The sequence below is a fragment of the Tropicimonas aquimaris genome, from assembly GCF_042676185.1.
GTDB lineage: Bacteria > Pseudomonadota > Alphaproteobacteria > Rhodobacterales > Rhodobacteraceae > Tropicimonas > Tropicimonas aquimaris.
This window is the reverse complement of the sequence record NZ_JBHTJT010000046.1, coordinates 168,091-225,284: the sequence shown is the minus strand read 5'-3', so window position 1 is coordinate 225,284 and position 57,194 is coordinate 168,091. Positions and strand designations below refer to the sequence as shown.

Annotated in this window: 49 protein-coding genes (2 of these 49 only partly in view); 25 read left to right on the top strand and 24 right to left on the bottom strand. The window is 65.7% G+C overall.

What is annotated here, in order from left to right:
• The 14 genes from ACFQ2S_RS19420 to ACFQ2S_RS19355 all read right to left on the bottom strand — a co-directional run.
• A protein-coding gene (locus tag ACFQ2S_RS19420; protein ID WP_386077036.1) for an adenosylcobalamin-dependent ribonucleoside-diphosphate reductase crosses the window boundary here: on the bottom strand, window positions 1-847 show its 5' end (the start). Its footprint begins 1,418 nt before the window's first position; only the first 847 of its 2,265 coding nucleotides appear in the window; the start codon lies at window positions 845-847; its stop codon lies beyond the left edge, outside the window.
• 238 nt (window positions 848-1,085) lie between these two features.
• Window positions 1,086-1,721, bottom strand: a complete 636-nt coding sequence (locus ACFQ2S_RS19415) for an ABC-type transport auxiliary lipoprotein family protein (RefSeq protein ID WP_386077034.1) — start codon at window positions 1,719-1,721, stop codon at window positions 1,086-1,088.
• An 8-nt stretch (window positions 1,722-1,729) separates the two neighbouring features.
• The gene (locus tag ACFQ2S_RS19410) at window positions 1,730-3,469 is read right to left on the bottom strand and encodes an MCE family protein (protein ID WP_386077032.1); all 1,740 of its coding nucleotides are present in this window, start codon (window positions 3,467-3,469) and stop codon (window positions 1,730-1,732) included.
• 9 nt (window positions 3,470-3,478) lie between these two features.
• Entirely contained in the window at window positions 3,479-4,264 is a 786-nt protein-coding gene (locus tag ACFQ2S_RS19405; RefSeq protein WP_386077044.1) for an ABC transporter ATP-binding protein, read from the bottom strand.
• Window positions 4,265-4,266: 2 nt separating this feature from the next.
• On the bottom strand, window positions 4,267-5,406 hold the full coding sequence (locus ACFQ2S_RS19400; RefSeq protein WP_386077031.1) for an MlaE family lipid ABC transporter permease subunit: 1,140 nt from the start codon (window positions 5,404-5,406) through the stop codon (window positions 4,267-4,269).
• A gap of 96 nt (window positions 5,407-5,502) precedes the next feature.
• A complete protein-coding gene (locus ACFQ2S_RS19395; protein WP_386077030.1) occupies window positions 5,503-7,947 on the bottom strand; it encodes a GcvT family protein in 2,445 nt (814 codons plus the stop codon).
• A gap of 12 nt (window positions 7,948-7,959) precedes the next feature.
• Window positions 7,960-8,517: a helix-turn-helix domain-containing protein gene (locus tag ACFQ2S_RS19390; RefSeq protein WP_386077029.1), complete on the bottom strand. Its 558-nt coding sequence runs from the start codon at window positions 8,515-8,517 to the stop codon at window positions 7,960-7,962.
• A gap of 140 nt (window positions 8,518-8,657) precedes the next feature.
• Window positions 8,658-9,803 carry an iron-containing alcohol dehydrogenase gene (locus ACFQ2S_RS19385; protein WP_386077028.1) on the bottom strand — a complete coding sequence of 382 codons (1,146 nt, stop codon included), beginning with the start codon at window positions 9,801-9,803 and terminating at the stop codon, window positions 8,658-8,660.
• A gap of 5 nt (window positions 9,804-9,808) precedes the next feature.
• On the bottom strand, window positions 9,809-11,185 hold the full coding sequence (locus ACFQ2S_RS19380; RefSeq protein WP_386077026.1) for an aldehyde dehydrogenase family protein: 1,377 nt from the start codon (window positions 11,183-11,185) through the stop codon (window positions 9,809-9,811).
• 61 nt (window positions 11,186-11,246) lie between these two features.
• Window positions 11,247-12,611 carry a glutamine synthetase family protein gene (locus ACFQ2S_RS19375; protein ID WP_386077025.1) on the bottom strand — a complete coding sequence of 455 codons (1,365 nt, stop codon included), beginning with the start codon at window positions 12,609-12,611 and terminating at the stop codon, window positions 11,247-11,249.
• A 99-nt stretch (window positions 12,612-12,710) separates the two neighbouring features.
• Window positions 12,711-13,745, bottom strand: a complete 1,035-nt coding sequence (locus ACFQ2S_RS19370; protein WP_386077023.1) for a twin-arginine translocation signal domain-containing protein — start codon at window positions 13,743-13,745, stop codon at window positions 12,711-12,713.
• Window positions 13,746-13,800: 55 nt separating this feature from the next.
• On the bottom strand, window positions 13,801-15,126 hold the full coding sequence (locus ACFQ2S_RS19365) for a TRAP transporter large permease (protein ID WP_089230526.1): 1,326 nt from the start codon (window positions 15,124-15,126) through the stop codon (window positions 13,801-13,803).
• Window positions 15,126-15,650, bottom strand: coding sequence for a TRAP transporter small permease subunit (locus tag ACFQ2S_RS19360; protein ID WP_089230527.1), 525 nt, complete (start codon window positions 15,648-15,650; stop codon window positions 15,126-15,128). Before ACFQ2S_RS19360 ends, ACFQ2S_RS19365 begins: the two co-directional genes overlap by 1 nt.
• A 26-nt stretch (window positions 15,651-15,676) precedes the next feature.
• On the bottom strand, window positions 15,677-16,489 hold the full coding sequence (locus tag ACFQ2S_RS19355) for an N-formylglutamate amidohydrolase (protein WP_386077021.1): 813 nt from the start codon (window positions 16,487-16,489) through the stop codon (window positions 15,677-15,679).
• Window positions 16,490-16,621: 132 nt separating this feature from the next.
• On the opposite strand from ACFQ2S_RS19355, the gene ACFQ2S_RS19350 reads away from it, so the two are divergent.
• From ACFQ2S_RS19350 to ACFQ2S_RS19330, 5 genes are all read left to right on the top strand, one after another.
• Window positions 16,622-17,473: a MurR/RpiR family transcriptional regulator gene (locus ACFQ2S_RS19350; protein ID WP_386077019.1), complete on the top strand. Its 852-nt coding sequence runs from the start codon at window positions 16,622-16,624 to the stop codon at window positions 17,471-17,473.
• 529 nt (window positions 17,474-18,002) lie between these two features.
• Window positions 18,003-19,583, top strand: coding sequence for a tetrathionate reductase family octaheme c-type cytochrome (locus ACFQ2S_RS19345; protein WP_386077018.1), 1,581 nt, complete (start codon window positions 18,003-18,005; stop codon window positions 19,581-19,583).
• Window position 19,584: 1 nt separating this feature from the next.
• Window positions 19,585-20,247: a cytochrome b/b6 domain-containing protein gene (locus tag ACFQ2S_RS19340; RefSeq protein ID WP_089230529.1), complete on the top strand. Its 663-nt coding sequence runs from the start codon at window positions 19,585-19,587 to the stop codon at window positions 20,245-20,247.
• 228 nt (window positions 20,248-20,475) lie between these two features.
• The gene (locus tag ACFQ2S_RS19335; protein ID WP_386077015.1) at window positions 20,476-21,456 is read left to right on the top strand and encodes an efflux RND transporter periplasmic adaptor subunit; all 981 of its coding nucleotides are present in this window, start codon (window positions 20,476-20,478) and stop codon (window positions 21,454-21,456) included.
• Entirely contained in the window at window positions 21,449-24,655 is a 3,207-nt protein-coding gene (locus ACFQ2S_RS19330) for an efflux RND transporter permease subunit (RefSeq protein ID WP_386077013.1), read from the top strand. Before ACFQ2S_RS19335 ends, ACFQ2S_RS19330 begins: the two co-directional genes overlap by 8 nt.
• A 58-nt stretch (window positions 24,656-24,713) precedes the next feature.
• Here ACFQ2S_RS19330 and ACFQ2S_RS19325 read toward each other — a convergent pair whose 3' ends face one another.
• The 3 genes from ACFQ2S_RS19325 to ACFQ2S_RS19315 form a co-directional block, all read right to left on the bottom strand.
• Window positions 24,714-25,934 (bottom strand): glycosyl transferase, encoded by a 1,221-nt coding sequence (locus ACFQ2S_RS19325; RefSeq protein ID WP_386077012.1) that lies wholly within the window; start codon window positions 25,932-25,934, stop codon window positions 24,714-24,716.
• An 18-nt stretch (window positions 25,935-25,952) separates the two neighbouring features.
• Entirely contained in the window at window positions 25,953-26,732 is a 780-nt protein-coding gene (locus ACFQ2S_RS19320) for an HAD-IIB family hydrolase (protein WP_386077011.1), read from the bottom strand.
• A 179-nt stretch (window positions 26,733-26,911) separates the two neighbouring features.
• Window positions 26,912-28,891: a bifunctional 2',3'-cyclic-nucleotide 2'-phosphodiesterase/3'-nucleotidase gene (locus ACFQ2S_RS19315; protein ID WP_386077009.1), complete on the bottom strand. Its 1,980-nt coding sequence runs from the start codon at window positions 28,889-28,891 to the stop codon at window positions 26,912-26,914.
• A gap of 222 nt (window positions 28,892-29,113) precedes the next feature.
• Here ACFQ2S_RS19315 and nudC point away from each other — a divergent pair, with 222 nt between their 5' ends.
• Both nudC and ACFQ2S_RS19305 read left to right on the top strand, forming a co-directional pair.
• Window positions 29,114-30,082, top strand: a complete 969-nt coding sequence (nudC, locus tag ACFQ2S_RS19310) for an NAD(+) diphosphatase (RefSeq protein ID WP_386077007.1) — start codon at window positions 29,114-29,116, stop codon at window positions 30,080-30,082.
• Between the two features lie 43 nt (window positions 30,083-30,125).
• The gene (locus ACFQ2S_RS19305; RefSeq protein WP_176442720.1) at window positions 30,126-30,578 is read left to right on the top strand and encodes an SRPBCC family protein; all 453 of its coding nucleotides are present in this window, start codon (window positions 30,126-30,128) and stop codon (window positions 30,576-30,578) included.
• A gap of 13 nt (window positions 30,579-30,591) precedes the next feature.
• On the opposite strand, the gene ACFQ2S_RS19300 is transcribed toward ACFQ2S_RS19305, so the two are convergent.
• Complete coding sequence (locus ACFQ2S_RS19300; protein ID WP_386077004.1) at window positions 30,592-31,431, bottom strand: prephenate dehydratase; 840 nt, start codon at window positions 31,429-31,431, stop codon at window positions 30,592-30,594.
• A gap of 124 nt (window positions 31,432-31,555) precedes the next feature.
• On the opposite strand from ACFQ2S_RS19300, the gene ACFQ2S_RS19295 reads away from it, so the two are divergent.
• From ACFQ2S_RS19295 to ACFQ2S_RS19275, 5 genes are all read left to right on the top strand, one after another.
• Window positions 31,556-32,077 carry a c-type cytochrome gene (locus ACFQ2S_RS19295; protein WP_386077002.1) on the top strand — a complete coding sequence of 174 codons (522 nt, stop codon included), beginning with the start codon at window positions 31,556-31,558 and terminating at the stop codon, window positions 32,075-32,077.
• Between the two features lie 188 nt (window positions 32,078-32,265).
• Window positions 32,266-34,134: an extracellular solute-binding protein gene (locus ACFQ2S_RS19290; protein ID WP_386077000.1), complete on the top strand. Its 1,869-nt coding sequence runs from the start codon at window positions 32,266-32,268 to the stop codon at window positions 34,132-34,134.
• 27 nt (window positions 34,135-34,161) lie between these two features.
• Window positions 34,162-35,322: a microcin C ABC transporter permease YejB gene (locus tag ACFQ2S_RS19285; RefSeq protein WP_386076998.1), complete on the top strand. Its 1,161-nt coding sequence runs from the start codon at window positions 34,162-34,164 to the stop codon at window positions 35,320-35,322.
• 1 nt (window position 35,323) lies between these two features.
• Window positions 35,324-36,484: an ABC transporter permease gene (locus ACFQ2S_RS19280; RefSeq protein ID WP_386076996.1), complete on the top strand. Its 1,161-nt coding sequence runs from the start codon at window positions 35,324-35,326 to the stop codon at window positions 36,482-36,484.
• Between the two features lie 87 nt (window positions 36,485-36,571).
• Window positions 36,572-38,188: an ABC transporter ATP-binding protein gene (locus ACFQ2S_RS19275; protein WP_386076994.1), complete on the top strand. Its 1,617-nt coding sequence runs from the start codon at window positions 36,572-36,574 to the stop codon at window positions 38,186-38,188.
• Between the two features lie 24 nt (window positions 38,189-38,212).
• On the opposite strand, the gene hemN is transcribed toward ACFQ2S_RS19275, so the two are convergent.
• Window positions 38,213-39,568 carry an oxygen-independent coproporphyrinogen III oxidase gene (gene hemN / locus ACFQ2S_RS19270; RefSeq protein ID WP_386076992.1) on the bottom strand — a complete coding sequence of 452 codons (1,356 nt, stop codon included), beginning with the start codon at window positions 39,566-39,568 and terminating at the stop codon, window positions 38,213-38,215.
• 64 nt (window positions 39,569-39,632) lie between these two features.
• Here hemN and fnrL point away from each other — a divergent pair, with 64 nt between their 5' ends.
• Window positions 39,633-40,379: a transcriptional regulator FnrL gene (gene fnrL / locus ACFQ2S_RS19265; protein WP_386076990.1), complete on the top strand. Its 747-nt coding sequence runs from the start codon at window positions 39,633-39,635 to the stop codon at window positions 40,377-40,379.
• A 97-nt stretch (window positions 40,380-40,476) separates the two neighbouring features.
• Here the strand turns inward: fnrL and ACFQ2S_RS19260 are convergent, their stop codons facing one another.
• Window positions 40,477-41,313, bottom strand: a complete 837-nt coding sequence (locus tag ACFQ2S_RS19260; RefSeq protein WP_386076988.1) for a universal stress protein — start codon at window positions 41,311-41,313, stop codon at window positions 40,477-40,479.
• Window positions 41,314-41,512: 199 nt separating this feature from the next.
• Here ACFQ2S_RS19260 and ccoN point away from each other — a divergent pair, with 199 nt between their 5' ends.
• From ccoN to ccoS, 8 genes are all read left to right on the top strand, one after another.
• Window positions 41,513-43,120, top strand: coding sequence for a cytochrome-c oxidase, cbb3-type subunit I (gene ccoN, locus ACFQ2S_RS19255; protein WP_386076986.1), 1,608 nt, complete (start codon window positions 41,513-41,515; stop codon window positions 43,118-43,120).
• 15 nt (window positions 43,121-43,135) lie between these two features.
• Complete coding sequence (ccoO, locus tag ACFQ2S_RS19250; RefSeq protein ID WP_386076984.1) at window positions 43,136-43,861, top strand: cytochrome-c oxidase, cbb3-type subunit II; 726 nt, start codon at window positions 43,136-43,138, stop codon at window positions 43,859-43,861.
• A 13-nt stretch (window positions 43,862-43,874) separates the two neighbouring features.
• Entirely contained in the window at window positions 43,875-44,075 is a 201-nt protein-coding gene (locus ACFQ2S_RS19245) for a cbb3-type cytochrome c oxidase subunit 3 (RefSeq protein WP_089230546.1), read from the top strand.
• Window positions 44,072-44,968, top strand: a complete 897-nt coding sequence (gene ccoP, locus ACFQ2S_RS19240) for a cytochrome-c oxidase, cbb3-type subunit III (RefSeq protein ID WP_386076982.1) — start codon at window positions 44,072-44,074, stop codon at window positions 44,966-44,968. Before ACFQ2S_RS19245 ends, ccoP begins: the two co-directional genes overlap by 4 nt.
• Window positions 44,969-45,573: 605 nt before the next feature.
• A complete protein-coding gene (gene ccoG, locus ACFQ2S_RS19235; protein ID WP_386076980.1) occupies window positions 45,574-47,019 on the top strand; it encodes a cytochrome c oxidase accessory protein CcoG in 1,446 nt (481 codons plus the stop codon).
• 2 nt (window positions 47,020-47,021) lie between these two features.
• On the top strand, window positions 47,022-47,471 hold the full coding sequence (locus tag ACFQ2S_RS19230) for a FixH family protein (RefSeq protein WP_386076978.1): 450 nt from the start codon (window positions 47,022-47,024) through the stop codon (window positions 47,469-47,471).
• 6 nt (window positions 47,472-47,477) lie between these two features.
• Window positions 47,478-49,685 carry a heavy metal translocating P-type ATPase gene (locus tag ACFQ2S_RS19225; protein WP_386076976.1) on the top strand — a complete coding sequence of 736 codons (2,208 nt, stop codon included), beginning with the start codon at window positions 47,478-47,480 and terminating at the stop codon, window positions 49,683-49,685.
• A gap of 4 nt (window positions 49,686-49,689) precedes the next feature.
• A complete protein-coding gene (gene ccoS / locus ACFQ2S_RS19220; RefSeq protein ID WP_386076974.1) occupies window positions 49,690-49,848 on the top strand; it encodes a cbb3-type cytochrome oxidase assembly protein CcoS in 159 nt (52 codons plus the stop codon).
• An 84-nt stretch (window positions 49,849-49,932) separates the two neighbouring features.
• Here the strand turns inward: ccoS and ACFQ2S_RS19215 are convergent, their stop codons facing one another.
• Window positions 49,933-51,432 (bottom strand): D-alanyl-D-alanine carboxypeptidase family protein, encoded by a 1,500-nt coding sequence (locus tag ACFQ2S_RS19215; protein ID WP_386076972.1) that lies wholly within the window; start codon window positions 51,430-51,432, stop codon window positions 49,933-49,935.
• 178 nt (window positions 51,433-51,610) lie between these two features.
• Window positions 51,611-52,309 (bottom strand): HAD family hydrolase, encoded by a 699-nt coding sequence (locus ACFQ2S_RS19210; RefSeq protein WP_386076971.1) that lies wholly within the window; start codon window positions 52,307-52,309, stop codon window positions 51,611-51,613.
• A gap of 131 nt (window positions 52,310-52,440) precedes the next feature.
• On the opposite strand from ACFQ2S_RS19210, the gene clpS reads away from it, so the two are divergent.
• Entirely contained in the window at window positions 52,441-52,767 is a 327-nt protein-coding gene (gene clpS / locus ACFQ2S_RS19205; RefSeq protein WP_245837724.1) for an ATP-dependent Clp protease adapter ClpS, read from the top strand.
• Window positions 52,768-52,859: 92 nt separating this feature from the next.
• On the opposite strand, the gene ACFQ2S_RS19200 is transcribed toward clpS, so the two are convergent.
• Complete coding sequence (locus ACFQ2S_RS19200; protein WP_386076970.1) at window positions 52,860-54,092, bottom strand: vWA domain-containing protein; 1,233 nt, start codon at window positions 54,090-54,092, stop codon at window positions 52,860-52,862.
• Window positions 54,089-55,003, bottom strand: a complete 915-nt coding sequence (locus tag ACFQ2S_RS19195) for an AAA family ATPase (RefSeq protein ID WP_386076968.1) — start codon at window positions 55,001-55,003, stop codon at window positions 54,089-54,091. The genes ACFQ2S_RS19200 and ACFQ2S_RS19195 overlap by 4 nt, the downstream gene beginning before the upstream one ends.
• A 124-nt stretch (window positions 55,004-55,127) precedes the next feature.
• Between ACFQ2S_RS19195 and ACFQ2S_RS19190 the strand changes: the two genes are divergently transcribed.
• From ACFQ2S_RS19190 to ACFQ2S_RS19180, 3 genes are all read left to right on the top strand, one after another.
• Entirely contained in the window at window positions 55,128-56,063 is a 936-nt protein-coding gene (locus ACFQ2S_RS19190; protein ID WP_386076967.1) for an XdhC family protein, read from the top strand.
• Entirely contained in the window at window positions 56,060-56,653 is a 594-nt protein-coding gene (locus tag ACFQ2S_RS19185; RefSeq protein ID WP_386076965.1) for an NTP transferase domain-containing protein, read from the top strand. Before ACFQ2S_RS19190 ends, ACFQ2S_RS19185 begins: the two co-directional genes overlap by 4 nt.
• 136 nt (window positions 56,654-56,789) lie before the next feature.
• Window positions 56,790-57,194, top strand: the 5' end (the start) of a protein-coding gene (locus ACFQ2S_RS19180) for an ABC transporter substrate-binding protein (protein ID WP_386076963.1). The gene runs 1,188 nt beyond the window's last position; 405 of the gene's 1,593 nt are visible here — the first part of the coding sequence; the start codon lies at window positions 56,790-56,792; its stop codon lies off the right edge, out of view.

Here is a 57,194-nt window from a genome sequence, read left to right as displayed (position 1 = left end):
AGCCCAGAAGGCAGGCGCCATAGGGCGGCAGGGGCTGCTCGCCGCAGGGATTGGTAGCGGAGATGGTCTCGCAATAGGCGAGGTTGTTCATCGCGTTGATGCGATCGATGAAGATCACGCCCGGCTCGGCGTAGTCATAGGTCGACTGCATGATGCGGTTCCACAGGTCACGCGCCCCGACCGTGTGATAGACCTTGCCGTCGAACACCAGCTCCCAGGGACCGTCGGCCTTCACGGCCTCCATGAAGGCGTCCGTCACCAGCACCGACATGTTGAACATGCGCAGCCGGGCCGGGTCGGACTTGGCGGTGATGAAGCTCTCGATATCGGGGTGATCGCAGCGCATCGTCGCCATCATCGCGCCGCGGCGCGAGCCGGCGGACATGATGGTGCGGCACATCGCGTCCCAGACGTCCATGAAGGACAGCGGGCCGGAGGCATCGGCGGCCACGCCTTTCACGTCGGCGCCGCGCGGGCGGATTGTCGAGAAATCGTAGCCGATCCCGCCGCCCTGCTGCATGGTCAGCGCGGCCTCCTTCAGCATGTCGAAGATCCCGCCCATGTTGTCGGGGATCGTGCCCATGACGAAGCAGTTGAACAGCGTCACGGTGCGCCCGGTGCCGGCGCCGGCGGTGATGCGCCCGGCGGGGAGGTACTTGAAATCCTCCAGCGCGGCATAAAACTGGTCTTCCCAGTGGGCGGAGTCCTTCTCCACCTCGGCGAGCGAGCGGGCGATCCGGCGCCAGCTATCCTCGACCGTCAGGTCCAGCGGCGTTCCTTCCGCGTTCTTGAAGCGGTATTTCATGTCCCAGATGGACTCGGCGATGGGGGCGGCAAAGCGGGTCATGTGGTATCCGATGGAGTGGAGATCTTCTGGTCGGATGCCAAATATAGCGAAACTGACCGGCGGCGACACCACATTCTTGATTTTCTGCGTCGCAAAATTCCGGTCGTGCCGCCCGGGGCGAAAAAGCCTTTCGAGATGACAGGCTTGGCGTGATCGGCGGCGCACCCGTCCGTCGCGGAAACGACCTGACGACACAGCCGACCGCGCCGTGCTGCCGGTGCCGGGAGAGGCCCGTGCCTCAGCTCGGCGCCTGGGCGATTCCGCGGGCGCTCAGCACCCAGGAGGAGAGCTCCGCCAGCAGGCTGCCCGATGCTGCCTCGTAGGCGGCGATGATCGTGGGCGTCGCGGTGTCGGGCACCGCCACGGCGCGCGTGAAGGTGCGGCTCGACAGGATCCGCGCGTCGTCCTCCCGCACGAGCCGGGCGACGAGGGTCATCCGTACGGTTCCGGTGTCGCCATCCGGCAGCACGTCGACGTGGAACTCGGTCAGGTTGCTCACCAGCGCCACGTCGCCCGAAAGCCCGAGCGGTTGCCGGCCGACATATCGGAACGCGCCCATGCGCTCGAAGCTCTCGACCAGGGCCGAGCGGATCATCGCCGGGGCGGTCTCGCTCCAGCGCGCGTCGGGAAGGTATTGCACCTGCGCCGAGGATGGCCGGACCAGGATCCGGTCGGTGTTGATGACACCGCTGGCGGTGGGCTCCTCGACGATAAAATCGATGCCCTGCGGCCCGCCCCGTGTCGCAGGCAGCGACTGGGGCGCGCGCAGCTCGTAGACGTCGAGCGGCGCGCTGGCCTGGTTTAGGGCGCCCACGGCCGAGCACCCGGCGAGAGCAAACAGGGCAAGGGCGGCGACCGTCAGGGGGCGGAGCATGGGCATCCTCATCGTCTGTAGACCGGTTCGTCCCGGCCGAGGAAATAGCGCGCGGGGTCGCGCTCGATCCTCTGGACGAGCTTGTCGAGATTGGTGACCAGATCGCGGGCCTGGCGGGCGAGGTGGGAGAACTGTGGCAGTCCCTCATTGCTGAAGGCGCGCAGCGGCGGGCCGATGCTGGCGGCGGTGCGGTTGACCTCGTCGAAGGCGGCGCTCGCGGCCTCGACCGTGCTGCGCAGCTCGGCGCTGATCACGGGCACGTCCTCTGTGACCTCGGCAATCGCCGCGTCCAGCCGGTCCAGCGTCTCGCGCAGGCGATCGCTCAGGGGGCCGATGTCTTCGGTCAGGAAGGCATCCGCCGAGGTGAATGCCTTGTCGGCGGCGGACAGCGCCGAGTCGCCGGTCTCGAGCGCGGTGTTCAGGTGCCCCAGCGTTTCGTTGGCATTGGTGAAGGTCTCGGTCACCGCGTCGACCGCGGTGCCGATCTCGGCCGAGATCGCGTCGGTGCGTCCCGCCGCGGCTGAAAGGTCCGCACCGACCGTCTCGACCACCCGGGCGGCGGTCTCGGTGGCGGTGCGGATGTCCTGCATGATCGCCGGCAGGTCCGTCTCGGCGATCTGCGCGGCGGAGTTGGCGACGCGGCTCGCCTCGGCCACGAAGGCGCGGGTCTCGCTCACCAGCTCGGTGCCGCTCTCTGTTACCAGCACATCGAAGTCCACAGCGGCGAGTTCGACCGCCTCCACCGCTGTCGAGATTTCGTCGAGCGTGGTTTCGGCCAGCGCCAATGTCTGCTCTGCGGTATCGATGAATTCCGTCGCGCGGCTCCCGGCAGTGCGGAATTCGGCCATCGTGTCGCTGGCGTCCCCGGCGACCTGGTCGAGCTGCTGGCGGAGGGTCTCGGTCGTCTGCTGGAGGTCGGCCACCAGGCTTGGCAGATCCTCGTTCATGAAGCGGTTCGCAGTGTCGAGCGCGGTCCGGCCGCTGTCGAGCGCGGCATCGCCTTTATCCAGCGTTCCCTCGGCACGGTGCGCGAAATCGGTGATGCTCTCCAGGGTCGTGTCTGCCGTGTTCAGAACGCTTGCGGTCGCCGCGGAGATTTCCTCCAGCTTGCCGGTGAAGGCGACGAGTTCGGAGCTCGATGTAGCGATCGTGTCGGCGACGGAGGAGAAATCGGCAAGCGTCTGCTCGAGGTTGGCGGAGGCGCTCTCCACGTTCTGCAGGATCGTGGCCACGCGTTCCTGGTTCTCCGTCCCGAGCAACTCGCCAAGCTGGCGGCTGACGGAGAGCACCTCCTCGACGATGGTCGGCGCGTCCTCGCTCAGCGTCTGAAGCACCGAGCGCCCGGACCGGATCAGCGGAATGGTCTGGTCCGAGCTGTCCGAAAGTAGCGGGTCCCGCGGATCGCCCGATGAAATGCCGACGAAGGAGACCCCGGTCACACCGAGCGACTCGATGGTGGCGACGCTGCTGGTGCGCACCGGCGTGTCGGCCGCGATCTCGACCCGCACCCGGACCTTGCCGCTCCTGTCCGGGGCCAGCCCGACATCCACGACCTGACCGACGGGGAAGCCGCTGAAGCGCACGTCGGACGCGTTCGACAGGCCCGAGACCGTCTCGAACTCGATGTCGAAGTAATCGTACTGCCGGTCGAGCTCCACCCGCGCGAACCAGACGAAGAACAGCAGCAGCCCGACGAAGCCCGCCAGGGTAAAAGCGCCGATCAGCACGTAGTTTGCACGGGTTTCCATGAGACTCGCTTAACCCTTTGTCGACGGCGCAGCAATTGCGCCGCGTGCCGCGCGTGCCCTCGGCCCCAGGAAATACTCCTTCACCCAGGGGTGATCGACCTCGGCCATCTCCTCCACGCTGCCGGTGACGAGCACGCGCTTCTCGGCCAGCACCGCCACCCGGTCGCAGACCGCATAGAGCGTGTCGAGATCATGGGTCACGAGAAACACCGTGATGCCGAGCGAGCGGGACAGGTCGCGGATCACCTCGTCGAAGGCGGCGGCGCCGATCGGGTCGAGCCCGGCGGTGGGCTCGTCGAGAAACACGATCTCCGGATCGAGCGCCAGCGCCCGCGCCAGGCCCGCGCGCTTGCGCATGCCGCCCGACAGTTCCGCGGGATACTTGTCGCCGGCGATCCAGGGCAGGCCCGAGAGCGAGATCTTGAGCCGCGCCAGCGCCTCGGTCAGTTCCGTCCCGAGCCCCGGGATCGCCTTGAGCGGCACCTCGACATTCTCCAGCACGGTAAGCGAGGAAAAAAGCGCCCCGTCCTGAAACATCACCCCGATCCGCTCGCTCAGGCCGCGCAGCTCGGCCTCGCTCGCCGTCTCCATGTCGGTGCCGAGCATCCGCACCGAGCCGGCCGCCGGCCGCTGCAGCCCGGCGATGGTGCGCAGCAGCACAGATTTGCCAGTACCCGAGCCGCCGACCACGCCGAGGATCTCCCCGCGATAGACATCGAGGTCGAGGTTCTCGTGCACCACGTGGCTACCGAACTGGTTGCGCAGGCCCCGGACCTCGATCACCGTTTCCGCCATGCTCACAACCCGATCTGCTGAAAGAAGATGGAGAAGATCGCGTCGGCGAGGATGACCGCGAAGATCGCCGCGACGACGGCGGAGGAGGTCATTCGCCCAAGTGACTCCGCCGTGCTTCCGACCTTGAGCCCCGCCTGGCAGCCGATCACGCCGATCAGGATGGCGAAGACCGGCGCCTTCACGAGGCCAACGAAGACGTTGGAGACATTCGTGCCTTCGACCAGCCGCGTGGCGAACATCGCGGGCGAGATGCCGAGCTCCACCCAGGACATCAGCGCGCCGCCGAAGAGGCCGGCGGCATCCGCGATCAGCCCCAGGATTGGCAGCATCAGCAAAAGCGCCAGCACGCGCGGCACGATCAGCGCGTGGCCGGGGTCGATGCCCAGGGTTCGCATGGCGTCGATCTCCTCGCGCATCTTCATCGAGCCGATCGCGGCGGTATAGGCCGAGGCAGTGCGGCCGGCGACGATGATCGCGGTCAGCAGCACGCCGAGTTCGCGCAGGATCGAGATCGCGATAAGGTCGACGACGAAGACCTCGGCGCCGAACTGGCGGAGCTGGGCCGAGCCCTGGAATGCCAGGACCACGCCGATCAGGAAGGACATCAGCGCCACGATCGGCACCGCCTGCAGGCCCACGGCCTCGCAATGGTGAACCAGCGCTGTGAGGCGGAACTCCCGCGGCCGGATGATGCTCTGGGCGACGCGGGCCAGGAACATCCCGAAGACGCCGGCGAATTCCGTGAGCAGGGCGCCCATGCCAACCACGCCCGCGCCGATCCGGCTCAGCAAGGCGGTCAGCCAGGGCGCGCCTGGCTCGGCCGGTTCGGGCGTGGGGCGGGCTTCGGTGACGGTCTCGATCACCTGCGCCGCGTTCGGCGCGGCACCGGTGACGGTGACCTCCGCCTGCCGGGCGTCGAACCGCTGGCGGGCGGAATCGATGGCCCAAGCGATGCTCGTGTCGATGCTTTCGGCGGAGGCGAGATCGAACTCGACCGGCCCCTCGCCATCGATCTCCCGAAGCGCCGCCTCAAGCGACGGCAGATCCCGCACCGTGAGCCGGCCCGAGAGTTCGACGCGGGTCCGCTCCGCCTCGCTGCGGATCTCGAAACTGCCTTGCCTGCGGTGGGTTTTCCTCTCCATGCCCCTTCCTCTCACAGAGCAGAGCGGCAGGGAACGGGGGAAACGCACTGCACGCGGCGCCCCGGCATGGGAACCCGGGGCGTGCGGCGATCGGGATCAGGCCTTCACGCGCTCGGAGCGCGGGTCGTACATCGGCTTGAGCGAGGCTTCCGCCGCCACCCGCACCCCGGCGACCTCTATCTCGAAACGCGAGGCCAGAAGCTCCGCCGGCGTCTCGCCGGGGCAGGGGACGTATCCCAGCCCGACAGCGCCACCCAGCGTGTGCCCGTAATTGCCCGAGGTCAGGTGGCCGACAACCACGCCGTCCCGCAGGATCGGCTCGGCGTGGTAGAGCAGTGGCTCCGGGTCGGTCAGGCGGAACTGCACCAGGCGCCGCTCCAGCCCGGCGTCCCGCTTGCGCAGCAGCGCGTCGCGGCCGATGAACTCCGGCTTGTCGCGCTTCACGGCAAACCCGAGCCCCGCTTCCAGGACGTGGTCCTCGCAGGTGATGTCGTGCCCGAAATGGCGGAAGGCCTTCTCGATCCGGCAGGAATCCATCATGTGCATGCCGCAGAGCTTCAGCCCGTGATCGGCGCCTGCCTCCCAGAGCGTCTCGAAGGCGTGGGCGGCCATGTCGGCAGAGACATAGACCTCCCAGCCCAGCTCGCCCACGTAGGTCACCCGGTGCACCCGCGCGAGGCCCATGCCCAGCTCGATCTGCTGCGCGGCGCCGAAGGGGTTCGCCTCGTTCGAGAAGTCGTTGGGCGAGACGGACTGGAGCAGGGCGCGCGCGTTCGGCCCCATTACCGCGAGCACCGCCTCGCCGGCGGTGACGTCGGTGATGACGACGCGGTGGTCGCCCACGTGGCGGCGCAGCCAGGTTTCGTCGGACAGCCGGGTCGCGGCCGGGGTGACGACGAGGTAGGCAGTCTCCGACAGGCGCGTCACGGTCACGTCGGCCTCGATCCCGGCGCGGCTGTTCAGGAACTGGGTGTAGACGATCTTGCCCACCGGCACCGAGTAATCGCCGCCGCCGACGTAGTTGAGGAAAGCCTCCGCGTCCGGCCCCTCGACGCGGAGCTTGCCGAAGGAGGACATGTCGTAGAGCCCGACCCTCTCGCGCACGGCGCGGTGCTCCGCGGCCGAATTCTCGAACCAGTTCTGGCGCTTCCAGCTGTAGCGATATTCGCCAGGCTCGCCCTCGTTCGCGAACCAGTTGGCCCGCTCCCAGCCGGCCAGTTCGCCAAAGACCGCGCCGCGCGCCTTGAGCTGTTCATGCAACGGCGTGCGGCGGACGCCGCGGGCCGTGGCCTTCTGCCGATAGGGGAAGTGGTCGGCATAGAGCAGGCCGAGCGTCTCCTTCGAGCGTTCGAACAGATAGTGCCTGTTGCCCTGAAAGGGCTGCATCCGCGAGATGTCGACGTCGCCGAGGTCGAACGGCTTCTCGCCCGTCTCCATCCAATCGGCCAGCGCCATCCCGGCGCCGCCTGCCGACTGGATGCCCACCGAGTTGAACCCGGCGGCGACCCAGACGTTGTCCATCTCGGGCGCAAGGCCGAGGTGATAGGCGTCGTCGGGCGTGAAGCTCTCGGGGCCGTTGAAGAAGGTCTGGATGCCGGCTTCGGCAAGCATCGGCAGCCGGTTCACCGCCATTTCGAGGATCGGCTCGAAATGATCGAAGTCCTCCGGCAACTGGTCGAACTCGAAGCTCTCGGGGATGCCATTCATCCCCCAAGGCTTGGCGTTCGGCTCGAAGGCGCCGAGAAGGATCGAGCCCGCGTCCTCCTTGTAATAGGCGCATTCATCCGGCACCCGCAGGACGGGCAATTGCTCGAGGCCGGGGATCTTGTCCGTGACGATGTAGAAATGCTCGCAGGCGTGCAGCGGCACGTTGGTGCCGGCCATGAGTCCGACCTCGTGCGCCCACATGCCGGCGCAGTTGACGACGTGATCGCAGGTGATCTCGCCCTCGCCCTCGGCGCTCTGCCAGTGCACGCCGGTCACCCGCCGGCCGTCCCTGCGCAGGCCGGTGACCTTGGTGCGTTCCAGCACCTGCGCGCCGCGCATCCGCGCGCCCTTGGCCAGCGCCAGCGCGATGTTCGATGGGTCGCCCTGGCCGTCCAGCGGCAGGTAGACGCCGCCGACCACGCCCTCGCAATTCAGGTACCCGTAGCGCGCCTGAACCTCCGTGGGCGAGATCGGCTCGACTTCCACGCCAAAGGCCCGCGCCATCGATGCCTGGCGCAGCAGTTCCTCCTGCCGCTCCGCCGTCAGCGCCACGGTGATCGAGCCGACCCGCTTGAAGCCGGTCGACATGCCGGTCTCCTCCTCAAGCGTGCCGTAGAGCTCCTGGCTGTAGCGGGCGAGCCGGGTCATGTTCTGCGTCGCGCGCAGCTGGGCGATCAGCCCGGCGGCGTGCCAGGTGGTGCCGGAGCAGAGTTGCTTGCGCTCGAGCAGCACGACGTCGGTCCAGCCGAGCTTGGTCAGGTGGTAGGCGACGGAGCAGCCGATGACCCCGCCTCCGATGATGACGACGCGGGCCTGCTTTGGGGGAAGAGGCATGAAGGTGGTTCCTCAGTAGACGGGCGGAGAAATGACCCAGATGGCGATGGCGGGGGAGTCGTAGGGGTTGGCCCAGCAGTAGCTTTGCTCGCGGATGCGGAAGCTGTCGCCGGCGGCAATGGTGAACTTCTGGTCGTCGAGCCAGATGTCGAGCTTGCCCGACGCCATCCAGACCACCTCCTGGGTCGGGCGGGCGACCGGGGTCATGCGGCTGGCGCCGGGCAGGAAGGTGGAGTGGATCACCTCGAAACTGTCGGTCAGGTCCGGCGAGATCAGCGTCTCGACCAGGCCGCCCTCGTTCTCGCCCATGACCCGCCGGGCCGAGGCGCGCACCACGCGGCCGCGCTCGGCCTCCGGCGCATCGGCATTGCCGAAGAACAGCGAGACGGGGACGTCGAACACCTTGGCGATGGCCTGCAGGTCGGACATGCGCGGCGTCGAGATGTCCCGCTCCACCTGGCTGACCCAGCCGACGGAGCGTCCGAGCGCACCGGCGAGCTCTTCCAGCGTCATCTTGCGCGAGGTCCGCAGGGCGCGGAGGTCCTTTCCAAGGGTATCGTTGCCGCTCATGGCTGATCCGCTCTCATGAAATTTTCGACCAAAATTTCACAGAGTGGGTGTGCGGCTGTCAATCGGGATTCTGCAGCGCAGTGCAGAAATCGCCCCCGGAAGGGCCGCGGCGCGCCCGGAGGCGCGCCGCGTTGAGCACTCTAGAGAAGCGTCTCGAACAGCTTCCGAGTATTTTCATAGGTCATTTCGACCGGATTGCCGCCGGTGCTCGGATCGTTCAGCGCGGATTTCGTCAGCGCGTCGAGATCCGGGTCCGTGACGCCAAGCTCGGTCAGCGTCCGGGGGATGCCCAGCGAGGCGTTGAGTTCGTCCACATATGCGCAGAACCCGTCGAACCCGCCGTCAATGCCCAGATAGGCCGCCGCCTGGCCGAGGATGCCCTCGCAGGGCGCGCGGTTGAACTGCAGCACCGCGGGCATGCAGACAGCGTTGGTGGTGCCGTGATGGGTGTGGTGCACCGCGCCGATCGGGTGGCTCAGCGCATGAATCGCCCCGAGCCCCTTCTGGAACGCGGTCGCGCCCATCGCGGCGGCCGACATCATGTGCGCCCGCGCCTCGAGGTCGGTGCCGTCCGCATAGGCGCGGGGCAGGTGCTCCTTGACCAGCCGCATCCCTTCGAGCGCGATGCCCTGGCTCATCGGGTGGTAATGCGGCGAGCAGAAGGCTTCCACGCAATGCGCGAAGGCGTCGAGCCCGGTGCCGGCGGTGATGAATTTCGGCATCCCGACCGTCAGTTCCGGATCGCAGATCACCACCGAGGGCAGCATCTTCGGGTGGAAGATGATCTTCTTCTCGTGGGTCTCGGAATTGGTGATGATGCTGGCGCGGCCGACCTCGGAGCCGGTGCCGGCGGTGGTCGGCACGGCCACGATCGGGTGGATGCCCGCGGGGTCGGCACGGGTCCACCAGTCTCCGACATCCTCGAAATCCCACAGCGGGCGAGACTGCCCGGCCATGAAGGCGAGTGTCTTGGCAAGGTCGAGGCCCGAGCCGCCGCCAAAGGCGACAACGCCGTCGAAGCCGCCTTCGCGATAGACCTTCAGCCCGGCCTCGACGTTCTTGTCGGAGGGGTTCGGGTCGACCTCGGAAAACATCGCCCGCCCGAGACCGTCCTCGTTCAGCAGGTCCAGCGTGTGGGTGGTGATCGCCATGCTGGCAAGCCCGCGGTCGGTGACCAGCAGCGGCCTGGTGATGCCGGCGGCGGCGCAGGCATCGGCGATCTCGGTGATCCGTCCGGCGCCAAAGCGGACCGGGGTGGGATAGTTCCAGTTTCCAACCAGTTTCATGGCGGTCAGGCTTTCTTGAGGTGGTAGGATTTCGGACGGGTGAGGGCGTGGAAGCCCAGTACCGACAGGCCGGCGCCGCGGCCGGTGTCCTTGCAGCCGGTCCAGCAGAGCGCCGGGTCGAGATAGTCGCAGCGGTTCATGAAGACGGTGCCGGTCTGGAGCCGCTTGCCGATGGCGTTCGCGGCGGCGGTGTCGGCCGTCCAGATCGAACAGGTCAGGCCGAACACGCTGTCGTTCATCAGCGCGATCGCCTCCTCGTCGTCCTTGACCGGCATGATGCCGACGACGGGGCCGAAAGTCTCGTCGCGCATCACCCGCATGTCGTGGGTGACGTTGGTCAGGATCTGCGGGCTGAGATAGGTGCCGCCGTCATCCGCCGGGCTGGCCGGGATATGGGCCACGGCGCCGGCTTCGAGCGCCTCGGCCACCTGCGCGCGCACTTCGTTTGCGAAGCGGACGTTGGCCATCGGGCCGATGGTGGTCTCCGGGTCCAGCGGGTTCCCGAGCTTGTAGCCCTTCACGATTTCAACGCATTTCTCGAGGAAGGCGTCGAAGACGCTTTCGTCCACGTAGATCCGCTCGATCCCGCAGCAGCACTGGCCGGAGTTGAACATCGCCCCGTCGATCAGTGTCTCTGCCGCGGCAGTGATATCGGAATCGGCCCGCACGTAGCCCGGGTCCTTGCCGCCAAGCTCGGTCGAGACGGCGGTGAAGGTGCCAGCGGCGGCGCGTTCCATTGCCTGCCCACCGCCGACTGAACCGGTGAAATTCACGAAGTCGAAGGCGCGGCCGGCGATCAGCGCGGAGGTGGTGTCGTGGTCGAGGAAGACGTTCTGGAACACGTCCTCGGGGATGCCCGCGGCGTGGAAGGCCTCGGCCATCCTCTCGCCCACGAGCGGGGTCTGCGCCGCGTGCTTCAGCACCACGGTGTTGCCGGCAATCAGCGCCGGTGCGATGGTGTTGATCGCGGTCATGTAAGGGTAGTTCCAGGGCGCGACCACGAGAACCACGCCATGCGGCTCGCGCTCGATCTTGCGCAGGAATTTGTCGCTGTCCTCGATGACGATCGGGGCGAGCGCCTGCTCGGCGATGTCGGCCATGTAGGTGGCGCGTTCGTTGAAACCTCCGAACTCGCCGCCATAGCGGACCGGGCGGCCCATCTGGTGCGCCAGTTCCACGGCCATGCGGTCGGTGGTCTTGCCCACTTCGGCCACGGCAGCGCGGACGAGCGCGATGCGCTCGGCCATCGGGCGGGCGGCCCAGGCGGGTTGTGCGGCGCGGGCGCGGGCGGCGGCGTAAAAGGCGTCGTCCCGGCTCAGCACGGGACGTTCGGCATAGACCGATCCGTCGATCGGCGAGATGCATTTCACGGTTTTTGTCATGGCTCTTCCAGTTCAGCCGTTGTGAGTGGCCCGGCCCCGCGGCAGGGGCTGGGCAGATGGGTCAGGCGCCCTCGAAGCCGCGCGAGAGTTCCCAGTCGGTCACCACGCGGTCGAAGGCTTCCTGCTCGACCTCGGCGCAGCGGGTGTAATGGTCGACGACGAAATCGCCCATCGCCTCCCTGAGCATCGCGGAGTTGCGAAGGGTCTCGGTCGCGTCGCGCAGCGTGTGGGGGATCTCGCCGGCGTCGCTGTCCTCGTAGATGTCGCCGACGGTGGCGGGGGGCAGCTCCAGCTTCTCCTCGATCCCTTTAATCCCGGCGGCCAGAAAGGCGGCCTGGGCGAGATAGGGGTTCATGTCGGAGCCGGCGATACGGCATTCCATGCGCACGCCCTTCGTGCCCTCGCCGCAGAGCCGGAAACCCGCGGTGCGGTTGTCCACCGACCATGCGGTCTTGGTGGGGGCGAAGGTACCCTTCACGAAGCGTTTGTAGCTGTTCACGTAGGGCGCCATGAAGTAGGTATAGTCGGGCGCATAGCGCAGCAGGCCGGCGCAGAAGTTGCGCATCAGGTCCGACATGCCATGCGGCGCCCTGGCGTCGTAGAACGCAGGCTCGCTGCCGTTCCAGAGCGACATGTGCACGTGGCTGGCGCTTCCGACCTTGTCGTGGTGCCACTTGGGTAGGAAGCTCGCTGCGTGGCCGTGGGCCCAGGCGATCTCCTTGGTCGCATGCTTGGCGATGGTGTGGTGATCGGCGCAGGCCAGCGCATCGGCATAGCGGATGTTGAGCTCTTCCTGGCCGGTCTCGGCCTCGCCCTTGGTGTTTTCCACCGGAATGCCTGCGGCGACGAGGTGGTTGCGCAGCGGGCGCATGACCACCTCGTCGCGGCCGCTGAGAAGGATGTTGTAGTCGGCGTTGTGCCCGGAGAGCGTCTCCAGGTCGCGGTAGCCGGACTTGCGGATCTCCTCGAAGCTCTTCTCGAAGAGGAAGAACTCCAGCTCGGTCGCCATCATCGGGATCAGGCCGAGGGCCTCGAGCCGGGCGATCTGCGCTTTCAGAACCTGCCGTGGACCATGTGGCACCGGCTCGTGGCTGTCGTGATCGAGGATGTCACAGAGAACCATCGCCGTTGCTTCGAGCCAGGGCACCGGGCGGATTGTGCTCAGATCCGGCTTCATCACGTAGTCGCCGTAGCCGGCGGCCCAGGAGGTGGAGGCGTAGCCGTTGGGCGTCGCCATCTCGAGGTCGGTCGCCAGCAGGTAGTTGCAGCAATGGGTCTCTTCCCAGGCATGGTCCACGAAGTTCCGTGCATGAAAGCGCTTGCCCATGAGCCGGCCCTGCATGTCGACCTGGCAGACCAGGACGGTGTCGATGGAGCCGTCGTCGACGGCGGCTTTCAGGGCGTCGAAAGTGAGCGGGGCGGGCATGTTCGTCCTCTTGTCAATCGGCGACCGGCCCCGAGGGGCCGGTCATTTTCCTATTGTCGGGTCGGCCCTTGCGGGCCGATCCCTCCTGTGGTCGCGGGCTCAGCCGTAGCGGTAGGGCCGGCCGGCCTTCTGCATGTCGGCGTTGTACTTCTTGATGATCTCCACGACCTTGGCCTTGGTCTCGGATTCCGCGGCTATCTCGTCCCAGAAGGCGACGGCGGCTTCCTCGACGGTCGCCCATTCGGCATCGGGGATCGTGGTGAGCTGCATCTTGTCGCCGTTGACGCGCAGGCTGGCCTCGCCGCCCCAGTACCACCACTGGCGGTAGTAATGCGACTGGTCGCAGCAGACGCGGAACAGTGTCTGCAGATCCTCGGGCAGCTCGTTCCAGCGGTCCATGTTGGCGAAGAAGCTGCCGGCCCAGGCGCCGGAGATGTTGTTGGTGAGGAAGTAGTTGGTCACGTCGGCCCAGCCGACCGTGTAATCCTCGGTGATGCCCGACCAAGCGATACCGTCCAGCTCGCCGGTCTGCACGGCGACCTCGATGTCCTCCCAGGGCAGGGTCACCGGGACCACGCCGAACTGGGTCAGGAAGCGGCCGGCGGTGGGGAAGGTGAAGACCCGCTTGCCCTGCAGGTCGGCCAGCGAGTTGATCGGATCCTTGGTGGCGAAGTGGCAGGGATCCCAGGCGCCGGCGGAGATGTGCTTGACCCCGACCTTGGAATACTCGGCATCCCAGATCTCGTTCAGCCCGTACTGGTTGAACAGCACAGGCACGTCGAGCGAGTAGCGCGAGGCGAAGGGGAAGTAGCCGCCGAACACCGTCACCTCGGTGGGCGAGGCCATCGAGTCGTCATCGGACTGCACGGCGTCGATGGTGCCGCGCTGGAGCGCCTGGAACAGCTCGCCCGTGGGCACGAGCTGGTCGGCGTAGAACAGCTCGATCTGCATCCGGTCGCCGGCGATGGTGTTGAACATCTTGATCGCCGGGTCGATTACGTGCTCGGCGAGGGCCGGGCCGGCATAGGTCTGCATCCGCCACGTGATCGTGGATTGCGCGAGCGCCGGCGTCGCCAGCACCGCTCCGGGCGCCAGCGCGGCGGAGCCTTTCAGGAAATTCCGTCTCGTCGTCATGTCCAACCTCCTGTTGGTTTCCTAGGGTTGTCGCCCCGTTTTCGGGGTCTGGTGGTTACTTCGAATAGACGTACTCGGGCAGCCAGAGCGCGATCTGGGGGAAGACCATCACCAGCGTCAGCGCGCCGACCATCACGAAGACGAAGGGAATGATCGAGACATAGATGTCCTTGAGCCGGATCTCGGGCGGCGCCATCGCGCGCATCAGGAACAGGTTATAGCCGAAGGGCGGGGTCATGTAGGCGATCTGCGTGGTTATGGTGTAGAGCACACCATACCATATCAGGTCGAAGCCGAGCGCCTTGACCAGCGGCACGTAGAGCGGTGCGACGATCACCAGCATCGCGGTGTCGTCGAGGAAGGTGCCCATAAGGATGAAGCTCAGCTGCATCAGGATCAGGATCATCCACGGGGAAAGCCCGAGCTTCTCGGTGAAGACGCTCTCGATCGCCTTGACCGCGCCGAGCCCGTCGAACACAGCGCCGAAGGCGAGGGCGGCGAGGATGATCCACATGAACATGCAGGTGATGCCAAGGGTGGCGCGCACCGAATGCTCGAAGACCTCCCAGGTCATACGGCGCTTCACCACGGCCGCGAGAAACGCGGCGAGCGCCCCGATGGCGGAGCTTTCGACGAGCGAGGTCCAGCCGTTGACGAAAGGCACCATCATCGCCGCGAAGATGAAGATCGGCAGCAGACCGGCACGCAGTAGCGCCAGCTTCTCCGACATCGGGATGTCGCGGTCCTCCTCCGGCAAAACCGGGCCGAGCGAGGGCTGGAGCCGGCAGCGCAGGGCAATGTAGATGACGAACATCGCGGCCATCATCAACCCCGGGACGACGCCGGCGAGCCAGAGCTGGCCGACCGGCTGGCGCGCGATCATTGCGTAGAGCACGAGCACGACGGAGGGCGGTACGAGGATACCGAGCGAGGAGCCGGCCTGGATCACGCCCGTCACCATCTGCTTGTCGTAGCCGCGCTTCAGCAGCTCCGGCAGCGCGATGGTGGCGCCGATCGCCATGCCGGCGACCGACAGACCGTTCATCGCCGAGATCAGCACCATCAATCCGATGGTCCCGATAGCGAGACCGCCGCGCAGGCCGCCCATCCAGACGTGGAACATCTTGTAGAGGTCGTCCGCGATGCGGCTGTTGCTGAGGATGTACCCCATGAAGATGAACATCGGCAGGGTCAGCAGCGGATACCATTTCATCAGCTTCATCGCGGCCGAGAAGCCGAGGTCGTATCCCCCGCGGTCGCCCCACAGGAAGTAGGCGGAGATGACGGCAACGAAGCCGATGGCGCCGAAGACGCGCTGCCCGGTGAGCAGCATCAGCATCATCGAGGAGAACATCAGGATGGCGATCATGTCGTAGGACATCAGATCTGCTCCTCGCGCGGGTAGGGCACGCCCTTGAGGCGCAGGATGTCCTTGAGCAGTTCCGAGATCGCCTGCAGCAGCATCAGGAAGATGCCGGTGACCATGATCACCTTGATCGGCCACAGATAGGGACGCCAGGCGGTGGGGCTGCGCTCGCCGCCGTACTGGAACGAGTAGATCGTGCTGTCGATCCCGCCCCAGAGCAGGAAGCCGAGGTAGGTGATCAGGAACAGCACGGTGATCGCGTCGATCTGGCTTTTGCGGCGGTTGCTCCATTCGCCGTAGAGCAGGTCCATCCGCACGTTGGAGCCCATCTGGATCGAGTAGGGGCCGCCGAGCATGTAATAGGCGACCATGGCGAATTGCGCCATTTCCAGCGTCCAGAGCGATGGCAGGAAGAAAGTCTTGGAGATCGAGGACCAAAGCAGGATGCCCATCATCACGAAGATGCCGTACATCACGATCCGGCCGATGATGCGGTTCATTCCGTCTATGAGGCGTATGTAGCGTCTGGCGAATTCCATGTCCGGCCCGTTCGTCTTCCTGCCTGTCAGTCCGTTGTGGTCTCTGCGGTGGCCGGCGCGGCCGTATCAGCGAGCAGGGGAGGGGTGATCTCCCGCAGCATGCCGGCCAGTTCTGCTGCCACCCTGTGCACGCCCGACGGCGTGTCGATGAGGTCGTTGCGCACCTCGATCATCACGTTGGAGAGGCCTCGCGCGACCCCGTGGTCCCGCAAGGTATGGGTAACCCCGTCGCTCGCGGCGTAGGGCGCGTTGAGCGCCGTGGTCATCCCGGTGTGACGGCTGGCGATCGCCATCATCGCGTCGGCCATCCGCGCGTCGGCGTCATGCAGCAGGCCCAGCTCGACCTCGCGTGGGCGACCCATGTACACGGGCGTGAAACTGTGGATCGTCACCAGCAGGGCAGGCCCCTTGCGCCGGTCGAGCGTGCTGGTCAGTTCCTTGCGGAAGGGGGCGTAGATCTCGCTGGCGCGTTGTTCGCGGGCGGCAGCGGTCAAGTCCCGGTTGCCGGGAATCTCGAAACGCTCGCTCCGGGCGGGGACGGAGTCGAGGGCCTCGGGCGGGCGGTTGCAATCGTAGACCAGCCGGGAGACCCGCGCGGCGACAAGTGGCGCGTCGAGCTCCGCCATCAGTTCGACAGCCAGGTCGCGGGCGCCGATGTCCCAGGCGGCGTGGGAATGCTTGGCTTCCTCGTCCAGCCCAAGCTCGCCCAGGGCGGCCGGGATGAAGCGCGAGGCATGTTCGCAGACCAGCACGAAGTCACCACCGCCGCCCGCATTCAGGGTGCGGACGGGCGGGCCTTCTTTCGGCCCGAGCAGGGATGACTCGGTCGTTTGGATCATGGTTCCCATTGGTCAGACCCGTTCCTGACCTGTCAACAAGATTTCTGTAGACATCGTTACAGGGCGATCCTAGCCTGTAAAATATGTTATGAACGCAGGCAGGTCGTGTCCGGAACCGTCCCCAGGAAAACGGTGAAGCAGCTTCTGCAGGACAACATGTCGGAGCTGACCCGTTCGGAACTGCAGCTCGCGAATGTCCTGCTGCGCGATTATCCCATGGTCGGGTTGCAATCGATCACGCGCTTCGCCACCGCGGCGGAGGTTTCCACCCCGACGGTCATCCGCATGGCGCGCAAGCTGGGGTTCGACGGCTTCCCGACGCTTCAGGAGGCGCTGCGGGACGAGGTGGCGGCGCAGATCAAGAAGCCGATCTCCAAGCACGAGGACTGGGCTTCCGGGTGCAGTGACGAGCACGCCGTCAACCGCTTTGCCGAGGCCGTTGCCGACAACCTGCGCCACACGCTCGAACGGCTGGACAGGGCGCAATTCGATGCCGTCGCCGGCCTGTTGGCGGATACCAGGCGGCAAGTCTATGTCGCCGGCGGCCGGATTACCCGGTCGAATGCCGACTACCTCTTCAACCACTTGCAGATCATTCGCCCGAACGTCACCCAGATCGGCAATTCGGTGAATGTCTGGCCGCAGTACATCCTCGACATGGACGAGACGGCGACGCTCGTGCTGTTCGACATTCGCCGCTACGAGAGCGACATGTTCCGGCTGGCGACGCTTGCCCGCGAGCGGGGCTGCAAGCTCGTGCTGTTCACCGACCAGTGGGGCTCGCCCATCGGCAAGGTCGCCCAGCATGTTTTCCATGCCCAGGTGGAAGTGCCGTCGAGCTGGGACTCCACCATCGCAATCATGCTCATCGTCGAGGCGCTGATTGCCGAGGTGCAGCGCGCCCGTTGGGAGCAGAGCCGCCACCGGATCGAGGAGCTCGAAGCCATGTTCTCGACGACCCGGCTGTTCCGGTCTCCCGACTGAGGGGCAAGGGGCGGACAACACCGTTTTCAAGGTGCATATGGGTTGCTGGTTTATTCCGCGGTGTGGCCTGTTGATGCCGTCGAGACGGCGACGTGCTGCTTCAGGTTCGGGGCAAGAGAAAATGCAACACTCCTGCAGGCGAATCGGCGATGTTTGCCCTCGGAATTGCTGGTGAAGCGAAAGGGCCGAAGGTGCCCGAAACGGGCGATTTGGGCAGGGAAAATGCGTGTGCATGACGCAAAAGAAGCAATTCAAATATAGAATAAATTGTGTTGGCGTTACCGGTTGTCGTCCTGATGGCTCTGACGGTCGGAAATAGGCGCATTTTCGAAATATATTTTTGTTTCACTCGGGAATATTCAAATATTCATAATTTGTGTTGGATCAAGGCGGGGCGTTTCTCGTCCCTGTATCTCTGGAAGCGGTCAGGTGCGCCCGCGCCGCCTGGAGATGGAGGGACCCGTTCATGCTACCCGGAAAGACGTTGGCAATCGTCAGCCTCGCTCTCGCTCTTGGAGGAGTCGGAGCCGTGGCGGCTCAAGAGGCGGCCGTGCCGCCGGACAAGGGCTCCGGCACGACGGTCGACCATTCGAAGGTGGAAGTGCTCCAGAAGGAGTTCGCCAGCGGCCCGGAGGTCACGGCGGCCTGTCTGACCTGCCACACCGAGGCCTCGGACCAGGTCAAGCAGTCGATCCACTGGACCTGGGATTACGAGCACCCGATAACCGGTCAGGACCTCGGCAAGAACAATGTCATCAACTCCTATTGCGTCGGTGTCGCAGCCAACGAACCGCGCTGCACCTCCTGCCACGTGGGCTTCGGCTGGAAGGACATGAACGAGCCTCCGCCGCAGGAAGCCAATGCGGTCGACTGCCTTGTCTGCCACGACAAGTCCGACACCTACGCCAAGATCCCCGCCGGCGCCGGCCAGCCCTTCGGCAAGGAGGTCAAGGAAGGCGCCATGACCAACATGGGCAAGCCGGCCCAGCCGGTGGACCTCAAGCTGGTCGCCCAGAGCGTCGGACTGCCTGACCGCGACAATTGCGGCAACTGCCACTTCTACGGTGGTGGCGGCGACAACGTGAAACACGGGGATCTCTCGTCGGTGCTGCACAACCCGACCGAGGATATCGACGTTCACATGGCCTCCGACGGGCTGAACTTCACCTGTTCGGAATGCCACGTGTCCGACCAGCACCTCTGGCACGGATCTCGCTACAACGTGACGGCGAAAGATACCGAGGGCGCGGGGCTTCCTGGCCAGCGGCGGGACGTGGCAACCTGCGAAAGCTGCCATGACACCGAACCGCACGACAGCCTGACCCTGATCGGTTTCAAGCTGAACAGCCACCGCGACAAGATCGCTTGCCAGACCTGCCACATTCCCGAGTACGCCAAGGGTGGCGCTCCGACCAAGACCATGTGGGACTGGTCGACCGCCGGCCAGATGGGCGACGACGGCAAACCGATGAAGAAGAAGGGCTTCGAGTCCAGCACCGGCAAGGGGTTCCCCACCTACGACACGATGAAAGGCGATTTCGAATGGGCCGAGAACGCCCAGCCGGAATACTTCTGGTTCGACGGCCAGGTTGAGTACGCCAATGCCGATATGGACATCGATCCGACCGGCATCGTCGAGGTCAACATGATCGAGGGCAGCCAGGACGACGAAGCGAGCCGCATCTGGCCGTTTAAGGTCATGCGCGGCAAGCAACCCTACGACACGGTTCGCAACCGGCTGCTCTATCCGCACCTGTTCGGTCCGGGCTCAGACACGGCGTACTGGGGCAAGTGGGACTGGGTGAAATCCTTCGAGGCCGGCGCCAAGGCTTCCGGCACCGAGTTCTCCGGTGAATACGACTTCGTCGAGACGGAGATGTACTGGCCCATCACCCACATGGTCGCCCCTGCCAAGGATGCGGTGCAATGCGAGGAGTGCCACAAGGAGAACGGCCGCCTCGCGAATATCGCCGGCATCCACATCCCGGGCGCCAACCCGATGGGACCGGGCGGCAAGCTGGGCGCCGTGATCCTTGCGCTGACGCTTCTCGGCATCATCGGCCACGCGATCATGCGCTTTCTCGGCCGCAAGAACATGAAGGAGCACTGAGATGTCCGAACGTTTGGTCAAGATCTACCCGCCATTCGAACGGTTCTGGCACTGGGGCCAGGTGGTGCTCGTGCTGGTGATGACCTTCACCGGGTTCCGGCTCTACGGCATCCACGAGATGATCCCCTACGATCAGGCCGTGGTGGTGCACACCTACTCGGCGCTGTTGCTGATGGTGCTGTGGGTCTTCGCGATCTTCTGGCACTTCACCACCGGCACCTGGAAGCACTACGTGCCGACGTCGGATGGGCTGTGGCAGGTGATCCGCTTCTACTCCTTCGGCATCTTCAAGGGCGAGAAGCACCCCTACCGCAAGGCCTACTGGCGCAAGCACAATCCGTTGCAGGCGATGGCCTACCTGGCGCTCAAGCTGCTGATCTTCCCGACGATCTGGATCACCGGCATCGCCTACCTGACCTATCGCCTGTGGGAGCCGGCGGCCGGGTCCGGGTTCTGGATCGAGATCGTGGGCAACCTGCACGTGCTCGCGGCTTTCGGGATCCTGTCGTTCATTGTCATGCATCTCTACCTGATGACCACCGGCCATTCGGTCTGGCAGCACATCCGGCCGATGTTCACGGGCTATGACGACATCGAACTGACACCGGCGGAAGAGGCCTACCTGGAGGCCGACGAACCCGGCCGGATCAAGCCTGTCGCCTGAGGCAGAAGCGCGGGAAAGACTGGAGGGCGGCGCGATGCGCCGCCTTTCGGCTGCGCCGGACCCCGCACTGCGACGGGATGTGGCAGGCCAAACCCCTGTTTTCCGGGCGTTTGAGGCGTAGGCTTCCGATGTTCCCAGTGCTTCGCTCCGCGACTCGCCCGGTGGGGCTTGATAAATATTCACAAAATAGCATATGTTGGCGATCGCCGGTTGGACAGGAGGTCCCGAATGCCACGTCACATCATCCCGTTCTTGCTCGCCCTGACCCTGCCGCTCGCCGCCGAGGCGCAAGACGCAATGCAGGCACGTCAGGTGGAAATCCCCGAGTGGAAGGCCGTTTTCGGGCGCATCGAGACCCGCGACAGCATACCCGCGCGCTCGCGTCTTGGGGGGACGCTGGTGGAGCTTGGCGTTGCCGAGGGATCGCGGGTGGAAGAGGGCGACCTGATCGCCACCGTCAGCGACGAGAAGCTGGCATTGCAGCTTGGCGCCGTGGACGCGCAGCTGCGATCGCTCCAGGCGCAGCTCGAAAACGCCCGGACGGAGCAGGGGCGGGGCGAAAGCCTGCTGCAACGCGGTGTCACGACGGCACAGAACCTCGATTCCCTGCGCACGCAAGTGAACGTGATCACCGGCCAGATCGATGCCGCCGAGGCGAACCGTGAGGTGCTGCTCCAGCAGGAATCCGAGGGCGCGGTGCTGGCGCCGCTGTCGGGCACGGTGCTCAATGTGCCGGTAACCGCCGGAACCGTCGTCATGCCGGGCGAAACCATCGCGACCATCGGCGGCGGCGGGTTCTTCCTGCGCCTTGCGGTGCCGGAGCGCCACGCGGGGTTCCTCGAGCAGGGGGCCGAGATCCGGATCGGCGGCGGAGCGGAAACGCAGACTGGCACCCTGGCAAAGATCTATCCGCAGATCGAGAACGGCCGGGTGATCGCGGATGTCGAGGTCGAGGGCCTGAGCCAGGATTTCGTCGACGCCCGCGTGCCGGTGCGCTTGCCCGTCGGCATGACCGAGGCCGTGATCGTGCCGCCCCAGGCCGTGACCTCGCGCATGGGGCTCGATTTCGTCACCGTGGCGGGACCGGACGGGGCGCCAGTGCAGCGCACGATCGTCCTTGGGGAAGCCGTCGAGTTCGACGGTGCGCCTGCCATAGAGGTTCTGTCCGGGCTGAAGGGCGGCGAGACACTGGTGGCGCACCATGAGTGACCAGTCCGATCCCATGCGCCGCGGCATTGCCGGCGGCCTGACCAGCGCCTTCATCCGTTCCGCGCTGACCCCGCTCATCATCCTCGCCAGCTTGGCGGTTGGCCTGATCGCCCTTGTCAGCCTGCCGCGAGAGGAGGAACCGCAGATCTCGGTTCCGCTCGTCGACATCCACATCCAGGCGCCCGGGCTCAAGGCCGAGGACGCGATGAAGCTGGTGACCGAGCCGATGGAGACCATCGTCAAGGGCATCAACGACGTGGAGCACGTCTATTCCCAGACCGCAGACGACTACGCGATGGTCACCGCCCGGTTCCTGGTGGGCACCTCCTCGGACTCGGCCATCCTGCGGGTGCACGAGAAGGTGCGGGCCAACATGGACCGGATCCCTGTGGGCATCGACGACCCGCTGATCGTCGGCCGCGGGATCGACGATGTCGCCATCGTCTCGCTGACCCTCACGCCGGCTGACCCACAGAGCGAGGTGACGGCGAATGACCTGACGCGCATCGTGCGCGAACTGCAGGTCGAGGTCGCCAAGATCCCGGACGTGGGCCTCACCTATATCGTCGGCGAGGCCCCGGAAGCCATCCGCATCGCGCCGGACCCGGAGCGGCTCGCGCTCTACGGCGTCACGCTTCAGCAACTCGCCGGCAAGGTGCAGGGGGCAAACCGCGCCTTCTCGACCGGGCTGGTGCGCGACGGCGGCGAGCAGATCGCGCTCGTGGCCGGTCAGACACTCAAGGTCCCGTCCGAGGTCGCGAACCTCCTGCTGACCACCCGCGATGAGCGCCCGGTCTATGTGCGCGACGTGGCCGACGTGAGCTTCGTGCCCGACACGTCGGACCGCATCGTCGCCAATGTGACCCGGGCGGAGGACGGCACCATCACCCGTACTCCGGCGGTGACGCTCGCCATCGCCAAGCGCGCCGGCGCCAACGCGGTGGTCGTGGCCGAAGGGATTCTGCACCGTGTCCACGAACTCGAACACGAGCTGATCCCCGACAGCGTGCATGTCGAGGTCACGCGCGACTACGGCGAGACCGCGAACGAGAAAGCCAACGAACTGCTGTTCCATCTCGGCCTCGCCACCGTCTCGATCGTCGCTCTGGTGCTCTTTGCCATCGGCTGGCGCGAGGCCATCGTGGTCGCCATCGTGATCCCTGTTACCATCCTGCTCACGCTCTTCGCGGCATGGATTATGGGCTACACGCTCAACCGGGTGTCGCTCTTCGCGCTGATCTTCTCGATCGGCATCCTGGTCGACGACGCCATCGTGGTGATCGAGAACATCGCCCGCCACTGGGCGATGCCGGACAAGGCCGACCGCGTCACCAAGGCGATCCGCGCCGTGGCAGAGGTGGGCAACCCGACCATCGTGGCGACGCTGACCGTGGTGGCGGCGCTGCTGCCGATGCTGTTCGTTTCGGGACTGATGGGCCCCTACATGAGCCCGATCCCGGCCAACGCCTCCGCCGCGATGATCTTTTCCTTCTTCGTGGCGGTGATCATCACGCCATGGCTGATGGTCAAGATCGCGGGGCGCGCGCCGGCGCACGACCCCGAAGGCAGTGCGCATCATGGTGGCGCACTGGGGCGGATCTATGCCGCTGTCGCCCGGCCGCTTCTGCGGACGAAGGGCGGGAGCCTGGTTTTCCTGCTGCTCGCGGCGGCGCTGTCGTTCGGCTCGCTGGCCGCGCTTTACACCCGCGACGTGACGGTCAAACTGCTGCCCTTCGACAACAAATCGGAGCTTTCGGTGGTGATCGACCTGCCGGAAGGCGCCTCGGTGGAGGAGACCGACGCGGTCGCACAGGCGGTGGCGCGTGTAGTTCTGGAACTGCCCGAGGTGGTCTCGGCGCAGACCCATGCCGGCGACGCGGCGCCCTTCAACTTCAACGGGCTGGTGCGGCACTATTACCTGCGTGCGCGGCCGGAGATGGGTGATGTGCAGGTCAACCTGACCCCGAAAACCGACCGCGACCGGACCAGCCACGACATCGCGCTGGAGATCCGCGAGCGGATTGCCGGGATCGAGGTGCCGGAGGGCACCAGCCTCAAGACGGTGGAGCCGCCTCCGGGGCCACCGGTGATCGCGACCCTCCTGGCCGAGGTCTACGGCCCCGACGGAGAGACACGTCGCGCGGCTGCGGAGAAAATCCGCGCGGCCTTCGAGGAGGTTCCCTTCGTGGTCGACGTGGACGACAGCTTCGGCGTCCAGCCGCGGCGGCTCAGGGCCACGATTTCCAGCGACCAGCTCGAGTTCTTCGGCGTCCAGGAGAGCGACGTCTTCGACACGCTCGGGATCCTGAATGCCGGCACGACGGTGGGCTACTCGCATCGCGGCGACGGCCGCTACCCGATCCCTATCACCATCGAGCGGGACAAATCCGACCGCGTGGTCGACGAGAGGTTCCTCTCCACCCCGATCCCGGCCAACGTCCTTCCCGGTGCGCGCGGCGTGGTGGAACTGGGCGACGTCGTCGAGATCGCGGAGGAAAGCGCCTCCTTCCCCATCTTCCGTCACAACGGACGCGCGGCCGAAATGGTGATGGGCGAGTTGGCGGGCGAATTCGAGGCGCCGCTCTATGGCATGCTCGCCGTGGCCGAGGTGCTGGACGCCATGGAGTGGGAAGAGGGCACGAAGCCCGAGATCCGCCTCAACGGCCAGCCCGAGGACGAAAGCGTCGTGACCCTGCTCTGGGATGGCGAATGGGAGGTGACCTGGATCACCTTCCGCGACATGGGCGCGGCCTTCGCCGTGGCTTTGCTGGGCATCTACATCCTCGTGGTGGCGCAGTTCGGCTCGTTCCTGCTGCCGCTTGTGGTGCTGACGCCGGTGCCGCTGACCTTCCTCGGGATCATGGCCGGGCACTGGCTGTTCAACGCACCGTTCTCGGCACCCTCGATGATCGGCTTCATCGCGCTTGCGGGCATCATCGTGCGAAACTCGATCCTGCTGGTCGATTTCATCCGGCACGCGGACCCGTCGAAAGACAAGGTCGAGACGTTGATCGAGGCCGGCTCGATCCGCTTCAAGCCGATCCTGCTGACGGCCGTGGCGGCCATGATCGGCGCCGCTGTGATCCTGGCCGATCCGATCTTCCAGGGGCTGGCGCTGTCGCTTCTGTTCGGGCTTCTGAGTTCGACCCTTCTGACGGTGCTGGTGATCCCGGCGATCTACCGGGTTTTCCGCACCTGATCGGCATGTCGGCGCGTGCATGGGCGCGCGCCGACATTCCCCGCTCTTGCTGATCGGATCAGGTGTATTCGGCCGCGTCCTGATCCACCGCCCAGAGCATGTCCTTCAATAGGTCGGGATCGGCCGAGTGGACCCTGTTCCAAGTCGGGATGAAGGGCGTATCGGCAGGGTTCTCGAGGAAGATCTGACCGGCGACCACGATGTTGCGCGCGAACAGCTCTATCGACTGCTCCTCCTTGTGCCTGTCGATCGCGAGCCCGTTCATCTTCGCGTCGTTGTAGTAGCAGTCGAGCAGGTCGAGCGCGGAGCGGTAGTAGGTGGCCTTCAGCGAGCGGAAGACCTCCTCGGAGAACACCGTCCCGTCGGCGGCGAGCTTGCGGAAGATCGCCTTGCAGATGTCGATCGACATTCGCGACAGCCCGGCGGACGCGTCTTCCTCGCTCAGCGGCTGGTGCTTGTGGTCGTAGGCGTCGGAAATCTCGACCTGGCAGACCGATTTCGGCGCCAGATTGCGCCAGGCCTCGGAGAGCACGCCGATTTCCAGCCCCCAGTCTGACGGGATGCGCAGGTCGGCGAGGATCGGTGCGCGCATGGCGAACTCGCCTGACAGCGGGTAGCGGAAGCTGCGCAGGTAGTCGAGGTAGTCGCGATCACCGATAACCCTCTTGAGTGCGATCAGCAGCGGCGAGACCAGCAGGCGGGTCACCCGGCCGTTCAGTTTCCTGCCGTCGGTTCGCGGGTAGTAGCCCTTGGCGATCTGGTAGGGAAATGTCGGGTTGGCGACCGGGTAGACCAGCCGGGCCAGCATGTCCTTCGAATAGGTGACGATGTCGCAATCGTGGATCGCAACAACCGAACTGTCGGCACAGGCGAGCAGGTAGCCGAGGCAGGTCCAGACGTTCTTGCCCTTGCCCGGCTCGGCGGGCGCGAGGCCGAGATCGTCGAGCCGTTGCTGGATCGCCAGCATCCGGGGGCTGTCGTTCCAGATCACCACGTGGTTCTGCGGCAGCACGGAGAAGAACTTGCTCGCGTGCTTGAACTGGGCCTCGTCCGCCCGGTCGAGCCCGATCACGATCCGATGCAGATAGGGCACCTGCGCCAGTTCGTCGAGGATCGCCGGCAGCGCCTCGCCTTCGAGCTCGGAGAACAGCGAGGGCAGGATGAGCGAGATCCGGCGGCTGGCCGCGAAGGTCGACAACTCGGCCGTCAGCGCCTCGGTGCTGGTGGAGCGCAGGTTGTGCAGCGTGGCGATGTTGCCGTTCTGATGGAAGTCCGCCATGGGGCGCCTCTCCTGTTCCTAGATGCCAAGTGTGTCGAGCAGATCGAGCACTGCGGTATTCCAGCCTTGCGGGCCTGGGGCGGCGGTCCGGCGAACCCGTCCATCGGCCTCGCCGTCAAGCGTGGGCAGCGCCGTGCCATGCGGGTTGGCGACGATCACGCCGTAATCGGCTGCTACGATCATTTCGCGGTCGTTCGGCGCGTCGCCGAGCGCCAGGCGCGGCGGGTTGCCGTACCGGGCTGCGATCTCGTCCATCCGGTCGGCCTTGGTGCCACCTAAGGACAGGGTCAGGAAACGGCCGCCCCGCCTCGCGGTCACCCCCTGCGCACCGAGCGCCTGCAAAAACCGCTCCAGTTCCTCGGACGTGCCGTGCCAAAGCCCGGGCTCCGAGAACTGCCTGCTCGCGGCGAGATGCGCCTCGGCCGGCGGCAGGCCGGTCACACGCGCGACCCCGCCGGGGCCGAGGTCGGAGAAGCCTTCGAACAAGCTGCGGAGATCGGACGGAACCGCGTCGAGTGCGGCGAGCAACCGGGTGTGTTTCGGGGAGCCGGCTTCGGCCTCGGAGCCTGCTTCCAGGAGGCCCGCGCCATTCTCGACGATCGCGGGGCAATTGGCGCAGCCGATCCGACCGCGGAGCAGGGCCAGTTCCGCGGCGGTCTTGGAGGATGCGAGGATCAGGGGAATGCCCGCTTCTGACAGACGGTCCAGCGCCGGGCGGGCCGGCTCGGGCGAGTAGGTCTCGTGATCCAGAAGGGTGCCGTCGAGGTCAGTAAAGACGATCAACGGGGGATTCCGCATACGGCGCTCCAAAGTTGCGCGAGGCCATCGCGGCCTGCTCCATCGGTGGCATCCTAGGGCAGCTTTTCCGAAGCCGCGAGAGCAATGTTGCCGTTCTCTCAGGACCTTACGCCACAAAGATCCTCTCTGTCGCCGCAAAAGGAGGGGGCAGGCCGCCGAAGCGGCCCGCCCGGTGTGTCTCAGAGCATGATGCGATAGCTCGCGAAGCCGTCGGCGCCTTCGCCGGCGGGCTCGATGGTGACGGCCTTCACGTCGGAGATGTGGTCGGCCGCCTTGGGGCCGGTCTCGAACAGCACGCTCGTGCCCTCCATCGGCGCAAAGCTCCAGTTGCCGTCCGCCGTCGGGTTGATCGTGCCCTGTTCGACGATGTAGCGCACGATGACGTCGCGGTTGGTATCGGGCGCCTCGAGGATGATCGAGTCGCCCATCGCGCCGGGGAAGGAGCCGCCACCGCTCGCGCGGTAGTTGTTGGTGGCGATGACGAATTCCATGTCGTCGGTCACCGGTGCGCCTTCGAACGCCAGGTTGACGATCCGGCTCGCCTCGGGGTTCAATTCCTCGCCCTTCGGCCCGAAACGGGACGGTTGGGACAGGTCGATCTGGTAGGTCACCCCGTCGATCACGTCGAAATTGTAGGACGGGAACTCGAGGTTCAGCAGCGGTGCGTCGGTGCTGCCGGGCGCGACCTGGTTGAACATTCCAGCCGACCGCTCCAGCCAGCCCTTGAGCTCGGCGCCGGTCACCTTCACCGCGCGCACGGTGTTGGGATAGAGGTAGAGGTCGGCGACGTTCTTGATCGCCACGTCGCCCACCGGCACATCGGTATAATACTCGGGGCCGCCACGGCCGCCGGCCTTGAACGGCGCGGCGGCGGAAAGCAGCGGCAGGCCCTCGTATTCCGTGCCTTTCAGCATCTGGCCGACATACCATTTCTGGGCGATCGAGACGATCTGCACGGACGGATCGTCCGCCACAAGCGCGAAATAGCTGTGAAGCGGCGCATCGGTCTTGCCGACCGCGCGGCGAACATAGGCCAGCGTTTCCTCGTGCACGTCCCGGACCGAGTCGAGAACCGACTCGTTGTCCTCCACCAGCGCGGTGATCGAGCGGTCCTCGTTGCGCTTCGAGATCGGGCGTGCCTCCGTCTCGAAATTGACCACCCGCCAGACGTCGCCGTCACGCTCCAGCATCAGGTCGATCAGGCCCATGTGCGAGCCCCAGAAGCCGCCCATCACGGCGGGCTTGCCGTGGATCGTGCCGCGTTCGGCGTCGACGGCGGCGTAGTCGGCAAAGGTGGGCGACGGGAACACGAGGTGGTTGTGCCCGGTCATCAGCGCGTCGATGCCCTCGACCTCCGCAAGCGGCACCGAGGCATTCTCCATCAGGTCCGTCCGGTCAGCCGAGCCGATCCCGGAATGGCTGAGCGCGATGATCAGGTCACAGCCTTCTTCGCGCATCTGCGGCACCCAGGCCTGTGCCGTCTCGACGATGTCGCGGGTCTGGACGTTGCCCTCGAGGTGCCGGCGGTCCCAGTTCATGATCTGCGGCGGCACGAAGCCGATCAGGCCGACGCGGATCGGATGGGTGGTGCCGTCGCCCATGGTGATCTCGCGGTCGAGGATCACGTAGGGCTTGATGAAGGTGGTGTCCTTTGTGGGGGCGGCGCCCATCTCCTTGGCGATATTCGCGCAGACGATCGGGAACTCGGCCCCGGCAAGCGACTTTTCGAGGAAGTCGAGCCCGTAGTTGAACTCGTGGTTGCCGAGGGTCGATCCATCATAGCCCACGGCGTTCATCGCGGTGATGATCGGGTGCATGTCGCCCTCCTTCATCCCCCGCTCATAGGCGATGTAGTCGCCCATCGGGTTGCCCTGCAGAAAGTCGCCGTTGTCCACCAGCATGGAGTTGGTCGCCTCGGCGCGGATGCCCTCGATGATCGTGGCCGTGCGCGACAGGCCGACGGTGTCGACCGCGCGGTCGGAATAGTAGTCGTAGGGGAAGACGTGCACGTGCAGGTCGGTCGTCTCCATGATCCGCAGGTGGGCCTGGTTGTTGGCGGCGCGGGCGGAGAAGGGGTGGAGAGTGATCAACGAGGCGCCTGCGAGACTGCCCGCGAGGAAGCCACGGCGGGAAAGATGGAAGGTTATGTTATGCGGCATCGTCAGCTCCCGGGTCATAAGTGATCTAGGGGAGTATGGTATCGCATTAACAGCTGTATGAACCTGATTCCGTACTCGGCGGAAAAACTTTCCTCCGCAAGTCCGTCGCGCCGAATTTTTGTGTTTCCGTGTGAGAGCGGCGAATTCGAATGCCTTCAGCGGTTTGCGCCAGCGCCCGGCTCGTGGCAAGGGTCGCGGGATCGATGGCAGGAGGCAGGTGCAATGCGACTCGCGGAGACGGTGACCTTTGGCGGCGGCAGCCTCGCGCGCATGGCCGAGCTGCGCGGCGACCGGGACGCCATCGAGCGACTCATGGCCGATCCGGCCGCGAATATCCTGCCGATGTGGCAGGCCAAGCCCCTGGTGCATGGCGAGTCGACGCTGGGATTGCGCGGCGTGCCGGCAGATGCCGAGATCCTGCGCCATGCCGAGGAGCCGCCGATCTTTCTCGGCCTCGACGGCAAGGTGCCATGGTTCGCTGCCGATGTCTCCGCCTGGGTGCCGGAGGGGCAGGACGTGGCGACCGTCGGCGCCTTCGTCGACCTCTCCGAACAGCTCTATCCCGATCTCGGCGAGGACAGCCGCTTCGTCGAGCTACGAGCCAGTATGACCCGGCTCTCGCCACTGGATGCCGAGATCGCGGCCACGGCGCGGGCGCTGCATGCCTGGCACGGAACCCACGGGTTCTGCGCCCGCTGCGGGGTCAAGACCCACCCGGCCAAGGCCGGCTGGCAGCGCGACTGCCCGGCCTGCGGCGCGTCGCATTTCCCGCGCACCGACCCAGTGGTGATCATGCTCATCACCCACGGCAACTCGGTGCTGCTCGGGCGGAGCCCCGGCTGGCCGGAGGGGATGTTCTCGCTGCTCGCGGGCTTCGTGGAGCCGGGCGAGACCGTGGAGGCGGCGGTGCGGCGGGAGGTCGTCGAAGAGGCGGGCGTCGAGGTCGGAGCGGTCTCCTATCTCGCCTCCCAGCCCTGGCCATTTCCGGCCTCCCTGATGATTGGTTGCCGGGGGCAGGCGAAGAGCGGCGAGATCCGGATCGACCCGGAAGAGATCGAGGAAGCCATTTGGGTCAGCCGCGAGGAGATGCTCGAGATCTTCACGGGCGGGCATCCGCGCATCAGGGCGCCGCGCAATGGCGCGATTGCGCGCTTCATCCTGTCACACTGGCTTGCGGATCGGCTGGATTGACGCGAAACATCGCCGTGAAAAGCACGAACACCGGGGACACCAAATGAAGCTTTCGACCCAAGAGGAGATCGACGCGCCGATCGAGCGGATCTGGGCCGCGGTCACCAATGCCGGCGATTACGAGCGCCAGGTGCGGCGCAAAGGCGTGGAAGTGACGCGTCATTCGGAAGGTGCCGATCTCGGCGTCGGCACGACCTGGACCGCGAAGTTCGACTTCCGGGGGCTGCAGCGCGAGCTTCACACCGAGATCTCGACCTTCGACGCGCCGAACCTGCTGGTGCTCGATTCGGTCGTGGGCGGGGTGGACGCCGTGGCGCAGGTCGAGCTGACCGAGCTTCCCGGCAATCGCACGCGCCTCGCTGCCTCGGTGGACATGAAGCCGACCTCCATCCCGGGCCGCGTGCTGATCCAGACGCTGCGGCTGGCCAAGACGACGTTGACCAACCGGTTCCAGCGCCGGGTGCGCCGCTTCGCCCGCGAGATGGAACAGCTCTGAGTGCCGCGCGGCGTCAGTGACGCCGCGGATCGGCGGGGTAGACGCCCAGGATGTCGAGCCGGTCGGTGAAATAGGCCAGCTCCTCGAGCGCGAGCTTCACGCTGCGGTCGTCGGGGTGGCCTTCGATGTCGGCATAGAACTGCGTCGCCGAGAACGAGCCGTCGACCATGTAGCTTTCAAGCTTGGTCATGTTGACGCCGTTGGTGGCAAAGCCGCCCATCGCCTTGTAGAGCGCGGCGGGGATGTTGCGGACGCGGAAGACGAAGGTGGTCATCATCCCATCGTCGCCGCGACGGCTGTGGTCGGGCTGGCGCGACATGATCAGGAAGCGCGTGGTGTTATGCGCTTGGTCCTCGATGTGGCGGGCCAGGATGTTGAGGCCATAGGCTTCCGCCGCGAGGTCCGAGGCCAGCGCGCCGACGTTGCGCAGCCCGCGCCGCGCGATGTCGGCCGCCGCACCGGCGCTGTCGGCCGCCGCTTCGCCGCGGATGCCGAACTGGTCGAGAAAGCCCCGGCACTGCGGCAGCAGGACGAGATGGGCGCGCACCGTCTCGATCTCTTCCATCTGCACGCCGGGCAGGGCCATCAGGCTGATATGGACGCGCACGAAGGCTTCATCCACAATATGCAGACCGCTTTCGGGCAGCAGGCGGTGGATATCGGCCACGCGTCCGTAGGTGGTGTTTTCCACCGGAAGCATCGCCAGATCGGCCTTTCCGCTCTGCACGGCCTCGATGGTTTCCTCAAAGGAATGGCAGGGCAGGGCTTCGTATTCGGGCCGCGCGTCATGGCAGGCCTGATGCGAATAGGCACCTGGCTCGCCCTGAAACGCGATACGGGGACGATCTGACATTGGATTTAGACCCTGATTTACAAGTTGATGCGACGATATGGCGGGTGACCGGGCAAACTTCAACTTGCACCATGGGCCGTGAACCACGATAGATGCGCGAAACGTTCATTCAGCGGGATGCGACATGTTCGACACGATGACACTCACCAAGACCGTTGGCGCCCTTTGCGGGTCCCTGCTGGTCTTTCTGCTTGGCGTCTGGGCCGCCGAATCCCTCTATCACGTGGGTGGCGGCCACGGAGATGAAGACCATCAGGCCTATGTGATCCCAACCGACGAAGGCGCGGAAGCCGGCGGCGAAGAAGCCGAGGAAGTGGACTTCGGAGCCCTGCTCGCCAGTGCGGACTTGGGGTCGGGCGAGACGCTGTTCAAGAAATGCCAGGCCTGCCACGCGCTCGAGCCGGGCGTGAACAAGGTTGGCCCGTCGCTGCACAACGTGGTGGGCAAGCAGGTCGGCGCCGAGGCAGGCTTTGCCTATTCCGGTGCGCTGGTTGCCGTGGCCGATGTCTGGACCCCAGAGAACCTCAACGGTTTCCTCGAGAACCCCAAGTCCTACGCTCCGGGCACCAAGATGTCCTTCGCCGGCTTCAAGAAGGCCGAGGACCGCGCCGACATCATCGCCTACCTGGAAAGCGCCGGCAGCTGACCGCGCGCCAGTCCGGCGACAGATATTCCGCCTCTCCGCAAGGAGGGGCGGTTTTTCGTTCCGGTGGGTCGCGTGCGTCCGGATGACCGGTGCTCACAGGGGCTCACGGAATCTCGCCTTGTCGATGCTGCGCGCGCTCACTAGCCTGCCTCGCAACGCAAGAGACAAAATCGCCGCGAGGATGCCCGATGACTCTGACCCGCTTCCTGCCTTCCCTGCGCTCCGCCCTGTCCGCCGTGGCCCTGCTTGCGCTGTCGACGGCAGCCCTGGCCGCGCCCGAGGGGTGGATCACGTCGCACGGCATTTCGACCTTTCCGGGCGAGCTGAAATACCCGGCCGACTTTCCTCATCTCGACTATGTGAACCCCGATGCTCCCAAGGGCGGCGAGATGTCGATCTGGGCCTTTGGCGGCTACGATTCGATGAATCCCTACACGATCAAGGGCCGCGCCGACCGGCTCGCGAGCGCCCCCTACGAGAGCCTGCTGGAAGGTGTGGCCGACGAGATCGGCAGCGACTACGGCCTGCTCGCCGAAAGCATCGAATACCCGGAGGACCGCAGCGAGGTGATCTTCACCCTGCGTCCGGAGACGAAGTTCTCCGACGGCTCGCCGCTGACCGCCGAGGATGTGCTGTTCACCTACGAGCTGTTCCGCGACAAGGGCCTCCCCAGCTTTCGCGCGGTGCTGCGCCAGCAGGTCGAGAGCGCCGAGGTGCTCGACGAGCGACGCATCCGCTACGTCTTTGTCGAGGACCAGCCCAAGCGCGACCTGATCCAGACCGTGGGTGGGCTGCCGGTGTTCTCCAAGGCGCATTACGAGGCCAACGGGCTCGACCTCGAGGAAAACTCGATGATGCCGTTCCTCGGCTCCGGCCCCTATGTGCCGGCGGTGATGAACGTGGGCGAACGCACGATCTACCGCCGCAACCCCGACTACTGGGGCAAGGATCTGCCGCAGAACATCGGCCGGCACAATTTCGACAGCATCCGCCTGGAATACTTTGCCGACTACAACGTGGCGCTCGAGGGCTTCAAGGGCGGGGCCTACCACTTCCGCAACGAGGCCAGTTCCAAGAACTGGGCCACCAGCTATGACTTCCCGGCCGTCAACAACGGCCATGTCGTCAAGGCCGAGCTGGACGACGGAACCATCGCGACCGGCCAGAGCTTCGTGATGAACCTGCGGCGGGAGCAGTTCAAGGATCCGAAGGTGCGCGAGGCAATCGGGCTTCTGTTCAACTTCGAATGGTCGAACGAACAGCTCTTCTACGGCATCTACGAGCGGATCAATTCCTTCTGGGAGAACTCCGACCTCGCCGCGACGGGCCTGCCCTCCGAAGCGGAGCTTGCGCTTCTGGAGCCGCTGGCCGACAAGCTGCCCGAAGGCGTGCTCGACAGCGAGCCGGTGATGGCGCCGGTCTCCGGCCCGCGGCAGCTTGACCGGGGCAACTTGCGCAAGGCGCTGGCGCTGCTGGACGAGGCGGGCTGGGAAGTGGGCTCCGACGGGATGCGGCGCAAGGGCGGCAAGACGCTGAAGGTGGAATTCCTGAACGACAGCCAGACTTTCGACCGCGTGATCAACCCCTATGTCGAGAACCTGCGCCGCGCAGGCATCGACGCCGTGCACAACCGCGTGGACCAGGCCGAGGCGACCAACCGCGAACGCTCCTACGATTTCGACATCATGACCGACCAGTTCGCGATGGGATACATCCCCGGGGCGGGGCTCCAGCAGTATTTCGGCTCGGAGACGGCCGACAGCTCGGTCTTCAACTCCATGGGCCTGAAGTCCGAAGCCGTGGATTCGCTGATCGACACGATCACCGCCGCCGAGACCCAGGAGGAGCTGCAGACCAGCGTGCGCGCGCTCGACCGCGTGCTCCGGGCCGAGCGGTTCTGGGTGCCGCAATGGTACAAGAACAAGCACACGGTCGCCTATTACGACATGTACGAGCACCCCGATCCCTTGCCGCCCTATGCGCTCGGCAATCTGGATTTCTGGTGGTATAACGCCGAAAAGGCCGAGAAGCTGAAAGCAGCCGGCGTGCTGCGATAACAACAACAGGCAGGGCAGAGCACCTTCATGGGCGCCTATATCCTACGGCGATTGCTGCTGATCATTCCGACGCTGTTCGGGATCATGCTGATCAATTTCGTGCTGACGCAATTCGTCCCCGGCGGACCGATTGAACAGATCATCGCCCAGGTCGAGGGCGAGGGTGACGTGTTCCAGGGCATCGCGGGTGGCGGCGACGCGGGGGGCGGAGCCGGTATGGAGAGCGCGGCGGACGACCGCTACCTCGGTGCCCGCGGGTTGCCGCAGGATTTCCTGGACGAGCTCGAAGTGGACATGGGCTTTGCCCGGATCATCTGTGCGGAGGGCTTCGAGGGCACACCGACCCTTGATGACCCGGCCTGCGAGAAGGAAGCCATTGGCATCGTCGAGCGCTTTGCGATCCTGATGGGCAACTACCTGCGCTTCGATTTCGGCGAGAGCTATTTCCGCTCGATCTCGGTCGTGGACCTGGTGATCGAGAAGATGCCGGTTTCCATCACCCTCGGGCTCTGGTCGACGTTGATCGCGTACATCGTCTCCATCCCGCTCGGGATCCGCAAGGCGGTGAAGGACGGATCGAGCTTCGACACCTGGACCTCCGGCTTCATCATCGTTGCCTACGCGATCCCGGGGTTCCTCTTCGCGATCCTTTTGCTGGTGCTCTTTGCCGGCGGCTCCTACTGGCAGATCTTTCCGTTGCGCGGGCTGGTTTCCGAAGGCTGGGAGGACATGAGCCTGCTGGGCAAGATCGGAGATTATTTCTGGCACATCACCCTGCCGGTGATTGCCTCCACGATCTCCAGCTTTGCGACGCTGACGCTGCTGACCAAGAACTCCTTCCTGGACGAGATCAAGAAGCAATACGTGATCACCGCCAAGGCCAAGGGCCTCAGCGAGAGCCGCGTGCTCTATGGCCACGTCTTCCGCAACGCGATGCTGATCGTGATCGCGGGCTTCCCGGCGGCATTCCTCAGCGTCTTCTTCGGGGCCTCGATCATCATCGAGACGATCTTCTCGCTGGACGGGCTCGGGCGTCTCGGCTTCGAGGCCGCCGTCGCACGGGATTATCCGGTGGTGTTCGGCACGCTCTATGTCTTCGGGCTGATCGGCCTGCTGGTCGGGATCCTCTCCGACATGATGTATGTCTTCGTCGATCCGCGGATCGACTTCGAAAGCCGGCAGGTGTGACATGACCGACCAGCCGCTCGACACCCCCGTGCGCCCGAAGAAGGGCCTATTCACCCTCTCGCCGCTTAACCAGCGACGCTGGCGCAACTTCAAACGCAACCGGCGGGCCTACTGGTCGCTGATCATCTTCGCGGTGCTCTTCGTGACCTCGCTTTTCGCCGAGTTCATCGCCAATGACCGGCCGATCCTGATCCAGCATCGGGGCGAATACTATTTCCCGATCCGGAACTTCTATCCCGAGACGGCCTTTGGCGGCGATTTCCCGACGGAGGCCGTCTATCGCGACATCGAGGTGCAATGCCTGATCGTCTCGGGTGGGCTCGAATGGTGCTTCGACGATCCCGAGGGGGTCATCGAGCAGGTCGAGGCAGGCGCGACCGAGATCGAGGGCGACGAGGTGGTGCGCGGCTGGATGATCTGGCCGATCGTGCCCTACAGCTACAACACGCCCAACACGCTCGGGCAGCCCGCGCCCTCGCCACCGGATGCCGACCATTGGCTGGGCACCGACGACGCGACGCGGGACGTGCTTGCGCGGGTGATCTACGGCTTCCGGCTGTCGATCCTGTTCACCCTGATCGTCACCGTCAGCGCCTCGATCATCGGCATCGTCGCGGGCGCGGTTCAGGGCTATTTCGGCGGCTGGATCGACCTCGTGTTCCAGCGCTTCATCGAGATCTGGGTCTCCACGCCCTCGCTCTACATCATCATCATCATGTTCGCGATCCTGGGGCGAAGTTTCTGGCTGCTGGTCTTCCTCACGGTGCTCTTCGGCTGGCCGGCCCTGGTCGGCGTGGTGCGGGCGGAGTTCTTGCGGGCGCGGAACCTCGAATACGTGCGCGCGGCCAAGGCGCTCGGTGTGTCGAACTGGAAGATCATGTTCCGCCACATGCTGCCCAACGCCATGGTGGCGACGCTGACAATGCTGCCCTTCATCGTGACGGCGACGATCGGCTCGCTGGCCTCGCTCGACTTCCTCGGCTTCGGGCTGCCGTCCTCGGCGCCCTCCCTGGGGGAGCTGACCTTGCAGGCCAAGCAGAACCTGCAGGCGCCATGGCTCGGCTTCACGGCGTTCTTTGTCTTTGCGATCATGCTCTCGCTGCTGGTGTTCATCTTCGAAGGTGTCCGCGATGCCTTCGACCCGCGAAAGACCTTCCAATGACCGGGCCGGCGGACAGGACGGAGCGGGGCTTCCTACCGCTCGCACCCCGGGGCTGCTTGAGACCCGAAAAAGAGGCAGGGCCGCAGGATGTCTGAGCGAAACCTTCTGACTGTGCGCGACCTGCGGGTGTCGTTCCGGCAGGACGGGCGCGACATTCCGGCGGTCAAGGGCGTGTCCTTCGAGGTGGCCGAGGGTGAAACCGTCGCGCTGGTGGGCGAATCCGGCTCCGGCAAGTCGGTCACGGCGCTCTCGACGGTGAGCCTGTTGGGCGAGAACGCCACCATCACGGGCTCGATCGACTACCTCGGCACCCAAATGGTGGGCGCGCCCGAGGCGGACCTGATGAAGGTGCGTGGCAACGATATCAGCTTCATCTTCCAGGAGCCGATGACCTCGCTGAACCCGCTTCACACGCTGGAGCGGCAGTTGGTGGAATCGATCACGCTGCACCAGGGGCTTGTGGGAGATGCCGCCCGGGCGCGGGTGATCGAATTGCTGAACAAGGTCGGCATCCGGGACCCGGAGAGCCGGCTCGGCGCCTATCCGCACCAGCTCTCGGGCGGGCAGCGTCAAAGGGTGATGATCGCGATGGCGCTTGCCAACGGGCCGGACCTGCTGATCGCGGACGAGCCGACCACTGCACTGGACGTGACGATCCAGGCGCAGATCCTCGATTTGCTGGCGGAGCTGAAGCGGACCGAGCGGATGAGCCTGCTGTTCATCACCCACGACCTCGGCATCGTGCGCAAGATCGCCGACCGGGTCTGCGTCATGAAGGACGGCGAGATCGTCGAGACAGGGCCGACCCACGAGATATTCGCCAATCCCCGGCATCCCTACACGCAGAAGCTCCTCGCGGCCGAGCCCAAGGGGGTGATGGCGCCGGTTCAGGGCAACCCGCAGGAGATCGTGTCGACCGACGGGCTTCGGATCTGGTTCCCGATCCAGCGAGGTTTCCTGCGCCGGACCGTGGGCCACGTGAAGGCGGTGAACGACGCGACACTGTCGGTCCGGGCGGGCGAAACGCTCGGGATCGTCGGCGAGAGCGGCTCCGGCAAGACCACGCTGGCGCTGGCGATCATGCGGCTGATCGCCTCCGAAGGGCCGGTGGTCTTCATGGGCGAGAACGTTCAGGGGCGGCCGCAGCGGCAGTTGCGAGACCTGCGCCGGCACATGCAGATCGTGTTCCAGGATCCTTACGGTAGCCTGAGCCCGCGGATGACGGTGGAGCAGATCATTGCCGAGGGGCTTGGCGTTCACAAGGTCGACCGTCAGCGCTCCCGGCAGGAGATGGTGCGCGACATCATGGTCGAGGTCGGACTCGATCCGGCGACCATGCACCGATATCCGCACGAGTTCTCCGGCGGGCAAAGGCAGCGCATCGCGATCGCGCGGGCGATGATCCTGGAGCCGCGGCTGGTGGTTCTGGACGAGCCGACCTCTGCCCTCGACATGACCGTGCAGGTTCAGATCGTCGAGCTTCTGCGGCGGCTGCAGGAGCGCCACGGCCTCGCCTACCTGTTCATCAGCCACGACCTGCGGGTAGTGCGGGCGCTGTCGCACAAGGTGATCGTGATGAAGCAGGGCGACATCGTGGAAAGCGGCACGGCGCAGGAGATATTCCGTTCGCCGAAAACCGACTACACCCGCGAGTTGATCGCGGCGGCCTTCAACCTGGGCGAGGAGATGCCGCAGACCGGATGAGGCCTGCAGCGGGGTGCGTGCCCGTCAGATCGCGTGGCTGTGGCCGGCCTTGTCCATCTCGTAGGCGTCGAATGCCTTGGCGATCATCCGCGTGAGCGGCCGGCCGGCCGGCGGGATCTGTAGCCCTGAGCGGTCGACCGTGACGAAATCCCCGAAGGTTCGTTGCACCTCCGCGAACATGCCTTTGATCTGCTCGGCGCTGCCGCCCCAGTTCGAGAGGATCTCCTCGCGGTCGATGCGGAAATTGCACATCAGTGTCTCGATCATGCGGGCCCGCATCAGGTCCTGCCCGGCAAAGGCGTGGCCACGACCGGTGGCGAAACGCCCCTCGCGGATCGCCTTGGTGTAGTCGCCGGTGCCGGAGATGTTCTGCGCGTAGCCCTGCGGGAAACGCGAGATCGCCGAGGCGCCAAGCCCGATCAGCGCCGGGGCCGGGTCCACAGTGTAGCCCTGGAAGTTGCGCCGCAAGGTGCCGTCCCGGGCCGCCTGGGCCATCGAATCGCCGGTCCGGGCGAAATGGTCGATGCCGACCTCGTCGTAGCCGTCCCAGACGAACAGCTTCCGGGCGGTTTCGAACAATTGCAGCCGGGCCTCCGGGGTCGGGAGCGCATCGGAGGGGATCAGCGTCTGCCGCCGCGCCATCCAGGGGACGTGCGCGTAGCCGTAGAGCGCCACGCGGTCCGGCGAGAGCGAGAGCAGCTTCTGGACGCTGTCGGTTATCCTGGCGCGGCTCTGGTTCGGGAGGCCGTATAGGATATCCGCGTTGAGGCTCGTCACCCCGCGGGCGCGGATGCCGTTCACCGCGGCTTCGGTGATCTCGAAGCTCTGCTCGCGGCCGATGATCTTCTGGATCTCCGGATCGAAATCCTGCACGCCGATCGACGCGCGGGTCATGCCGGCGGCGGCCAGCGCGTCGAGACGCGCGTCGTCGATCTCGTTCGGGTCGATCTCGACCGAGAATTCGCCGCCGTCCGCCATCGGCACGGCGCGAAAGATCGAATCGGCCAGGTCCAGCATCATTTCCGCCGACAGAAGCGTCGGTGTTCCGCCGCCCCAGTGCAGCGCGGACAATTTGACGCCCTCGGGCAGGGCCGCGCCGAGCATGGCGATTTCGGACTTCAGCGTCTCGAGATATCCCGCCACCGGAGACAGGCTCGAGGTGCCCTGCGTCCGGCAGGCGCAGAACCAGCAAAGCCGTCTACAAAACGGAATATGAACATATAAAGACACCCTCGAATCGGGCGGCAGGGCGCCGACCCACTCGGAAAAGTGCCCCGATCCGATCCCGGACCCGAAGTGCGGGGCCGTGGGATAGCTGGTGTAGCGAGGGACACGGGCGTCAAAGAGCCCGAGTTTCGCAAGTTGCGATACCGTTTCCATGCGCTTACGTTTAGAGAGGCTCTGAACAGGGAACCTTGATCTTAATCAAGGATGGCGCGCGCGGATGGAAATGCAGGAAATCGAACTGACGCATCTGGAATGCTCGGATTGTCCGATCCGTCACCGCGCGGTCTGTGCGCGATGTGATACCCAAGAGCTCGATCAGCTCGAGGAGATGAAGTATTACAGGACCTTCGAAGCGGGCCAGACCATTGCCTGGACGGGCGACAAGCTCGATTTCGTTGCCACGATGGTGAGCGGAATCGCCACCCTGAGCCAGACGCTCGAGGACGGGCGGACGCAGATGGTCGGTCTGCTACTGCCCTCAGATTTCATGGGGCGGCCCGGGCGCGAGATGGCGAGCTACGATGTGACGGCCACCACCGACGTGGTAATGTGCTGTTTCCGCCGGCGTCCGTTCGAGGACCTGATGCGGAACACGCCCCATATTGCGCAACGCCTGCTGGAGATGACACTCGACGAGCTGGACGCAGCGCGGGAATGGATGCTGCTGCTCGGACGCAAGACCGCGCGCGAGAAGATCGCCAGCCTTCTGGCGATCATCGCCCGCCGCAACGCCTCGATCAACCTCGGCCGGCCGGGCGGCCGGATGGAGTTCGACCTGCCGCTGACGCGCGAGGCAATGGCCGATTACCTCGGCCTCACACTGGAGACGGTGAGCCGGCAGGTTTCGGCGCTCAAGCGTGAAGGGGTGATCGAACTGGCCGGAAAGCGGCACGTTTCGGTGCCGGATTTCGAACGGCTGATGCTCGAGACTGGCGACGACACGGACGGCGGTATCCCCGTCTGAGACGGGATGACCGGTCTACCTTTGGATCAAGGTTATTCGCAAACGCCTCACAAGGGGGCGGGCCGGTTAGGCCCGGCTCCCGGCTATCGGCATTTTGTCAGTGGCTCATGAACACCGGGACCTTCGCGGCCTCCAGCATGTCGCGGGTCGCGCCGCCCATGATGGCCTCGCGGAAGCGCGAATGGCCATAGGCGCCCATCACCAGCATGTCGGCTTGCTGGTCCTCGCAGTGCCGCGCCAGCACATCCGCAGTGCGCGGCATCGTGGCGGCGATCACAGAGATCTCGGCCTTCACGCCGTGGCGCGAGATCATCTGCGACAGCATCCCGCCGGGGTCGGAGCGGTCCGGCCCGTGCCGCGGCGGATCTATGATCACGATATTTGTCATCGCCGCCTGCTTGAGCAGCGGCAGCGCGGCGCGCACCGCGTCGAGGGCCTCGGCACTCTGGTTCCAGGCGACAACGATCCGCTCCGGTTTCTTGGCGAGCATCCCGTCAGGCATCACGAGCACCGGCACGTTGCCGGCAAAGAGCGCCGCCTCGATCACGGCCTCTTCGGCCACGCCCTTGTCCTCGCCATAGGGCTTCGGAAGCACCACAAGGTCGGAAAAGCGCGCCCGGTTGCCGACGAGATTCTGGATCGTGCCGATTTGCGCCAGCGCCGCTTCGCTGGACCACCGACACTCTTCGGTCGCCATGGCTGCGCGCACGGCCTCGTCGATCTCCTGGGCCTCCTGCCGGGCGCGCTCCAGCGTCGCCTGTTCGATCATTGCGTTGGTGCCGGCGTAATAGTAGCCCGGCGTCGAGTGATCGATTCCAAGGGCTAGGATGTCGAGATGCGCATCCTGGTTGCGGGTCATCGCCACGGCACCGCTGAGCGCGGAGCCGTCAAGGTTGGTATTCGTCAGGATCGTAAGGATTGATTTGTAAGCCATCTGGCCCACCTCCGGGCAGTCGGTGTCTGGTCTGGAACTTACGTCGGCATCGATCGCGGCACCTTGACCTGTCTCAAGCGGCCCCTGCGACGACATTGACCTAGATCAAAGCGGATGCGAACTCATATCCTCAGAAGCGAGTGAGAAACGCAATGGGGCGGGATATTGTTCCCTCCTCCAACTAACCAAGGGACAAACCATGTGGGATTACGCCAAGGTCACGGCGTTGGGGCTATTGGCGCTGGCAGCCGCCATCGCAGCCAACTACGCACGTGATGCAGCCTATCTCGTCCATGCGATCATCATCATGGTCGCTGCCGGGGTCGCATTCATCTGGAGCGTTCGTCAGATCGACGAGGAAAAACCGGCGGCGGAGGTGTCCATGGGATATCTCGACGGCGTCGTGCGCTATGGCGTGGTCGCGACCGCCTTCTGGGGCGTGGTCGGCTTCCTCGCCGGCACGTTCATCGCCTTCCAGCTGGCCTTTCCGGTGCTGAACTTCGAATGGGCGCAACCCTACATGAACTTCGGACGGCTGCGGCCGCTGCACACCTCGGCGGTGATCTTCGCCTTTGGTGGCAACGCGTTGCTCGCGACCTCGTTCTACGTCGTGCAGCGGACCTCCGCGGCGCGTCTCTGGGGCGGCAACCTCGCCTGGTTCGTCTTCTGGGGCTACAACCTCTTCATCGTGCTGGCCGCCACCGGCTACCTGCTGGGCGCCACCCAGTCGAAGGAATATGCCGAGCCGGAATGGTACGTCGACCTCTGGCTGACGATCGTCTGGGTTGCCTATCTTGCCGTGTTCCTCGGCACGATCCTGAAGCGCCAGGAAAAGCACATCTACGTGGCCAACTGGTTCTTCCTGAGCTTCATCGTCACGGTCGCGATGCTGCACATCGTCAACAACCTCAGCCTGCCGGTGTCGATTTTCGGCTCCAAGTCGGTGCAGCTGTTCTCCGGCGTGCAGGACGCGATGACCCAGTGGTGGTACGGCCACAACGCCGTGGGTTTCTTCCTGACGGCGGGCTTTCTGGGCATGATGTACTACTTCGTGCCGAAGCAGGCCGAACGGCCGGTGTTCTCCTACAAGCTCTCGATCATCCACTTCTGGGCGCTGATCTTCCTGTACATCTGGGCCGGTCCGCACCACCTGCACTACACCGCGCTGCCGGATTGGGCCTCGACCCTCGGCATGGTGTTCTCGATCATGCTCTGGATGCCCTCCTGGGGCGGCATGATCAACGGCCTGATGACGCTCTCGGGCGCCTGGGACAAGCTGCGCACCGATCCGATCATCCGCATGATGGTCGTCTCGGTCGGCTTCTACGGCATGTCCACCTTCGAAGGCCCGATGATGTCGATCAAGGCGGTGAACTCGCTCAGCCACTACACCGACTGGACCATCGGCCACGTGCATTCCGGTGCGCTCGGCTGGAACGGCATGATCACCTTTGGCGCGCTCTACTTCCTGACGCCGCGCCTGTGGAAGCGCGAGGGGCTCTACTCCAATGCCGCGGTGAACTGGCACTTCTGGCTCGCCACCATCGGCATCGTGCTCTACGCCGCCTCGATGTGGGTGACCGGCATCATGGAAGGCCTGATGTGGCGTGAAGTCGACGCCAACGGCTTCCTGGTGAACTCCTTCGCCGACACCGTTGCCGCGAAGTTCCCGATGTATGTCGTGCGTGGCCTCGGCGGCGTGCTCTACCTCACCGGCGCGATCATCATGTGCGCTAACCTCTGGCTCACCGTCACACGCGGTCAGCCGAAAGCCGCCCCGGCCGCCGTTGCGGCGCCGGCCGAGTAAGGGAGGGCAGGACAGATGGCTCTTATCGACAAGCACAAGATCATCGAGACCAACGCGACGATCCTCTTCGCGCTCAGCTTCTTCGTCGTCACCATCGGTGGCATCGTGGAGATTGCGCCGCTCTTCTATCTCGAGAACACGATCGAGGACGTAGAGGGCGTGCGCCCCTACTCCCCGCTCGAGCTCGAGGGGCGCAACATCTACATCCGCGAAGGCTGCTACGTCTGCCACAGCCAGATGATCCGGCCGATGCGGGACGAGGTGGAGCGCTACGGCCACTACAGCCTCGCGGCGGAATCGCAATATGACCACCCGTTCCAGTGGGGCTCCAAGCGGACGGGGCCGGACCTCGCCCGCGTCGGTGGGCGCTACTCCGACGACTGGCACGTCGACCACTTGGTCAACCCGCAGTCGGTGGTTCCCGAATCCGTGATGCCGAAATACGGCTTCCTGCTCGACCGGATGCTCGACGGAAAATACATCCAGGATGTCATGGAGACCAACGTCACGGTCGGTGTGCCCTACACCGACGAGATGATCGAGAACGCGATGGCGGACTTTGTCGCCCAGGCCGATCCGGACAGCGATTTCGACGCGCTGCTGGAACGGTATCCGGGTGCGCAGGTGCGCAACTTCGACGGCGAGCCGGGTATCTCCGAGATGGATGCGCTGATCGCCTATCTCCAGATGCTCGGCACCCTCGTCGACTTCTCGACCTTCGAACCTGACGCCAGCCGTTAAGGAGGAGGGGAGCGTGGACACATACTCCCTCATGCGCGAGTTCGCGGACAGCTGGATGCTGCTGTTCCTCGTGCTCGTGTTCCTCGGCGTAATCCTCTGGGTCTTCCGGCCCGGGAGCGCCAAGGCTCAACGCGACAGTGCAAATATCATCTTCCGGCACGAGGACGCGCCAGCGGACCCGACGGAACTGGACCCCAAGGAGGTTCGGGAATGAGCAAACAACCCGTGAAGAAAAAGACCGACGACGTCGGCACGACCGGTCACAGCTGGGACGGGATCGAAGAGTACAACAACCCGCTTCCGCGCTGGTGGCTGTGGACCTTCTACGCGACGGTGGTCTGGGCGCTGATCTACACGATCTTCTTCCCTGCCTGGCCGCTTGTGAACGGTGCGACAGCCGGTCTTCTGGGACACTCGACTCGCGCCAACGTTGCGGAGGAGATCGCGAGTTTCGAAGCGGCAAACTCCAACATCAAGCAGCGTCTCGTCGATGCCAAGCTGACCGAGATCAGCGCCGATCCGGAGCTTAACAGCTATGCTCTGAACGCCGGCGCTGCGGTGTTCCGCACCTGGTGTGCGCAGTGTCATGGCGCAGGGGCCCAGGGTGCCCAGGCGGCGGGCTACCCGAGCCTGCTGGACGACAGCTGGCTCTGGGGCGGCACAATCGAGGAAATCCACACCACGATCAGCTACGGCATCCGCTACAATGACGAATCGCGCTTCGGCGACATGTTGGCCTTCGGGCGCGACCAGCTGCTGACCGAAGAGCAGATCAACCAGGTCGTTGCCTATGTGCAGAAGATCTCGGGCCAGGAGCATGACGCGGCGCTGGCCGGGGAGGGCGAGACGCTCTTCGCCGAGAACTGCGCATCCTGCCACGCCGAGGACGGCGCCGGCGACATCACGCTGGGCGCGCCCAACCTGACCGACGCGATCTGGCTCTACGGCGGCGATCAGGAAACGCTGTTCGAGACGCTGTGGAACGGTCGCGCCGGCGTCATGCCGCCGCGTGGCGGAGCCCCGGAATCGGCGGTCGACGAGGCGCTGGTCCGTGCGGTGGCCACCTATGTCCACAGCCTTGGCGGCGGAGTTGCCTCCGCCGAGTGATCGCCCAAAAAGCGGTATCGAACCGATGCCCCGCCTCCGCATGACGGAGGCGGGGCATTCTCTTTGAGACAGGTGCCAAAGCAACGTGCGCAGCTGGCGACGGCTCGCCAGGCCCCTGAAGTCGGTGCACGGAATCGTCACGGAATCGCATCGGCATGACCTAAGTGCATGGCCGATATGACAAATCATAGGCGTATCGACGATCTGCGTTTGATCTGGATCAAGGTTCCAGACGGCACCGGAACCTAAAACAGGTTCAACGGCAGCGACGGAGCCAGCCGGCCAAACGGCCCGATGATCCGCCAAGTCGAACAAAACATAGCGTTTCCAGAGGGTGTCCTCCCCTGGAAGATACGCCCCGGCCCTCCGTCCTGTTCGCGCGTTTCCTAGGAGGTCCGGGGCGCCTTTCTTTACGGCCCCCACTCACGGTTTCACATTCAATTTACCGCGCGCGACACGCGGGCGCAGTTTCTGCGGTTCCGGCATTTGGTATCACTTCCGGAACCGCGGGCGGCACGACCGCAATTGATGCATGTCAATGACACCTTTTCCGTGCGCTCCGTATAGGGGCAGGACCGCGAACCCTCATCCACCGGAGATTTTCCGTGAGCGATACAGGCACCCAGCCCGAACAGCTTTACGCCGCCCGTGAACCCGTCTTTCCCCGCAAGGTCAGCGGACGCTTCCGCAACCTCAAGTGGGTGATCATGGTCGTGACCCTCGGCATCTACTACCTGACGCCCTGGATTCGTTGGGACCGTGGCCCGAACCTGCCCGACCAGGCGGTGCTGGTGGACCTCGCCAACCGGCGATTCTTTTTCTTCTGGATCGAGATCTGGCCGCACGAGTTCTATTTCGTCGCCGGTCTCCTGATCATGGCCGGGCTCGGACTGTTCCTGTTCACTTCTGCGCTCGGGCGAGTCTGGTGCGGCTATACCTGCCCGCAGACCGTCTGGACGGATCTCTTCATCCTGGTGGAGCGCTGGATCGAGGGCGACCGCAACGCCCGCCTGCGCCTGCATAGGCAGAAAAAGATGGATTCCCGCAAGCTTCGTCTGCGGATCACCAAATACGTTGTCTGGACCCTGATCGCGATCGCCACCGGCGGTGCCTGGGTGTTCTATTTCACCGACGCGCCGACCCTGCTGCGGGATCTCTTCACGCTCAACGCCCACGCCGCCGCCTATACCTCGATCGCCATCCTGACCTTCACCACGCTGGTCTTCGGCGGCTTCATGCGGGAACAGGTCTGCATCTACATGTGCCCCTGGCCCCGTATCCAGGCGGCGATGATGGACCCCGACACAATCACGGTGGGCTACCGCGACTGGCGCGGGGAACCGCGCGGCAAGCATCGCAAGTCGGCAGAGGCGGAGGCAGGCGAACTGGGCGATTGCATCGACTGCATGGCTTGCGTGAACGTCTGCCCGATGGGCATCGACATCCGCGACGGTCAGCAGCTCGAGTGCATCACCTGCGCGCTCTGCATCGACGCCTGCGACGACATCATGGACAAGATCGGCAAACCGCGCGGGCTGATCGGATACATGGCGCTGAGCGACGAGATCCGCGAGCGCGACGGTGCGGAGCCGAAATCGGTCTGGTCGCACGTGTTCCGCGTCCGGACCATGCTCTACACATTCCTGTGGTCCGCTGTCGGCGTCGGGCTCGTCGTGGCGCTGTTCGTCCGACCGGACATCTCGGCCACCGTCCATCCGGTTCGCCAGCCGGTCTACGTCACCATGTCGGACGGCACGATTCGCAACACCTACGATTTCGGTCTGCGCAACAAGCACGGCGACGACCGGCGCTTCCGCGTGACGCTGGTCTCCGATCACCTCGAGTTGCGCCTCGCCGTCGAGGGCACGCCCTACGAGAGCTTCATGGTGCCCGCCGACACCACCGGCAAGCAGCGGGTCTATGTGCTCGCGCCCGCCGGCTCGGAGGCGGCGCTGGCGGACCGAAGCGAGATCCGCTTCTGGATCGAGGACCTTTCCAATGGCGAAAGAGTGTACAAGGACTCCACGTTCGTAGGCACAGGAGAAAATTGAGCATGCCCCTTACCGGTCGCAAGGTGTTTATCATCACCGCCAGCGCCTTCGGCGTGATCATCGGTGTCAACATCACCATGGCCATGCTTGCCGTTGGCAGCTTTCCCGGCCTCGAGGTGAAGAACAGCTATGTCGCCAGCCAGACCTTCAACGACGACAAGGCGGCGCAGGAGGCATTGGGCTGGACGGTGGATGCCGATGTGGAAGACGGCCTGCTGATCATCGCCTTCACCGGCCGCAGCGGTTATCCGGTCGAGGTCGAGAGCCTTGAGGCGATCCTCGGCCGGGCCACCCATGTGAAGGACGATTTCGAACCCGACTTCAGCTATCGGGACGGCACCTTCACCGCGCCAGTGGACCTCGCACCCGGAAACTGGAATATTCGCATGGTCGCAACGGCGCCGGACGGCACGCCGTTCCGCCAGCGAATCGCTCTCCATGTCGTCGACTGAGCGGGAATGACCGACAGCACCTACAGCGCTCCGACCACCGCCTCCGCCTGCCCGGCCTGCGATGCCGCGCCGATGGCCCGGCGCATTGCAGCGAGCGGCGCACGGACGGAGGAGGCCGGACCCGGCCGGCTGCTTCTGTCCCTTCCCGGCATCCATTGCGCGGCCTGCATCACCACGGTGGAGCGGGCCCTCGACGCCCACCCGGGCGTGCGCTCGGCGCGGGTCAACCTGACGCTGAAGCGCGCGACGGTGGAGGCCGATCCCGGCGTGACCGCCGAGGCCCTGGTTAAAGCGGTCAACGGCGTGGGTTACGAGGCGCACGAGCTGGAGAGCGCGGCGCTCAGCGCTACGGCGACGGACCGTCAAGGGCGCGAACTGCTGATGCGGCTGGCGGTGGCGGGTTTCGCCGCGATGAACGTCATGCTGCTGTCCGTAGCGGTCTGGTCCGGGGCGGCCGATGCCACCCGCGACCTGTTCCACTGGATCTCGGCGCTGATCGCCTTCCCAGCCATCGCATTCTGCGGCCAGCCGTTCTTCCGCAACGCCTGGGCGGCGCTCAGGCACGGGCGGCTCAACATGGACGTACCGATCACGCTGGCAATCCTGCTGGCGCTCGGCACCTCGCTCTACGAGACCGCACATTCGGGCGAGCACGCCTATTTCGACGCCGCGATCTCGCTTACCTTCTTCCTGCTGGCCGGTCGCTACCTAGACCACCGGACCCGCGCCATCGCCCGCTCCGCCGCCGAGGAGCTTGCGGCGCTGGAGGTTCCGCGCGCGGAGCGCTTGGTCGATGGCGCACCTCAGGTGGTGAACGTGGCGGAGCTCGTTCCGGGCGACCTGATCCGCGTGCGTCCCGGCGGGCGGATGCCGGTGGACGGGGTGATTGCCGAAGGAACTAGCGAGATCGACCGGTCGTTGCTGACCGGCGAGACGCTGCCCGTCTTTGCCGAGCCGGGGCGCGAGGTGAGCGCGGGCGAAGTCAACCTGACCGGCCCGCTTACGATCCGCGTCACCGCCGCCGGGCGCGACAGCTCCCTGCACCGGATGGCCGACCTCGTGGCGATGGCCGAGAGCACCAAGAACCGCTACACCTCGCTCGCCGACCGCGCGGCGGGGCTCTATGCGCCGGGCGTGCACATCCTCTCAGCCGTTGCCGCAATCGGCTGGTATCTCTACACGCAGGACGCGCGGCTGGCGCTCAACATCGCCGCGGCGGTGCTTATCATCACATGCCCCTGCGCCCTCGGGCTGGCCGTGCCGGCGGTGACCACCGCCGCCTCCGGCAAGCTGTTCCGCAAGGGGATGCTGATCAAGGACGGCACCGCGCTGGAGCGGCTGGCCGAAGTCGACACTGTGATCTTCGACAAGACCGGCACGCTCACGCTGGGTGCGCCAGAGCTGGAGGAGCCGGAGGCGATCCCCGAAGAGGTCATGGCGCTCGCGGCAGGGCTGGCGGAGGGTTCGTCGCACCCGCTCTCTCGCGCGCTCGCAGAGGCCGCGCAGGCGCGTGGCATTGTGCCAGCGTCGGTCGATTCGCTCGCGGAAGTGCCGGGCTATGGCACCGAGGCCCAGTGGCAGGGGCGTCGCGTCCGGCTCGGCCGGGCGGCCTGGGTCGGCGCGGCGCCCGGCGCGCGCACCTCGGCCTGGCTCGCGGTCGAGGGCGAGGCGCCTGTCTGCTTCGGCTTCACCGACCGTTTGCGGCCGGGCGCCGAGGAGGCCGTGCGCGGGCTCAAGGACGCCGGGCTGCACGTCGCGCTGATCTCGGGCGACGCCGCGCCGGCGGTCCGCGCCTTTGCCGAGCGGCTGGGCATCGAGGACGTGACGGCCGAGGCGCTGCCCGCGGACAAGGCCGCGCGGGTCGAGGAACTCGCCGCGGCCGGTCGGCGGGTGCTGATGGTCGGCGACGGCCTGAACGACACCGCCGCGCTGGCGGCCGCCCATGCCTCGATCTCGCCGGCTTCGGCGCTCGATGCGGCGCGGGTGGCCTCCGACATCGTGCTGCTCGGCGAGGACATCGCCCCGATTTCCGCCGCGGTCACCACGGCACGCTCCGCCGTGACCCGGATCCGGGAGAACTTCACCATCGCCACGGTCTACAATGTGATCGCAGTGCCCATCGCCATCGCCGGCTTCGCCACCCCGCTGGCGGCGGCACTGGCGATGTCGGCCTCCTCGATCACCGTCTCCCTGAACTCGCTCCGCCTGAGGTGACGCAATGGAAGTCCTCGCCTTCCTGATCCCGATCTCGCTGTTTCTCGGCGGGCTGGGCCTTGTCGCGTTCTTCTGGACGGTCCGCAGCGATCAATACGACGATCCGGAAGGCGACAGTCATCGGATCCTGTCGGACGAGTTCGACGACACGCCCAAGTCCTGATCGGTCGCGCGCCGGCGAAACGAAAATGGCGGCCCCGACAGGCCGCCATTTGTGCGTGAGTGGTTTGGATCGAGCCGTAACCGGTCAGGAACCGTTCGGACCGATGGTCCTGCATTCGGTGCCGCGGGCTTCGAGCTTGCGGCAGGCAAGGCCGGCCTGCTCTTCGCTGAGGCCGATGAAACTGGCCTCGAACCCCTTGGCACCCTGGGCAACCTTGCGCAACGCGCCATCCAGCGTCGCCATCTCGGTGAGGGCGGTCTTCAGCAGCACGCGCTCGGCCTTGTACCGCGAGGGATAGGCGCCGATGTTGATGCCCCAGCGGCGGCCCCCCGAGGTGGAAACGCGGCTGACGACGACCTGTTCGGCGGCGGTTTGCGCCTGCGGTTTAGCGGCGGCGAAGTCGAGCCGTCTAGGGCGTGGTTCCGGGTTGGGGCTTGAGGTAAAGGCGGCCATCTGGACCGTCTCCGCCTCGGTGTCTGCCTGAGGCCGCGCCGCGGAGGATTCGGTGGAGGTGACGGCCGCGGTTTCCACTGCGTCCTCGATGGCGTCCTTCGCCCCGGCGGCCAGCGCCACCGCGGCCTCGATCCCCGTCTGCATCGCCGCGAGCTTCACATCGGCTGGCGCACCACGGATCGGGCGGCCGACCGGCCGGATCGACTGGTTGACGGCACTGGCGACCTGGATGGTCTTTGCCCCGGGCGCGGAGCCGTTGCCGACATATTGCGGCGGGGCCGGCTTGCGGACATTGGCCATGCGCGGGGCGCGGCTGAAGCCCATGTCCATCAGCTCTGCGACCTTCGCGTTGCGCGCGGTGCTGGAGGTGGCGCCCATGACGGTGGTGATGATTCGGGTGTCGCCGCGATGCGCCGAGGCCACGAGATTGGAGCCGGCGGCGTTGGTGAACCCGGTCTTGATCCCGTCGGCACCCTTGTAGGAGCTCAGGAACTTCCGGTTGGTGTTCGCGACCGTGCGAAGCTTGGCATCCGTCTCGAGGCGAGAGAACAGGTTGTAGTAGGCCGGGTAGTCATAGAACAGGTGACGGCCGAGGATCGTCATGTCGCGGGCGGTCGACATGTGCCCCTCTTCGGTCAGGCCGTGCATGTTCTTGAAAGTCGTCCGGGTCATGCCGAGCGCCTTGGCGGTGCGGTTCATGCGCCGGGCATAGGCGGCCTCGCTGCCCTCGATCGCCTCGCCGATCGCGGTGGCGGCATCGTTGGCCGACTTCACCGCTGCGGCGCGGATCAGGTAACGGAGCTCGATGGTCTGCCCGGCCTGCAGTCCCAGCTTCGAAGGCACCTCGTTCGCCGCCTTCTTGGAGATGCGGACCTTGGTGTCGAGCCCGATCTCGCCATGCTCGATCGCCTCGAAGGCGACGTAGAGCGTCATCATCTTGGTGAGCGATGCCGGGTGTATCCGGGTGTCGGCGTTCTGGGAATACAGCACCTCGCCGCTGCGTGCGTCCATCACCATGGCGGCGAACGGCGCCGCGCCGGCACGGATGCTGGTGCCGATCATGACACCGAAGGTGAGGATAAATATCACGGAAATTGCGAGCGCACGGCGCCCGCCAATGCTCGTCGTCATCTCGATGCCTGCCTCTGTCTGCCTCGTCCCGCCCGGTTTTCCGGGTCGGATTCTTTGCTCGTGACAAAGGTAGCACGCCGAAGGGGAGTCGAAAAGCGTTCGCTTTCAAGCGCTTTTGAGGTGACATTCAAGCCACATCGCAACATCTCGGGGCCAATTTGGCCCAAGGCACCAGATCTCAGCCGATCTCGTCCACCAGGTCGGCCAACTGTCCGAGATTCTCCAGAACACGAAAACGTGCGTGGCCTTCCGGCGCCTCGGCCTGTTCCAGAGCCCAGGCCAGCTGGAAGGGCACATGCACGCCCCAGGCACCGGCCCCGATGGCTGGAAGAACGTCGGATTTAAGCGAATTGCCGACCATCAGGGCCCGCTCCGGACCGTCACCGTGGGCCGAGAAAACGCGGGCGTAGACCTCAGGTGTCTTTTCCGAGACGATCTCCACCCCGTCGAAATACTCCCACAGCCCCGATTCCGTGAGCTTGCGCTCCTGGTCCAGAAGGTCGCCCTTGGTGATCAGCAGGACGCGGTGATGGGAAGCCGCCATCGCCTCCACCGCGGCGCGGGCCTCGGGAAGAAGCTCGATGGGGTGGCGGAGCATGTCCTGGCCGATTTCGAGAATCCGGTGGATCACCGAGGCTGGCACCCGGGAATCGGTGACCTCGATCGCGGTCTCGATCATCGACAGCATGAATCCCTTGATGCCGTAACCGTAGTGGCCAATGTTGCGCCTCTCGGCCTCGAGCAGGCGCTCGTCGAGGTTGTCACGGTCGCCGTAATCGCTCAGAAGGTCGGCGAATCGGTCCTGCGTCAGCACGTAGAAGCGCTCGTTGTGCCAAAGTGTATCGTCCGCGTCGAAACCGATTGTGGTGATTTTCATCGCCCATTCCCCCCGCCACGCGCGTCTGAACCCTTTTCAGACCCTGTGTGACGACTATATAACCGCAACGAACGCCCCAATTCCCAGTAGCCAATGGAGCGCACCGCGCCTTGAAACGCCTGAGCGATCCCATCCTGTCCGCAGACGATGACGACCGGACCGACGGCGAGACGGGTGTGGCCACCAAGACGCGGCCGCGCACCCAGCGTCCGCCGCTCTACAAGGTGTTGCTGCTGAACGACGACTATACGCCGATGGAATTCGTGGTCCATATCCTCGAACGTTTCTTCGGGATGACCCATGCGCAGGCTTTCGAGTTGATGCTGGTGGTTCACAAGCGCGGCGTTGCCGTTGTGGGCGTGTTCAGCCACGAGGTGGCCGAGACGAAAGTGGCGCAAGTGATGGATTTCGCCCGCCGGCACCAGCACCCGCTGCAATGCACCATGGAAAAGGAATGACCGCGCCATAAGGCGCGGCCGATCTTTCGGAGAAAGATCGTGCCTCCGGCGGAGATATTTCCGGACAGAAGAAGCGAACCGTGCGCGGCGGATCAGCTGTCGAGGCCTGCCAGAAGGCGGGTCTTGTGGCCCGCGCCGGTCAACGCAGACGAAAGGTCCGCGAGAGTGTCGAGCGAGTGGCAGGCGGCGAAGCTGTCGACATGCGGCAGCAGCGCCCGGATGCCGCCGGCCTGGGGCGCAAAGCCGTCGAAGCGCAGCAGCGGGTTGAGCCAGATCAGGTGCCGGCAGGACAGGGCGAGCCGCTCGGCCTGCTGGTTGAGCAGGTCCGGGTCGCCGCGTTCCAGCCCGTCCGAGATCAGCAGCACCACGGCGCCGCGTCCGAGCACCCGGCGTGACCAGTCCTTGTTGAACCGCTCCAGAGCCTCGCCGATCCGCGTGCCGCCACGCCAGTCCTGCGCCTCTCGGCCGACCGCCTCCAGCGCTAGGTCGGGATCCTTGTGGTGCAGCGCGCGGGTGACGTTGCTCAGCCGCGTGCCGAAGGTGAAGCTGTGGATGCGGCCCCAGGCGCCGTCCTGCGCCTGCCCCAGGGCGTGCAGGAAATGCATCAGCATCCGCGAGTAGATCGACATCGACCCCGAGATGTCGCAGAGCGCAACCAGGTCCGGCGGGCGCAGGCGGGGACGGGTGGTCGACAGCCGATCGATCTCGCCGCCCCGACGCAACGAGTGGCGCAACGTGGCGTGGATGTCGGGGTGCCGGCCATGGGGGGCAGGGGCCTGGCGCCGGGTGCGGATCGGCGGCACCGGCAGGCGCAGGGTGCGGATCGCGCGGGTGGCCTCGGCCAGCTCGGAGGCGCTCATCTGTTCGAAATCCATTGCCCTGAGCCGCTCGGTGTCGGACCAGCTCAGATGCGCCTTGATCTCGATCTCCTGCCGATCCTTTTTCGGAGGCGGGCGCTCCGGCCGGTCGCCGAGGGCGTCGGAGGCACGGCGTTCGGCGGCCTTGGGGCGGGTGTCCTCCGGCTGACCGCGCAGGGACGGCGAGAGCATGTGGATCATGTGTTCGAGGAAGTCGGGGTCGCGCCAGAACATGGCGAAGATCTGGTGGTAGATCTCGAGGTCGCTGGCGCGGTTGATCAGGGTCGCCCGCAGGGTGTGGTAGAAATCGACCCGGTGGGTGAAGCCCGCGGCCTCGACCGCGCACACCGCGTTCTCGACCTGCGCTGTGCCGACCTTCACGCCCGCCTTGCGCAGGGCGCGGGTGAAATGGACGATGTTCTCGACCAGCCGGCCGTCGACCTCGCCGGGCCGGCGCGCGGCGGTCATCCCGCGGTGGCGAGGCGGGCCTTGGCCTCGTCGAGCAGGCGCGTCGCCTCGGCGCCGGCGATGCGGGTGATGTCGTCCTGGTATTTCAGCAGCCCGCCGAGCGTGTCGGAGATGACATCGGGCGAGAGTGCCACCGTGTCGAGCGCGATCAGGCAGCGCGCCCAGTCGATGCTCTCGGCCACGCCGGGGGTCTTGAACAGGTCCGCGCCGCGCAGGCTCTGGACGAAGGCGACGATCTCGGCGGAGAGCGCATCGGTCGCCTCCGGCACGCGGGCGCGCAGGATCTCCATCTCGCGGGTGAAATTCGGGTAATCGACCCAGTGATACAGGCAGCGCCGCTTCAGCGCGTCGTGCACCTCGCGGGTGCGATTCGACGTCAGCACCACGATCGGCGGTTCGGGGGCGCGGATCGGGCCAAGCTCGGGGATGGTGACCTGGAAATCGGAAAGCGCCTCGAGCAGGAAGGCCTCAAAAGGTTCGTCGGTGCGGTCGATCTCGTCGATCAGCAGCACGGGCGGCCCTTCGGCATGGGGTTCCATCGCCTCCAGCAGCGGGCGGCGGATCAGGAAATCCTCGGAGAAGAGCTCGCTCTGGAGGGCAGCCCGGTCGGCCCCGCCAGTGGCCTCGGCGGTGCGGATCGCGATCATCTGGGCGGAGAAGTTCCACTCGTAGATCGCGGAGGCGGCGTCGAGCCCCTCGTAGCATTGCAGGCGGATCAGGCGGCGGCCGAGGGCCGCGGCAAGCGCCTTGGCGATCTCCGTCTTGCCGACGCCGGCCTCGCCTTCGAGGAAGAGCGGCTTTCCGAGGCGCAGCGCCAGGAAGGCGACGGTGCCCAGGTCGCGGCCGCAGACGTAGTTCTGCCCGTTGAGCAGCGCGATGGTGTCGTCGATGGATGAAGGGATCTCGCCCAAGGTCGCGCGCTCCTCCTGCTTGCGGTTCGGGGAAGACTAGGCGGCAGTTTCGCCGCTGTCCACGTTTCGGAGCGCTTGCCCCGCGGCGGCGGCGGTCTAAGAATGGTCGAAACGCGGGGGGAAAATGACCGAAATCGTTTCGGGTCCGGCAAGGGACCCAATTTCAGAGCTGCTCTCTCGGCCGGAGGAGTCTGTGCTGGCAGTGATCGTCGGGGTCGAGGGGCCATCCTACCGGCCGGTCGGAGCCACGATGGCGATCTTTGCCGATGGCGCGCGGGCGGGGACGCTGTCGTCGGGCTGCGTGGAATCCGACATCGCGCTGCACGCGCTGGAGACGCTGGAGCGGGGGCGGCCCACGGTGCTGCGCTACGGGCGCGGCTCGCCCTTCATCGACATCCAGCTTCCCTGCGGCGGCGGGCTCGACATCCTGCTCCTGCCGCGGCCGGACCGCGAGGCGTTGGGTGATCTCGCGCAGCGGCGGGCGGCGCGCCAGCCCTGCACGCTGGAAGTGGCGGAGGAGACCGGCGCGATGGCGATCCGGGAGACGGGCGAGACCGGCCGCGACGCCGGCCTGTTCCGCCTGCGCTGCCTTCCGGAACTGCGGTTCCTGGTGTTCGGCAAGGGGCCCGAGGCGAGCACGTTCGCCGCGCTGGTGAAGTCGGCAGGCTATCCCAACATGCTGCTCTCGCCCGATGCCGAGACGCTGGAGGAAGCCGCGCGCGCCGGGAGCGAGACGCGGCACCTGGTGCGGCCGTTCCTGCCGGAGGATGTGGCCGTCGATGCCTGGACGGCGATTGTGCTGTTCTTCCACGATCACGACTGGGAGCCGCCGATCCTGGAGGGCGCGCTTGCGACGGACGCGTTCTATATCGGCGCTCAGGGAAGCCAGCGGGCGCGGGATGCACGGCTGCTGATGCTGGAAGGCATGGGTGTGCCGGAGGACGCGCGGGCGCGGCTGCACGGCCCGGTGGGGCTGATTCCCTCCGCACGGGATGCGCGCACGCTTGCCGTCTCTGTCCTCGCCGAGATCCTCGCGGAGGCGCCCTGGGTGCGGGCATGACACGGGTCGGGCTGATCCTGGCAGCGGGCCGATCCGCGCGGTTCGGGTCGGAGAACAAGCTGCTGGCCCCGTTCCGAGGCCGTCCCCTCGCGGCCTGCGCGGCCGAAGCCATGCGGGGTGTCGCGCTCGATCACCGGCTGGTCGTCACCTCCTCGGCGGAGGTCGCGGCCCTGTTCGAGGGGTTCGAGAGGGTGCCCGGCGCGGGCGATATGGCCGGCCAGGCCGACAACCTCCGGGCGGGCGTGGCGCGAGCCCGGGCGCTCGGTGCGGATCGCCTGCTGATCGCGCTGGCCGATATGCCGCTGGTCGGGGCCGAGGTGATGCAGGCCGTGCTCGAGCGATGTGGCGCAACCTGCGCCAGTGCGGTGACGGACGGCCGCCGCAGGATGCCCCCCGCCTGCTTTCCGCAATCCGATCTTGCCGCTTTGTCCGGGCTGCAGGGCGATCGCGGGGCAGGGGCGCTCCTGCGCGGCTTGCCCTCGACCGCGTTGGTGACGGTGGCTGCGGACGTGCTTGCCGACGTTGATACAGTGGCCGATCTTGCGGCGCTGGCGGCGTCCAGCGGTCACGAACCCGGCAACCGCCCATAGAACATCCAGCTCGGCGCGCGGAACGGCTCTGCTGTCGTTACGGGAAGCGGAGGCCCGGCTTGCATCCATTTTGGTTTGGTTGTCTAACTTTGTGCATGTGCCCCGTAAGTGGGCAGATCTCGCAGGGAGACTACTTATGAAACAGACGCGGACATTTACCGCAGCGCTCATGTGTGCTGGCGTTCTTGCCGGTGCGGCTTCGGCGCAGACACTCGTATATTGCTCCGAGGGCTCGCCCGAAGGCTTCGACCCGGCGCTCTATACCTCGGGCACAACCTTCGATGCCTCCGAGCACCCGATCTACGACAAGCTCGTGCTCTTCGAGACCGGCACCACCAACGTGATCCCGGGCCTCGCCGAGAGCTGGGAAGTTTCCGAGGACGGGCTGGAGTATACCTTCAACCTTCGTCAGGGCGTCAAATTCCACAGCAACGACGCCTTCACGCCGACCCGCGACTTCAACGCCGACGACGTGATCTTCTCGTTCGAGCGCCAGTGGAAAGAGGACAACCCCTACAAGGGTGTCTCCGGCGGCACCTGG

Bases quoted from the DNA above. Each gene is read 5' to 3' on its own strand.
- ACFQ2S_RS19330 (WP_386077013.1), top strand. From the start codon at position 21,449: ATGAGTGACCAGTCCGATCCCATGCGCCGCGGCATTGCCGGCGGCCTG.
- ACFQ2S_RS19415 (WP_386077034.1), bottom strand. From the start codon at position 1,721: ATGCTCCGCCCCCTGACGGTCGCCGCCCTTGCCCTGTTTGCTCTCGCC.
- ccoP (WP_386076982.1), top strand. From the start codon at position 44,072: ATGAGCAAACAACCCGTGAAGAAAAAGACCGACGACGTCGGCACGACC.
- ACFQ2S_RS19375 (WP_386077025.1), bottom strand. From the start codon at position 12,611: ATGCCCGCCCCGCTCACTTTCGACGCCCTGAAAGCCGCCGTCGACGAC.
- fnrL (WP_386076990.1), top strand. From the start codon at position 39,633: ATGGAAATGCAGGAAATCGAACTGACGCATCTGGAATGCTCGGATTGT.
- ACFQ2S_RS19210 (WP_386076971.1), bottom strand. From the start codon at position 52,309: ATGAAAATCACCACAATCGGTTTCGACGCGGACGATACACTTTGGCAC.
- ACFQ2S_RS19190 (WP_386076967.1), top strand. From the start codon at position 55,128: ATGACCGAAATCGTTTCGGGTCCGGCAAGGGACCCAATTTCAGAGCTG.
- ACFQ2S_RS19380 (WP_386077026.1), bottom strand. From the start codon at position 11,185: ATGACAAAAACCGTGAAATGCATCTCGCCGATCGACGGATCGGTCTAT.
- ccoO (WP_386076984.1), top strand. From the start codon at position 43,136: ATGGCTCTTATCGACAAGCACAAGATCATCGAGACCAACGCGACGATC.
- ACFQ2S_RS19305 (WP_176442720.1), top strand. From the start codon at position 30,126: ATGAAGCTTTCGACCCAAGAGGAGATCGACGCGCCGATCGAGCGGATC.
- ACFQ2S_RS19260 (WP_386076988.1), bottom strand. From the start codon at position 41,313: ATGGCTTACAAATCAATCCTTACGATCCTGACGAATACCAACCTTGAC.
- ACFQ2S_RS19230 (WP_386076978.1), top strand. From the start codon at position 47,022: ATGCCCCTTACCGGTCGCAAGGTGTTTATCATCACCGCCAGCGCCTTC.
- ACFQ2S_RS19360 (WP_089230527.1), bottom strand. From the start codon at position 15,650: ATGGAATTCGCCAGACGCTACATACGCCTCATAGACGGAATGAACCGC.
- ccoS (WP_386076974.1), top strand. From the start codon at position 49,690: ATGGAAGTCCTCGCCTTCCTGATCCCGATCTCGCTGTTTCTCGGCGGG.
- hemN (WP_386076992.1), bottom strand. From the start codon at position 39,568: ATGGAAACGGTATCGCAACTTGCGAAACTCGGGCTCTTTGACGCCCGT.
- ACFQ2S_RS19400 (WP_386077031.1), bottom strand. From the start codon at position 5,406: ATGGAGAGGAAAACCCACCGCAGGCAAGGCAGTTTCGAGATCCGCAGC.
- ACFQ2S_RS19275 (WP_386076994.1), top strand. From the start codon at position 36,572: ATGTCTGAGCGAAACCTTCTGACTGTGCGCGACCTGCGGGTGTCGTTC.
- ACFQ2S_RS19365 (WP_089230526.1), bottom strand. From the start codon at position 15,126: ATGTCCTACGACATGATCGCCATCCTGATGTTCTCCTCGATGATGCTG.
- ACFQ2S_RS19185 (WP_386076965.1), top strand. From the start codon at position 56,060: ATGACACGGGTCGGGCTGATCCTGGCAGCGGGCCGATCCGCGCGGTTC.
- ACFQ2S_RS19390 (WP_386077029.1), bottom strand. From the start codon at position 8,517: ATGAGCGGCAACGATACCCTTGGAAAGGACCTCCGCGCCCTGCGGACC.
- nudC (WP_386077007.1), top strand. From the start codon at position 29,114: ATGCGACTCGCGGAGACGGTGACCTTTGGCGGCGGCAGCCTCGCGCGC.
- ACFQ2S_RS19410 (WP_386077032.1), bottom strand. From the start codon at position 3,469: ATGGAAACCCGTGCAAACTACGTGCTGATCGGCGCTTTTACCCTGGCG.
- ACFQ2S_RS19215 (WP_386076972.1), bottom strand. From the start codon at position 51,432: ATGACGACGAGCATTGGCGGGCGCCGTGCGCTCGCAATTTCCGTGATA.
- ACFQ2S_RS19385 (WP_386077028.1), bottom strand. From the start codon at position 9,803: ATGAAACTGGTTGGAAACTGGAACTATCCCACCCCGGTCCGCTTTGGC.
- ACFQ2S_RS19325 (WP_386077012.1), bottom strand. From the start codon at position 25,934: ATGGCGGACTTCCATCAGAACGGCAACATCGCCACGCTGCACAACCTG.
- ACFQ2S_RS19395 (WP_386077030.1), bottom strand. From the start codon at position 7,947: ATGCCTCTTCCCCCAAAGCAGGCCCGCGTCGTCATCATCGGAGGCGGG.
- ccoN (WP_386076986.1), top strand. From the start codon at position 41,513: ATGTGGGATTACGCCAAGGTCACGGCGTTGGGGCTATTGGCGCTGGCA.
- ACFQ2S_RS19340 (WP_089230529.1), top strand. From the start codon at position 19,585: ATGTCCGAACGTTTGGTCAAGATCTACCCGCCATTCGAACGGTTCTGG.
- ACFQ2S_RS19405 (WP_386077044.1), bottom strand. From the start codon at position 4,264: ATGGCGGAAACGGTGATCGAGGTCCGGGGCCTGCGCAACCAGTTCGGT.
- ACFQ2S_RS19355 (WP_386077021.1), bottom strand. From the start codon at position 16,489: ATGATCCAAACGACCGAGTCATCCCTGCTCGGGCCGAAAGAAGGCCCG.
- ACFQ2S_RS19315 (WP_386077009.1), bottom strand. From the start codon at position 28,891: ATGCCGCATAACATAACCTTCCATCTTTCCCGCCGTGGCTTCCTCGCG.
- ACFQ2S_RS19200 (WP_386076970.1), bottom strand. From the start codon at position 54,092: ATGACCGCCGCGCGCCGGCCCGGCGAGGTCGACGGCCGGCTGGTCGAG.
- ACFQ2S_RS19290 (WP_386077000.1), top strand. From the start codon at position 32,266: ATGACTCTGACCCGCTTCCTGCCTTCCCTGCGCTCCGCCCTGTCCGCC.
- ACFQ2S_RS19335 (WP_386077015.1), top strand. From the start codon at position 20,476: ATGCCACGTCACATCATCCCGTTCTTGCTCGCCCTGACCCTGCCGCTC.
- ACFQ2S_RS19300 (WP_386077004.1), bottom strand. From the start codon at position 31,431: ATGTCAGATCGTCCCCGTATCGCGTTTCAGGGCGAGCCAGGTGCCTAT.
- ACFQ2S_RS19320 (WP_386077011.1), bottom strand. From the start codon at position 26,732: ATGCGGAATCCCCCGTTGATCGTCTTTACTGACCTCGACGGCACCCTT.
- ACFQ2S_RS19225 (WP_386076976.1), top strand. From the start codon at position 47,478: ATGACCGACAGCACCTACAGCGCTCCGACCACCGCCTCCGCCTGCCCG.
- ACFQ2S_RS19280 (WP_386076996.1), top strand. From the start codon at position 35,324: ATGACCGACCAGCCGCTCGACACCCCCGTGCGCCCGAAGAAGGGCCTA.
- ACFQ2S_RS19370 (WP_386077023.1), bottom strand. From the start codon at position 13,745: ATGACGACGAGACGGAATTTCCTGAAAGGCTCCGCCGCGCTGGCGCCC.
- ACFQ2S_RS19295 (WP_386077002.1), top strand. From the start codon at position 31,556: ATGTTCGACACGATGACACTCACCAAGACCGTTGGCGCCCTTTGCGGG.
- ACFQ2S_RS19285 (WP_386076998.1), top strand. From the start codon at position 34,162: ATGGGCGCCTATATCCTACGGCGATTGCTGCTGATCATTCCGACGCTG.